The following is a 57,671-nucleotide window of genomic DNA, read 5'->3' as shown; positions in this document are numbered from 1 at the left end:
CGAGCGCGCATACCTCAACGCGCTGCGCAATGCCGGCATCATCCCCGGCTTCTACACCCCCGCCACCGCGCTGGCCAGCGGCCACGAACTGTGCACCACCATGGACGGCGGGGTCAACCAACTCGACGTCGTCGACGTGGTGATCAACGCCGACAAGGTTCCCGAGAACGTGGCGACGTTCATGGTCGGTACCGCGACCATCGCGTTCTGCCCGTGGAACTCGATGAGCGGTTAGGTCATCACAGTCGGGTCGCGGTGACCTCGAGTCCGCGTTTGACCTCGAGCCGCCGCAGCTTGCCCGATGATGTGCGCGGCAGGGTCCCTGGTTTGACGAACACCACCTCGGCGGGCACGACACCGCAGCCCGAGGCCACCTCTCTCATGAGCTCGGCTCGAGCGCCCGCCTCGTCCGGACCGCGGAACTCGGCCGTGACCACCAGCCCGGGACGCACCGAACCTTCGCCGATGCCGACCGCCACCACGGCGCCCTCCCGCACGCCCGGCACCCGGGCCGCGATCCGCTCGATCTCGGCGGGAAAGATGTTGCGCCCGGCCATCGTGATGATCTCCTTGGCCCGACCGCAGACCACCAGTCCGCCGTCGACCAGGTAGCCCAGATCGCCGGTGCGGAACCATTCGTCGGCAGGGTGCGGGTGTTCGCCGAGGTAACCGGACATCATCGAGGTGCCCCGGATGGCGACTTCGCCGACCTGCCTGCCGGAGACCTCGGTGGCGACCCCGTCGGAGGGTTCGATGCGCATCTCCATACCCTCGATCGGCGTGCCGAGCACCGCGTGTCTGCGCACCGCGCTGCCCTCCTCGGTGGTGAAGGTGGTCTCGTCCACGCGCAACCCCTGCCCCGGAACGGGAACCGTTACCGCACAGGTGGATTCGGCCAGACCATAGGACGGCGAAAGGGCTCCTGCGGCGAACCCGAAGCGGGCCATCTCGACGGCGAACCGCTCGGTGAGCTCGCAGCCGACGGGCTCGCCACCATTGAGGGCGAACCGCACCGCGGACAGGTCGACATCGGCGACGCGGCGGGAGTACTTTCCGATCATGCCGTAGGCCATGTTGGGCGCTGCGGTCAGCGAGGCCCGGCTCTCCGACAGCCAGTTCAGCCACCGGAACGGTGAGGCCTGGAACGCCGCCGTCGGCGCCTGCCATACCTCGGCGCCCGCCAAGGCTCCGGCAAGCAGGAAGGTCAGCCCCATATCGTGGTAGAGCGGTAGCCAGGAACATCCCACATCGTCGGGCTGCAGACCGATCCGCGTGCCCAGACCGCTGAGATTGGCCAATACCGCGGCCGGTGGCAGCTGCACGGTCTTCGGGGCGCCCGTCGAGCCCGCGGTTCCCTGCAGGATCGCGGTCGGCGCCTCGGCGTCAGGCTCGGCCATGGCGCCCGGCCGGCCGACGGGTGCCAGGTCGGCTAGTTCGACAATGGGCGGCACCTGCCCTGCGGTGCAGATCTGCTCCAGGTAAGCGCCCTGGCTGGCCACCAGCTGCACACCGATACCGCGGAACCGCTCCAGGGTCGCCTGCGCCCACTGGGTGGCATCGGCACCGCGGATGGGTCCGGGCAGGATGGACACGGCGGCACCGGCGTAGAGGGCGCCGATGATGGTCGAGACGAGTTCGGCGGTCGGCGCACCGACCAGTCCCACCCGGCGGATGTCCTGGTCGAGCAGCCGCTCGGCGGCGGTGCCCGCCCTGGCATGGATCTCCTGCCAGGGATGGCGCGACCATTGCTTGTCGGCGAGCAGGACGAGGTCCCGGGGACTGCGGGACAGGGTGTCGGCCAGCGCTGTGGCAAGCACATTCATCGCAGGCTCCGACAGCCGCTCGACATGGTGGCGACGTGAGCAGTGCGCATCCTGATGCGATCCATGACCGGAAACTATATGACCTTTGCCAAAATCGGGCCCCTACGCTGACGTCGACGACAATTCAGTCTCTACGGCCTGGTGACCGCACCCGATGCGACGTGGACAGACACCGGATTCATGCCGAATCGGTGGCTGAGCGGCCTCTCAGCAATGGCAGAACCGCGCGCTTTGCAAAGGACAGCGCGGTGTCAGTTCCCTGGTTCACCGGGGGTAGGTGCACCCGGCAGCGCGGGAGCGCCGGGCGGTGCCGGGGGCGCCGGCGCCGGCTCGGTCGGCGGATTGCAGATCTGATCGAGCTTGGTGTTCTGCTCGTCGGCGTCCTTGAGTCGCTGCTGCTGCGCGGGATCATTGGTCGGAATCTCGGCGATCGCCGCAGCGCCGACGTCCATCAGTGTGTTGCCGAAGTCGCGAGCAGCATCGGCGAGCTCGTCGGGGGTGGCGGGCTCGACTCGGTTGAGCAGGAACTGTCCGCCGCCGAGCAGCGCGAGTCGCGCATTGGCCGCGACGGCTATCGCCGCACCGAAGTTACCCTGGTTGGCCGCGGGTTGTTGCATTGCGCTGCTGTTGGCGACGCCGACACTGACGAGGGCGAAAGCGTCACAGACCTGCGCCTGCGACTGCGCCCGCTGCTCCTCGGTGAACGTTTCGGCCACGGGCGCGGCGGCAGCGGCCGGGCCGCTGTTGACCGGATTGCGCCACATGTAGGCCGATGCCCCCAGTGTGGCGATGGCGACGAGCATCGCACTGACCGCGATGACGGCGGGCCCGCGGGTGGATCCGGTCTCGTCACCATCTGAATCGTCATCGTCGGAATCGTCAGCGGGGGCCGAGGTGTCGGCCGCCTTGCGGGCGGCCTTCTCGCCGGACGTTTTCTCGCCGTCGGTCTCGTCGACGCCGGCGCTGTCGACCTCGGTGCTGTCGACTTCGGTGTCGTTGACCTCGGGTTCGTTATCGTCTGGCACGTCGGCAATCCTAGCAACGGGGCACACCCCGACCCGCGTCGCTCATGGGCGCTTCACCGGCTACGTAGCGCGCTGTCCAGCGCAGATATCAGCTGCGCCACCCGGTTGGAGGCCGACGTATGCGGCGGGTATCTGCGCAGCACATCGACAAGGCCGGGTTCAGCCCGCCGCCGCGCCGATTCCAGTACCCGCGCCGCAGCAAAGGGACCATCGACGATCTCGGCGATCCGCGCGGCATTCGCGTCCGCCCGCAGGATGTGGCCGACCTGGTGCGCCTTGGCGATGGGGTGCAGGTATGCCGCGCATGCCGCGTCGCCGGCAGCCTGGGCGGCCAGTCGCGCCGATTCGGTACCGGATTCGGCCGCCGCGCGGTGGGCATCCATCGACGCCAGCCGCTGCCACCGACTGCGCGGCGCACCGGTGATGAAGGCCCGAGCCGCCGCCACCGCCGCACCAGGACGCGGATCATCGGGGCGGGCGGTCTCGTAACCGGGGATCAGCGGCTCCGCCGCTTGGGCAATCAGCGGCTCCGACGCGTCGGCGACAAAGCACGCCACCAGACGTAGTTCCTCGACGGAAAGGTCGAAGTCGGCCACGCTCGTGATTGTGCCCGTCAGTTCAGCTCATAGCGACCTGGTGCCAGCTCGGCGTGCTCCAGGAACACCTGCATGGTCGACAGCATCTGCCAGTGCAACCGCTGCAGGCGCCGGGCGAGCTCGGGACCCGGCTCGAAGACAGCGGGCCCCTCGCTCGGCGGGGGCGGCAGCACCCCGAGAATGCGCGCCATGTCCACCTCGATGAAGGTGAAGTCTCCGTAGGGTCGCTTGGGGTCCGCGCCGGCCGCCGGGAACCGGCCGGCGGCCAACCGGTCGGCACACTCATACGGCGACGGCCAGCGGATCTCGATACCGCGCAGCAATTGCAGGTGTTCCGGCTCCACGAGAACGCCGTAGGCGCCGAGACCGAGATCCTCGTCGCGGAGTTCGCCGTACCCGCGCAGAACGGCACGCAGCCGAGGCGCCGTCACATTGCGCATCCGGTACTGCCCAGGCTCCAGCACGGCGTGTCGCAGGAAGCGAGCCAGCACGAAGTACATCTCGACATGTCGCCTGGCGAGCTCGTCGACGGCGTCGGTCTCGAACACCTCGCCGAGTTGGGACAGCAGATCGGCGCGGCCATAGGGGGCTGTGGGATCGAGGCAGGGCGCACCGCGTTCGGCTCCGTCCCACCCGAGGCGAGCGTGGCGGAGCAGGTCGAGGTGGGCGGCGGTGATGTCGAACGCTCCGGCACCGAACCAGCCGCCTCCGTCGACAGTGACGTGTTCGTCGGGGTCGCACCAGAGTGCGTGCACGGAATCGGGTGATTCGATGCCCGGGCCAGCGAACATATCGTCGGCGGCGCGCGCCAGGGCCGATTGGTGTTCGTCGCCATGGCGACGTGCCCGCCGGTAGGCGCCGACGAACGAGACCATGTACTTCGCGCGTTCGAACATCACATCTCCCACCGTCGTCGCGCGATCGAGGATAGCCCCCCAATACCTGTCATTTGACAGAAACATAGGCCACCCGTTGTTAACAGTCCCCGAATCATCGGTTACATCGACGCAACCACGACAGCGCGCTCGCCGCGAAAACTGTCATCTGACAGAAAGTCCGTTCCGACGGACTCCCGACTGCGCGAGAGTGATCAGTGAGCACCTCTGTGTCGAGCACATCCGAAACGGCCACCACCGCCGGCGCCAGGGCCCATGCGCGTGCCCAACACGGCAGGACCGCCGAGTTCATGCGCCATCAGCCGGCATCGGCGTCACCCACGGTGCCTGCCGGCGTGGCCGCCACCGACCTGGTCTGGTCGGAAACCGTTGCCCCCGGCGGATATACCAGCGCGGTGCTGGCTCGCGGCACCCGCATCCGGCTGACCGATACCGACGGCGATGCCTGCGCGCATCTGCTGTTGCACCGCTCCGACGCACCACACGAGCGGCTCAATGTCGCCGATACGGTGAAGGTGCCCTGGCAGGCATACCTGGGATCGGGGCATCCGTTGCTCAGCGGTTTCGGGCGCGTCCTGGCCACACTCATCGACGACACTTCCGGACGGCACGATGCCTTGACCGGAACATCAACCCGTGCAGGTAATCTGGATCGTTACGGTGCATCCGCTCCGGAGTCCGGCTCGCCCGCCGGCCGCGATCTGTTCACCCTCGCCGCGCTCAAGCACGGACTGGACCGCCGCGACCTGCCGCCCTCGGTGTCCTTCTTCCAAGGCGTTCGGGTCGACGGTGACGGCGCGCTGCGGTGGCTCGGGTCCGCCGGCGCCGCCACCACGGTGGACCTGCTGCTGCACGTGGACACGATCATCCTGCTGGCCAACACCGCCCACCCGTTGGACCCGCGAGGGCAGTTCACCTGCTCGCCACTGCAGGTGCACGCCTGGCGCGCCACGGCCGACCTGGATCGTCTGGTCAGTGGAGAACTGTTGGGGCCGTTGGGCCCCGAGCACGCTCAGGCCATCGCCAACACCGACGCCGACCTCACCGCAAGGGGGCAGCTGTGACCACTGTCGAAATTCCCGCTCTGATCCCCGGGACCGTCGTGCTCGACGAGCACGTCGCCGCCCGCGCCTCATGGTCGGCGGTGGTCGGTGCCGGTGACGTCCTGACGATCGTCGACCTGGCCGGCAATCAGGCCGTCGACTGCCTGCTGTACTCGGCCGCCGATACCGGAGTCCGATACTCGGCACCGGAAACCATTCGGCGCCAGGGCCGTATCACGCTGACGACCGGGTCGGTACTGCGGGCCGACACCGGCGACGCGCTGATGACGGTCGTCGCCGACGAGGTCGGGGTGCACGACACGCTGGGCGGCGCCTGCTCGAAGGAGTCCAACACGCTGCGCTACGGACAGCACACCCGCGCCCAGCACGGCTGCCTGGACAACTTCCTGCTCGAGGGGTCACGGCACGGGCTGGATGCCCGCGATATGGCCAGCAATATCAACTGGTTCATGAACGTGCCGGTGGATCCCGACGGTGCGCTCGGGATCGTCGACGGGTTGTCCGGTCCCGGCAAGCGCGTCGCGCTGCGCGCGGAGATCGACACCCTGGTGCTGGTGTCGAATTGTCCACAGATCAACAACCCCTGCAATGCATTCGACCCCACACCGGTGCGGATGATCGTCACCCGCGCCCGGGCGAGCGAAGCGACGGGAAACACCCCCCGGGCGAGCGAAGCGACGGGGATCAAGCCAGGAGCCCGACCATGAACCACACCGTCCTGATCGCCAACCGCGGCGAGATCGCGGTGCGACTGCTCAAGGCCGCAAGGACCCTCGGCATGCGCACCGTCGCGGTGTTCTCCGACGCCGACCGGGGTGCACCGCATGTCACCCTGGCCGATCGGGCCGTGCGGATCGGCCCCGCCGCACCACGCGACAGTTACCTGCGCGTCGATGCCATCCTGGACGCCGCCGCGGCCACCGGCACCACCATCGTGCACCCGGGTTACGGATTCCTCTCCGAGGATGCCGATTTCGCGACCGCCGTGGAGCACGCCGGCATCTGCTTCGCCGGTCCGAGCCCCGCACAGTTGCGTGAATTCGGCACCAAACACACCGCGCGGGCGGCGGCCCGCGCCGCCGGAGTCCCCATCTTCGCCGGTTCGGATCTGCTCGCAGATCTCGACGCCGCGGTGTCTGCCGCCGAGGGCATCGGCTATCCGGTGATGCTCAAGGCCACCGGCGGTGGGGGCGGTATCGGCATGCAGGTGTGCCGCAACGCCGACGATGTGCGCACCGCCTATCAGCGGGTGGTCGCGCAGGCAGAGCGCAGCTTCGGTTCCGCCGGGGTATTCGTCGAACGCTACGTCGAGAACGCCCGGCACGTCGAGGTCCAGATCTTCGGTGACGGCACCGGACGGGTGCTGTCCCTGGGTGACCGGGACTGTTCGCTGCAACGCAGGCATCAGAAGGTCATCGAGGAGGCCCCCGCGCCCGCCCTGCCCGATACCGTGCGGGAACAGCTGCACGCAACCTCGCGTTCACTGGCCGCCTCGGTGCGATACCGCTCCGCGGGCACCGTCGAGTTCGTCTACGACGCCGCCCGGCGGGAGGCGTCGTTCCTGGAGGTGAATGCCCGCCTGCAGGTCGAACATCCCGTGACCGAGGCTGTCACCGGTGTCGACCTGGCCGGCTGGATGCTGCGGTTGGCCACCGGCGACACGACGATGTTCGACGAGCACCCGGCCGGTACCGTCGCCGTCACCGGTCATGCCGTCGAGGCGCGGATCTACGCCGAGGACCCCACCCGCGACTACCGGCCCAGCACCGGCATCATCACGAAAGTCGGATTCCCCGAACCGGTCCGGCACCCCCATGTCCGGGTCGACGGCTGGATCGCCGATGGCAGCGAGGTCACCGCCTCCTACGACCCGCTGCTGGCCAAGGTGATCACCGTCGCCGACGACCGCGACACCGCGCTCGACCGGCTCGACGAGGCGCTGGCCGAGACCGTGTTGCACGGTATCGAGGTCAACACCGGCATGCTCGGCGCCGCCATCGCCCACCCGGATGTGCGGGCAGCGCGGCACAGCACCTCCACGCTGGCCGACGTGCACGATCCGCGGCCCCGGATCACCGTGGAGCGACCCGGCCTGCTGACCACCGTGCAGGACGTGCCGGGCCGAGTCGGCCTGTGGCAGGTGGGTGTACCGCCGAGCGGTCCGATGGACGACCTGTCCTTCCGGCTCGGCAATCGCGCACTGGGAAACCCCGAGCAGGCCGCGGGCCTGGAGTGCACCGCGTCCGGTCCGGCGCTGCGGTTCAGCCACCCCACGACGGTGTGCGTCACCGGGGCCGAATGTCTGGTCACCGTCGACGGTGTGCCCGCGCCGATGTGGGAACCGATCGATATCCCCGCCGATGGCGTGCTGGACATCGGCGCCGCCGAGACCCTCGGGCTGCGCACCTATCTGCTGCTGGCCGGCGGGCTGGACGTGCCCGATTATCTGGGTAGCGCCGCCACCTTCACACTCGGCCGTTTCGGCGGGCACGGCGGGCGTGAGCTGCACGCCGGTGATGTGCTGCGCGCCCACCCCGTTGCGGTCGATTCCGCGGTCCCGGTTCCGCCGGAAGGTCGCCCCACATTCGCCCGCGAGTGGGAGCTGGCCGTCACCGAGGGGCCGCACGGAGCCCCGGAGTTCTTCACCCGCAACGATATCGACACCCTGTTCGACGCGTCGTATCGCGTGCACTTCAACTCGGCGCGCACCGGGGTGCGACTGGAGGGCCCGAAACCGCAGTGGGCTCGCCCCGATGGCGGTGAGGCCGGTCTGCATCCGTCCAACATCCACGACAACGCCTACTCGGTGGGCGCGCTGGACTTCACCGGGGACACCCCGATCCTGCTCGGTCCGGACGGGCCGAGCCTGGGCGGGTTCGTCTGTCCGGTCACGGTGATCGCCGCGCAACGCTGGAAGCTCGGACAACTACGCCCGGGTGACACGGTCCGGTTCGTGCCGGTACGCGCAGCGGATGCACCCTCGCGTGCCGACCTGAGCCCTCGCCGGGTCGCCGCCCCCGTACGGCGCGGTGACGGGGACGACGGTGTGCTGGCCCGCCGCCCGGGTGTCGCCGGTGCACCCGCGGTGACCTACCGGCGCAGTGGTGACGACAACGTGCTCGTCGAATACGGCGATATCGTCCTGGATCTCGCGTTGCGGGCTCGGGTACATGCCCTGCACACCCGGCTGGACGGTAGCTGTGCCGGAATCCTGGATCTGACGCCGGGCATCCGGTCGCTGCAGGTGCATGTCGACCCCGACGTGCTGCCGATATCACGGCTCTTGGGTCTGCTGTCCGAGATCGAGGACGAGCTGCCGGCCTCCTCGGAACTGGTCGTGCCCAGCCGCCGAGTCCGGTTGCCGCTCAGCTGGGACGACCCCGCGACCCGGGAGGCGATCGCCAGGTACACCTCAGGTGTGCGTGAGGATGCGCCATGGTGCCCGTCGAATATCGAATTCATCCGTCGCATCAACGGCTTGGACGCCCAGGCCGATGTATACGACACGGTCTTCGCCGCCGAGTACCTGACACTGGGATTGGGTGATGTCTACCTGGGCGCACCGGTGGCCACCCCGCTGGATCCGCGGCACCGATTGGTCACCACGAAGTACAACCCGGCCCGCACCTGGACCGCGGAAAACTCCGTCGGTATCGGTGGCGCGTACCTGTGCATCTACGGGATGGAGGGCCCGGGTGGCTACCAGTTCGTCGGGCGTACCACCCAGGTCTGGAGCCGCTACCGGCACACCGCGCCGTTCGAACCGGGCAGCCCGTGGCTGCTGCGGTTCTTCGACAGGATCTCCTGGTACCCGGTGTCGGCGGAGGAACTGCTGGAGCTGCGCGCCGACATGGCCGCCGGACGAGGCGATGTCGACATCACCGAGGGCACCTTCTCACTCGCCGAACACGATCGCTTCCTGGCCGACAACGCCACCGATATCGCCGCATTCCGTGACCGGCAGGCCGCGGCGTTCGCCGCGGAACGCACCGCATGGGAGCGGGCCGGTGAGTTCGACCGTGCCGAGCGGGCCGCCGCCGATGCCCCGGTGTGCACCGACGAGATCGTGCTCAACGACGGCGATCACCGCATCGACGCACCGTTCTCCTCGAGTGTGTGGAAGGTCGACGTCGCCGTCGGCGAGCAGGTCGTCAGCGGCCAACCGCTGTTGGCGCTGGAGGCGATGAAGATGGAGACGGTGCTGCGCGCACCGTCGGACGGTGTGGTGACCCAGATCCTGGTCTCCGCCGGGCATCTGGTCGATCCCGGTACCCCACTGGTGGTCGTCGGCACCGGAGCAGGAGCATGAGCGCGGTCGAGCGGGTACGCGCCGCCTACGATGCCATCGACGCGGCACATCGACCGGAGATCTGGATCACGCTGCGGCCGTTGGACGATGCACTGGCCGACGCCCAGGCCGTGGACGACGCCGGACCAGGCCTGCCGTTGGCCGGTCTGGTGGCCGCAGTCAAGAACAACATCGACGTCGCGGGCATCCCGACGACGGCGGGTTGCCCGAGCTATGCCAACCGGCCGGCGGACACCGATGCCACCGTGGTGGCCAGGTTGCGGGCGGCGGGTGCGGTCATCATCGGGGCCACCAATCTGGACCAGTTCGCCACCGGCCTTGTCGGCACCCGCAGCCCCTATGGGCCGGTGCGTGATTCCCGGCGACCCGATCACATCTCGGGCGGCTCCAGTTCCGGTTCCGCGGTGTCCGTCGCCCTCGGCCTGGTCGACATCGCACTGGGTACCGATACCGCAGGATCCGGTCGGGTTCCGGCCGCCCTACAGGGCATCGTCGGCGTCAAACCCACCTTGGGTGTGGTGCCCATCGACGGTGTGGTGCCCGCCTGCCGGTCCTATGACTGTGTGACGGTGTTCGCCAGGGATCTCGACACCGCCGATGCCGCCATGGGAGTGATCGCCGGTGGGGCACGGGCATTCCCGCCGGACGCCCGACTGGCCGCGCCGCCGACGGCCCGCGTCGCTGTGCCACGGGAGCTGCCCGGACTGTCTGGAGAATGGGCACGGTTGTTCCACTCCGCCTGCACCGAGCTCACCTCACGGGGTGTCGAACTCGTCGATATCGACCTCGACCCCTTCCTCGCTGCGGCACGACTGCTCTATGACGGCGGCCTGGTCGCCGAACGGCACGAGGCGGTCGGCGCGTTCGTCGAATCTCACCGCGACTCCCCCGATCTCGACCCGACCGTAGCCGGGATCATCGAGTCCGCGGGCACGGTGCCGGCCACCACGCTGTTGCGGGACCGGGTGCGGTTGGCCGAACTCACCGCCGTCGCAATGGCCCAACTCGACGACTGTGATGCCCTGCTGGTGCCCACCACCACCGGCCACCCGACGATCGCCGAGGTGACCGCCGATCCGGTGGCGGTCAATTCACAGCTGGGTGTCTACACCAACTTCTGCAACCTGATGGACCTGTGCGCCGTCGCGGTGCCCGCCGGAAACGATTCGGCGGGAGCACAATTCGGGGTGAGTGTCGTTGCTCGCGCAGGCGCCGATGCGGTGGCCCTCGACATCGCTCGCCTGATCACCGGCGCACCCACGACCACGGATCCCTGGCCGGCGCGGGCCGGACTGGACACCACCACGCTGCTGGTGGTGGGTGCCCATCTGCGCGGCCAACCGCTGGACTGGCAACTCGACGACCGCGGTGCCCGCTGGATCGGGCCCGCTCGCACCGCACCGCACTACCGGATGGCCCGACTGGACACCGAGCCGCCCAAACCCGGACTGGTGCGGGTCGCCCCCGGTGTGGGCACGACGATCGCCGGCGAGTTGTGGTCGATCGGCACCGCCATGCTCGGTGACTTCCTTGCCGCGCTGCCCGCGCCGATGTCACTCGGGCGGGTCGAGCTCGCCGACGGCAGCGAGGTCGTCGGGTTCGGGTGCAGCCTGCAGTCCTGGGAAGCCGGCACCGACATCACCCACCACGGCGATTGGCCCGGCTATCTACGTCGAGTACGACCCGGGACCGCGGTCAGCCGATCCGACCTGATGCACCGCTGCTGGCGACGCACGGCGATCGCCGTGCCCGACAGCGCGATCGACACCACCACCGAGGTGCACTGGTTACAGGCCGGCGAGCTCTACATCGACCTGCGCACCCCGGCAGGCATGCCGGCGGTCACCGGTACCTCGTTGGACACCCTCACCCGGGACGACCTGGTGACCATGTGCCGCCAACAGGCGTTCGCGGGCCGGCTCACCGAGGACGACGGGGTATGGACCTGGCACCGGAAGATCGATCTGCATCCGGCGGAGGATCTGCCGGACCGAGGGCGATTGCATGTGGTTGATGAGGTCCTGATCGAGACCGGCGTCGGCCGCGACTACCACGAGGACTGGGTCGCCGACGGCCCCGGCACCGACAGCGTCGAATTGCTGCTGCGTGACGCCTCCGGCCGGCTCGGCATGCTGCTGCGGGTCGGAGGCCGGTTCGGGTTCGCCCGCGCTCGTGATGCCGACCTGGACGCCGGTGTACTGGCCGACGCCCTCGCCGCAACCGACCTGACGGAGGCCCGGTCGCTGCTCGATATCGAGGTCTCCCTGGGCACCGTAGACGAATCCGGCTGGCACATCACCCGTTCGACGCTTCCGTTCCGGATCGGTGACGACCTGGCACCCGACATCGGCGCGGCCGAGGTCACCACCGCCGAGCGCGATTCTTCCGGTGCGGCCATCAGGCGCCGATGGACCGTCGTGGCCCTCGACCGCGCCGATGACCTACTTCCCCTCTGACTCCCCTTCGAACCCCTGAGGAACGATATGACCGCCGATTTCACCGAGGTGCCGGTGCTCGACATCGCTGCCCTGCTCGACGAGGACCACCCCGATTACGCCCGGTCGGTCGCCGACCTGGGTGACGCCGCCCGACGGGTGGGGTTCGCCCAGATCATCGGTCACGGAATCAGTTCCGCACTGTTCGATGATCTGCTCACCGCCACCCGGACCTTCTTCGCCCTGCCCGAGCAGGAGAAGCTCAAGGTTCACATCGGCCACTCAAGCAATCATCGGGGGTATGTGCCGCCCGGTGAAGAGGTGTTCGCCGCGGGCACCGTCGATGCCAAGGAGGCCTTCGACCTGTCCGTCGATCTACCCGCCGACGACCCGCGCTATCTGGCAGGCCACCCGCTGTTGGGGCCCAACCAGTGGCCCGAGCTAGCCGGATTCCGAGAGGCCGTAACTGCCTGGTACAAGGCTGTTTTCGCGTTGTCACGTCGGCTACTGCGCGCCTTCGCGGTCGCACTGGGCGAGCCGGCAGATCGGTTCGACAGGCATGTCACCGCACCGCCGTCACAACTGCGGTTGATCCACTACCCGTTCGACCCGGCCGCGGCCGACCGGCCGGGTATCGGTGCGCACACCGATTACGAATGTTTCACGCTGCTCCGGCCGACGGCGCCCGGTCTGGAAGTTCTCAACGCCGCCGGAACGTGGATCGACGTGCCGCTGATCGACGATGCCTTCGTCATCAACATCGGTGACCTGCTGGAGATTTGGAGTAACGGGGAGTTCGTCGCCACGACCCACCGCGTCCGCAAGGTGGTCGAGGAGCGTTTCTCCTTTCCGCTGTTCGTCAACGTCGACGACGACACCGAAGTGGCCCCGCTACCGGCCCTCGCAGTCAACGGCAAACCCGCACGCACCCCGGTGATCGCCGGTGAGCACCTGTTCGCACAGACCGCCCAGAGCTTCCGCTATCTGCAGGAGCGGCTCGCCCGAGGGGAGGTGACACTGCCCGAGGGCGCCCATCCGCTGGCGACATTCGGCCGCAAGGCACTCACCAGCCACTGACCTACCTGCACCGCACCCGAAGCTGTCCCGGCAACGTCGCCGAACCACAAACCCCTACTCCCTCTTGGAGTTCGTCATGATCATTGCCGGCGTTGCCGTCTTCCTGCTCATCCTCACCGTCAGCGGTGTCATCTCCGCCCGACGTGTGCGCGGCGATTGTTCGAACTATCTGGTCGCCGGTCGGGCCCTGCCCGCGGTTCTGGTGACCGCCGTGCTCATCGCACAGCCCGTCGACTCCAACGCCACCATCGGCAATGCCGATCTTTCAGCGGCTTTCGGATTCTGGGCCGGCGCCGCACTACCCATCGGGCTGGCCATCTGTCTGCTGCTCATGGGGCTGTTCTTCGCCAAACGCATGCGCGCCGCCGATGTGGTGACACTGCCCGAGTACTTCCGTAACCGCTTCGGTCGCAGCACCGAGGTCGCGTCGTCATTTCTCACCATCGCCAGCTTCATCATCCTGCTCGCCGGAAATCTGGTCGCGGTCGGCTTCCTGCTGGAGCGCTTCCTCGGTGTCTCGTATGCCTACGCGATTCTCCTCACCATTCCGCTGGCGCTGCTGTACACCATCAGCGGAGGCATGTTCGCCTCGGTCTATACCGGTGTCGCGTGCGTCATCGTCAATGTCATCGGCGTTGCCGCACTGGTGACCTGGGTGGCCACCACGCACGGCTTCAGCGCTCCCGACGGAATGGGCGCCGGTGATCTCGCGCAGCTGACCTCCAGCGATTCCGGTGCGGTGATCAACTGGGCCACCATCATCGCGCTGGGCCTGGGCAATCTGGTGGCGATCGACCTGATGCAGCGCGTGTTCTCCGCCCGCACGCCGGGCGGTGCGCAGAAGGCATGCTTCGCCGCGGCCGCCGGACTGCTGATGCTCTGTATCCCACTGTCCTTCGTGGCGTTGGCCGCCGTGAGCATCGTGGGTGACGACGCCACGGACGGTCCGATCCTGTACACGCTGCTGGGTGGTTACGCACCGGCCTGGCTGGCGATCATCGTCATCTCAGGGTTGTTGGCCGCGACGTTGACCACCATCAGCGGAATTCTGCTGTCCACCGCAGCAGTGCTGATCCGCAACATCCTGCGCATCGATGCGGAGGCGATCACGATGACACCGCGGGTGCTGACCGCCACCCGCTGGGCCACCCTGCCCATGGCAGTACTGGCCGGCGTCGTCGCTCTGCGGGTACCGCAGACCGGCATCCTGCTGACGCTGGCCTTCGACCTGCTGCTGGCCAGCCTGGTGGTCCCGTTCATCCTCGGCCTGTACTGGTCGCGAGGGGGCGCCGCGGCGGCCTGGGCGGCCATCGTGGTCGGCATCGGTGTACGGATGACGTTCTTCGTGCTCACCCCGACCATCTACGGGGTCGACAACACGCTGTTCTACATTCCCAACGATATGGTGACGGCCACGGCCGATGGCTGGAGCACGTTGCTGGCCGGGGCTGCGTCGTTGGCGGCCTACCTGGTCGCGGCGTCGTTCACGACGGTCCGTACGACCGTGAACACCCTGCAGACCGAACCGGCACCCGCACCCGAGGTCTTGACGGCGGCAAGGTCCTGACGCGGGACACATCGGCGGTGGCGCACGTGTCGCGCCTGTCGGACTGGCAGGATCGACACGTGCGCACCACCGCAAGCGGTCGCCCCCGACTGGAGGGGCGCAAACGTCCCGGCCAGACCGCCAGGGACGAGGTGCTGGACGCGGCCGCCGAACTGTTCACCACCTCAGGGGTGGCCGCGACCTCGACGCGTCAGATCGCCGAGGCCGTCGGGATCCGGCAGGCCTCGCTGTATCACCACTTCCGCACCAAGAACGACATCCTGGCCGCACTGCTGAGCGGCACCGTGTTGTCATCGCTGCGGGCGGCCGAGCAGCTGCGTGACCGCAACGAGCAACCGGTGGTGTTGTTGCATGCGCTCAGCCTGCTGGACTGCCGCCTCCTGTGGGACAGCCCGTGGAACCTGGGCATCCTCTATCTGCTGCCCGAGGTGCGTGATCCGCGATTCGGCGAATTCCACCGGCAACGAACCGAATTGCGTCGCGCCTACCGGGAGCTGTCGACGCGGGTGATCGCCGATATCGAGCCGGCCGACGGTGCCCTGGATGTCAGCGCCGATGCCGATACTGTGTTCCGACTGGTCGAGAGCCTGCCGAACCTACGTGCCGACGGGTTGGGCGAGCCCGATCAGCCGAACCGGACCGCGGATCTGGCGGTGCACCTGCTGGGCTGGCGGGGTGACTGGGGCGGACTGCGGACCGCGTCGCAATTGGTGGCCGACGAGGTGGCGGCACCGGCCTCGCCGTAAACGCGTTGGCTTCGGCGGGATCATCGCGTTGAATGCGCGCATGCGCCCGATTGAGGATTGGCCATCACTGGCTCCTGAATACGATCTGGCGGACGCATTGTTCGGTGTACCAGGTCGCCGGCATGTGTCGGCGTGGCTCGCCGAGGAACTGGCCCGCACCCGCGACGAGGCCTTCGCCCGCTCGTTCTCCGACCATATCGATCTACCCGGGGTGTCCTCGTCGGACTACCTGCAGCGCGCGATCCGCACTGAGGGGGGTGACCTGTTGGGCGGGATCAGGTTTCGTGGACGAAACATCGACAGGCCGTTCATCGAGATCATTGCGCATACCTTCGATGACATCGACGACCTGGCGCGCTGCGTGGCGGCGGAATGGTCGGAGTTCGCGCCGAAGGCACTGCGATTGCGAACCCGGCCCGGAGCCCTCGACGGACCCGACATCGTCTTGGACCAGACCGTGCACGCCGCGCGGTGCAGGGATCTGGGTGAGCCGGACCACCGGATTGCGCTCGTTCCCTTCGCGCGCGCCGAGGACGCCGTCGAACTGGTACGCACCCGCTACCGCATGCTCAATCCCGCGCTGGCCCACAATGTGACGGCTGCCGATGCCGAGGATCTGCACGCCTGGCATGCTGCCGGGCACCTACACGCGATCACCGTCGCGGACATGGTGGTCGGAGTGTTCGCCGTACGACCGGGCCGCATCTATTGGATCCCCGGCGCCGAAATCCACGAGGAGGTGGTGGACGCCGATCATGCCGGCCACCATTACGCGAGCCACGCGCAGCGGAGGTGGGCCGCCGATATCAGCACCGATCGCGATGAACATCTGATCGGCACCATCGACGGGCTGAACATCGTCTCCCGCCGCACCGCGGAGGCGGCGGGCCGGCCGCGCATGCTCGACCTTGTCTTCGTCGCACTCACGGAGAACCGCAAAAGCGGTTGATCTATGCTCTTCTGACCGCATAATCGGATCAAGGAGGGCATCGGTGCCCGCAATTCGCATCAAGGACGCCGCCAAGCTGCTCGGCGTCAGCGATGACACCGTGCGCCGGTGGACCGACAGCGGCGCGCTGGCCTCACATAAAGACGACGCCGGACGAAAGGTCATCGCCGGCGACGTCCTGGCCGCGTTCGTCCGCGAACAGGCCTCCCCACCGGCGGACCCGACCGGAGCCAGCAGCTCCGCACGCAATCGCCTCGTCGGGCTCGTCACCAAGGTCACGGCCGACCGCGTGATGTGTGAAGTCGAAATGCAGTGCGGTCCGTTCACCGTGGTCTCACTCATGAGCACCACCTCGGCCGAACAGCTCGGGTTGCAGCCCGGCGCGCTGGCGGTCGCCGTCGTCAAGGCCACCAACGTCATCGTCGAAACTCCAGGAGGAACGTCGTGAAACCGCTAGCGGGACTGTTGGCCCTCACCCTCCTGCTCGCCGGATGCTCGTCATCGCAGAGCGATTCAGCACGGCCGGACGCACAGCTCACGGTGTTCGCCGCCGCATCGTTGAAGAAGACGTTCACCGAGCTGGGGGCCCGATTCGAAAAGGACCATCCCGGAACGACGGTCACCTTCAATTTCGCAGGCTCCTCCGATCTGGTCACCCAGATCACCCAGGGCGCGCCCGCCGATGTGTTCGCCTCCGCCGACACCGCCAATATGACCAAGGCAGTGGACGCCGACGCCGTCGCCGGAGAGCCGGTCAACTTCGCCGGCAACACCTTGACGATCGTCACGCCATTCGGCAATCCCAAGAAAATAGCGACTTTCGCCGATCTGGCGCGGCCGGGCACCCAGGTTGTGGTGTGCGCGCCCCAGGTCCCGTGCGGGGCGGCCACCGAGAAGGTCGAGAAGGCCACCGGCGTCAAGCTGGCACCGGTCAGTGAGGAATCCGCGGTGACCGATGTGTTGGGCAAGGTCACCTCCGGTCAGGCCGATGCCGGACTCGTGTACGTCACCGATGCGGCGAGCGCCGCGGACGACGTGACTGCGGTCCCGTTCCCCGAGTCCACCGACGCGGTGAACACCTATCCGATCACCGTGCTCAAGGAGGCCGCCAACTCACAAGCCGCACAAGACTTCGTCGACCTCGTGACGGGCCCGGCCGGACAGGACGTCCTCACCGCAGCGGGTTTTGCCACACCGTGACCGTCGCGCGCCGACCCAGCGGGCCGGTCCAGGTAGGTCTCCCCGTCTGGATCTACCTGCCCGCCGCGGCGGGCGCATTGTTCGTGATCACCCCGCTGGTCGCGATCCTGTCGAGAATTGACTGGCCGCACTTCATCCCTCTCATCACCTCCGAATCATCGCGCGCCGCACTGCTGTTGAGCCTCAAGACCGCGAGCGCCAGCACACTGGTCTGTGTGCTGCTCGGGGTACCGATGGCCCTGGCGCTGGCGCGCGGACACTTTCCCGGCCAAGCGATCCTGCGCTCGCTGGTATTGCTGCCGTTGGTGCTTCCGCCGGTGGTCGGCGGTATCGCACTGCTCTACACGTTCGGCCGTCAAGGACTGCTCGGCGAATACCTCGAACTGTGGGGTCTGCACATCGCGTTCTCCACCACCGCTGTCGTACTCGCGCAATCCTTTGTCTCGCTGCCGTTCCTGGTCGTCAGCCTGGAGGGCGCGCTGCGTTCGGCGGGCAACGGATATGAGCACATCGCGGCGACCCTGGGCGCCCGCCCTACCACCGTGCTGCGCACCGTGACATTGCCGCTGGTGCTGCCCGGCTTGATATCGGGCGCGGTGTTGGCCTTCGCACGCGCGCTCGGCGAGTTCGGGGCGACGCTGACCTTCGCGGGCTCGTTGCAGGGGGTGACCCGCACCCTGCCGTTGGAGATCTATCTGCAGCGCGAAACGGATCCCGATGCGGCCGTGGCACTGTCGCTGCTCCTGATCGTGGTCGCCGCAGTGATCGTGATCGCCTCGGGCACCCGCCGGCTGCGGGGCGCGCTATGAGCGCAGTGCGGGTCACGGCCGGCCAGAGGCGGCGCGGAATCGAGTTCGACGTGTCCCTCGCCGATGGCAAGGTGCTGGCCGTGCTGGGTCCCAACGGCGCCGGTAAGTCGACGCTGCTGCTGATGATCACCGGGCTGCTGCGCCCGGACAGTGGACGCATCGAGCTCGGTGACACCGTCCTCACCGACACCGCCGCCGGGATATTCGTCCCGCCGCATGCCCGAGGCATCGCCATGTTGTCCCAGCAGGCAATGCTGTTTCCGCATATGACGGCCGAAGCCAACGTCGCCTACGCCCCGCGCTGCCGGGGCTTGTCGCGCTCGGCCGCCCGAGAGCAGGCTCGGCACTGGTTGACGGCCGTCGACGCCATGGAGCTGGCAGCACGCAGGCCGGCGGAGCTGTCCGGCGGACAGGCTCAGCGCATCGCGGTCGCCCGGGCGCTGGCCGCCGAACCGCGGCTGCTGCTGCTCGACGAACCGATGGCCGCACTCGATGTCACCGCGGCGCCCGCAATGCGCCGGCTGCTGCGCGAGGTGCTGCGGGAAACCGGCCGCACGGCGATCATCGTCACGCACGATCTGCTCGACGCACTCGCCCTCGCCGATACCGTGGTCGTCATCGACGACGGCCATGTGGTGGAGAGCGGAAATGTCCGCCAGGTGCTGAGCGAACCGCGAAGTGATTTCGCCGCGCGCATCGCCGGGGTCAATCTGGTGTCGGGCGTCCTTTCCGAGCCTGGCATTCTGCGCACCGCATGGGGCCAGACCATCTCCGGTTTGGGCGATCTGGAGGTCGGGTCGGCCGGCGTCGCACTGTTCCGTCCCGCCGCGGTCGCGGTCCACTTGAGCGCGCCGCACGCCAGTCCGCGCAATATCGTCCAGGTGCAGATCGCCGAACTCGACATCCACGGGTGCACGGTACGGGTTCGCGGTGCCGAGCAACCCGACGGCGGCACGGGCCTGGCCGCCGATATCACCCCAGCCGCGGCCGCTGAGCTGGACCTGGAGGTCGGGCAGCGGGTGTACTTCGTCATGAAAACCCAGGAAGTGCAGCTTCATCCCGCGCTGGTACCGATGATGTAGGCATGCCAGACCAACCCGCACAGCCACAGCAGTCCGCGCCGCCGCTGCGGCTGGCGATCATCATCGGAGCGCTGGGCGTGGTGTTCGGCGATATCGGCACCAGTCCCATCTACACCTTGCAGACGGTCTTCAACCCCGCCGACCCGCACCCGGTGCCACTGACCGAGGCCAACGTGTACGGCGTTGTCTCCCTGATCTTCTGGTCGGTCATGACGATCGTCACGCTCACCTACGTGACCCTGGTGATGCGCGCCGACAACCACGGCGAGGGTGGCATCATGGCGCTGATCACGCTGCTGCGCCGCGGTGCGAGTACGCGCGGTCACCGGACCGCGATCGCGCTGGGCTTCCTCGGCCTGTTCGGGGCCGCACTGTTCTTCGGCGATTCGATGATCACGCCGGCAATATCGGTGCTGTCGGCGGTGGAGGGTCTCAAGACCGTCGAACCCGGTCTCAAGGATTGGGTTGTCCCGATCACCGCGGTGATCATCGTTGCGCTGTTCAGCGCGCAACGCCAGGGTACGGCGGCGGTCGGGCGATTCTTCGGTCCGGTGATGATCGTCTGGTTCGTCGCGATCGGCGCGTGCGGCGTCCTCGGCATCGCCGGCAACCCGGGGATTCTGGCCGCGCTGTCGCCGACGTATGCCATCGCGTTCATGGGCGGACACTTCCACATCGCGTTTTTTGCGCTTGCCGCGATCGTGCTGGCGGTCACCGGCGCCGAGGCGCTCTACGCCGATATGGGGCACTTCGGACGGCGTGCGATCGTCATCGGATGGCTGGGCCTGGTGTTGCCGGCCTGCACGCTGAACTACGTCGGGCAGGGTGCGCTGTTGTTGCGCGATGACAATGTGCACAGCGCACCGTTCTTCCTGCTGGCCCCGGAGTGGGCGCGGCTGCCGCTGGTCCTGTTGGCCACGGCGGCCACCGTGATCGCCTCGCAGGCGGTGATCACCGGCGCGTTCTCCGTGGTGTCCCAGGCCGTCCAGCTCGGCTATCTGCCGCGCCTGCGCATCACACACACTTCGGCCAACGCGATCGGGCAGATCTACGTCCCGTGGATCAACTGGGTACTGATGATGTCGGTACTCACCCTCGTCTTCGCCTTCCGGTCCTCGGCAGCGCTGGCCTACGCGTTCGGTATGGCGGTCAGCGGGACGATCACGATCACCACATTGTTGTTCCTCTACTACGCCCGACAGGAGTGGAGGTGGCCGCTGTGGGCGCTGGTGGCGGGCGGCGGCGCACTGCTGCTCGTGGATCTGATGTTCTTGGCGGCCAACCTCACCAAGCTGGTCCACGGCGCCTGGCTGCCGCTGGTCATCGCGATCTGCGCCTTCATCGTGATGACGACCTGGCAGCGCGGACGACATCTGGTGACCGCAGCCCGGCACGAGATCGAGGGACCGCTACGGCCCTTCATCGACGAACTGGCCGACCGACAACCGCCGCTGGTACGCGTTCCCGGCACCGCGGTGTTTCTGAATCGGTCCGATGACACCACTCCGCTGGCTATGCGCACCAACGTCGAGCACAACCACGTCCTGCACGAACATGCGGTGATCGTGGCCGTCGAGACCGTCCCGGTCCCCCGCTTACCCGACGACAAGCGCATCTCCGTGGACTCCCTGGGCTACCGCGATGACGGGATCGTGCACGTCACGGTCTATGTCGGCTACATGGAACGCCCCGACGTCCCGGCCGCCCTGCGAATGTTGCCCAGCGAGATCACCGAAGGAGGTGTCGATCTGGACAGGGCGTCTTACTTCCTGTCACACCTGGAGCTGGTGCCGGGCGACAGTCCAGACATGACCGGTTGGCGCAAAAGGCTTTTCGTCGCCACGTCGTTCCTCACAGCCGATGCGGCCGGCTACTTCCACCTGCCGCCAGACCGAACGATATTGGTCGGGTCACGATTGGATGTCTGATTGCCACCCCGCGTGTGATCCGTGTCACAAAGAGGTTAGTATCGTCGCACGCCTCGGGTACTGAGGCGGCAACGATCTTTACGGAGCGGGTGCTCCAGGCCCACGGAACGGCCCCGGTGTGTTTCCCGGGGCCGTTCCAATGTTTCGGCGGCCGATCTTGTCGGGGCCCCGAAGTAGACTCGCCCATATGTTCGAAAGATCGGGGTTGTCGGAGCTGAGCGATGGGGAGCTCATCGCCGAGGTCACCGATGCCACCCGTGCCGAAGCGGCTGCGGCGGCCCGGCGGCTGGCCGCGATCGCCGAGGTCACCGCACGGCACTGCGAGGACGAAGACGAGTCATCGGCGTTGAAGCTCATCGACGGATGGGCCCACGCGAAGGCCGAGATCAGCGCGGCCTGCAATCTCGGGCCGCGCGCCGCCAGCACCCAGATGCGCATCGGGATGGCCTTGCGTGACAGGCTGCCCCGTACTGCGGAGGTGTTCGCGCGGGGGTTGGTGTCGGCCAAGGTGATCAATGCGATCACCTGGCGCACCCACCTCGTCACCGACGAGGACGCGTTGGCGTTGATCGATGCCGGGATCGCCGGCACCGCCCACCAATACGGCGCCTTATCGGAGAACGCGCTGATCGCCGCGGTCGACTTCTGGGTCCATAAGTTCGACCCGATCGCGGTCATCCGGGCCAAGGCCGCGGCCAAAGACCGCTACATCGACTTCGGCGATAGCGATGACCCCGACGGTGTCGTCTCGTTCTGGGGACGCATGCGCACCACCGACGCCGCGATCAGCCAAGCGCGGCTCAACGACCTCGCCCACGGTGTCTGCGATGCCGATCCGCGGACCGTGGCCGAACGCCGCGCCGATGCCCTGGCGGCAGTCCTGGCCGGAGCCGACACCTTGACCTGCCTGTGCGGTAACCCTGAGTGCGCTGGGTCGGGGAAGGATCCTCGGGCCGGAGCGGTGACCATCTACGTGCTCACCGGACAAGAACCCGACAGCGGGAACGGGGCGACGCCAGCCTCGGGGCCCGCGCCGTCGACCGGACCCGTGCACGGCACGCCCGAGGCCGGTGAGGACCAGGCACAGCCGGTGGCCGAGCCGGCGGCTGAGGAGCCCGCCGCGCACGATGGCAGCGCCGCCCAGCGCCCCGCCGCACCGGCCGCCAGCACTCGACCTGGGTTGGGCGCCGGGATCACCCTGGACGGGGCGATCATCCCCGCCCACCTGCTGGCCGAGCTCATCGCGACCGGTGCAAAAGTCCGGTCCCTGAACAGTGCCACCGAGCTGGGTTCCGAACCCCGCTACCGACCCTCGACAGCGCTCGCGGCTTTTGTCCGCATGACATCGATGACGTGCTGCTTCCCCGGCTGCGGAAAGCCCGCCCAGCGCTGCGACCTCGACCACCTCACCCCGTGGCCGGCCGGAGCCACCCACCCGGGCAACCTACGACCGCTGTGCCGAGAACACCACCTACTCAAAACCCTGAAAACCGGCTGGACCCCCAAAGCCCACCCCGACGGCACCACCGAATGGACCGCCCCGAACGGGCACACCTACACAACGATGCCGCTCGCACCGATCCTGTTCCCGCACAACACCATCGACACCCCGATACCGAGAACGCGACACATCAGCCTCATCGATCACCCCGGCCGCGAACCCGACATCCCACGACGCCAACGCACCCGAAAACACGACCGCGACTACCGCATCAACGCCGAACGCACCCGCAACGCCACCGAAATGGCGATCGACCTCAAAAGTGACGCACATCACAATTTGTAATGATCCGAAATGCGACGGGTACTAACACCGCAGCGAACATCGCCCTCGCGAATATCGCCCAGTAGAAAGGAATCGCCATGGCTGACAGCGGACCCGAAAATGCCGTGAGTGGTGTCGTCGAAGACGTCAAGGGCAAGGTGAAGGAAGTCGCCGGGATCGTCTCCGGCAATGACGGACTTCGCGAAGAGGGACGGGCCCAACAGGACAAGGCCGAGGCAGAGCGCAACGTCGCCAAGAAGGAAGCGCAGGCCGACGCCGCCCGCGCCGCCGCCAGCGCCGCCGAGGCACGGCAGAAGAGCGCCGAGAGCGCCAAGTAACCCGTTTCCGCAAGAACAAGGCAGCATCAAGCAAAACAATGGGCCCCGCAGCGCCGCGGGGCCCATTGTGCTGTCCGGGAATGGTGGGATCAGTTACCGGTGCTCAGCGCCGCCATCGAGACAGCGGGAGCCGGCACATGCCAATATTCCGCCTCCGCACGGACCGCGGCGTCGACGTCGGCCACGATCTGCCGCGCCCTGTCGCAGTTGACGTCCAACCACAACTCCACCGGCCCACCACTGAGCATGATCCGCCTGACCATGGACCCGCATGCCAGCAGCACCGCCGACCTGGCCACCAGCTTTTGCGCGGAGCCGGCCCAGTCCTGATCGTCCACCCGGGTGTGTAACCCGATGACCTTGACCTTCGGATCTCCGAGCATCAGCGGGGCATCATCGTCGAGGTACACATAGTGATTGCGCCCTGCACACGTCGCGAGCCGTGTGAGCTGCGCACCGGTGGTGACGACGAACCGGGAGACTCCCAGATCATCGGCACGACGCAGCGTCGCGGGCGCGGCAGGGCACCGGAAGATGACCTGTCGCGACCGAATCCCGTTTGACCGCACAAGGTCAAGGTCCCGGTCATCACATGCCGTCACCGATATACCGTGCGAACGAACCCAATTCGCTGTCCGGCGATCGCGCAGCGCAGCGGCCGGAACGCTGTGACCGGCATTGCGCGGAACCGAAGGTGGGAGGGGGTCGTCGATCGCGGCGTCTACAGCTGATGTCATGTCCCATGCCTACGCCTGCCGCGACGCCAGTGACATCGTTCATACGCAGCGCTGACGCCGACACCTGCCGATCTTTACGGATTGCTGACGCGTTCACAGTTTCGCGGCAGGACGTCGGGGTATCTCGTCGGCTCATACCCCGAGCGAAGGACGATATGGCCGCCCATTCCGACCCAGCACCGCATGGCGTCATCCCCTACCCGGGTCGCACGGACGAGATGGACCGCGCACCCCGCGACGAGATGGCCGACTATGTCGGCCGCGATCTGCTCGCCGGCAAGCGCGCTCTGATCACAGGTGGCGACTCGGGGATCGGCCGCGCCGTCGCAGCGGCATTCGCCAAGGAAGGGGCCGATGTCGCGATTTCCTATCTCGACGAGGACGCTGACGCCGCACACACCGTCGGGCTCGTCGAGGCGCAGAGACGCCGCGCCGTGGCACTCCCAGGAGATCTGGCCGACCCGGCACACTGTCGCCGGGTCGTGCAGGAGTCGGTGTCTGCACTGGGAGGCCTGGACATCCTGGTCAACAACGCCGCCTACCAATCACCGGTCGACGACCTCACCGAGCTTTCCGACGAGCAGTGGCGCCGCACCTTCGCCGTGAACATCGACAGCTTCTTCTACGTCACCAAGGCCGCGCTGCCGCATCTGACGCCTGGCGGGTCGATCATCAACACCGGGTCCATCAACGGGTTGCGCGGAAACAAGACGCTGATCGACTATTCGGCGACCAAAGGTGCAGTCATCGCCCTGACCTACTCGCTGTCCCAGGCGCTCAGCGACCGCGGAATTCGGGTGAATTGCGTTGCGCCGGGGCCGGTGTGGACCCCGCTGATCCCCGCCACGATGGATGCCGAGAAGACGGAGTCCTTTGGTGAGCAGACCCCCATGGGCCGGGCAGCGGAGCCCGACGAGATTGCACCGTCGTATGTCTTCTTCGCCGCCGGACGACTGTCGTCGTACTACAGCGGTGAGGTGCTGGCACCCATCGGCGGAGAGACACTGCCGGGCTGAGCCGCCCGCCGATCAGATCGAACTGGCCAGCGGGTCCGGGTTGGCAGCCGCAGCGAGGGCGGTGTCGCGGGTGCTGTGCAGTGTCACCTGGCTGTCGACGCCGATCAGCGTCATGGGCCGCCGGGTCTTGGGGCCATCGGCGACCACCAGGAATTTCACCCGGCCACCCAGCCTGCCGTTGGCACGGATCAGCACATTCATGCCGCGAGCGGCCAGAAAGTCGAGTTCGGTCAGGTCGACGACGATCGCGTCGGGCCCGCACTTGAGGACCTCATCGATCTGTCGTTCGAGCACTGCGGCGGTTGTGATGTCGAGATCGCCGACACAATTCATGATCACCGTCGAGTCCAACCAGGTGGTTTTGACGATGATAGAGCCTGGATCAGTCATGATGCCTCGCAGACCAATACTTGGTAGGGCGCGATGACTCAAAGGCTGACTCTTAACCTCCGAGCAAAAAGCCGGATGTGATCAGCCTACGCGCCCCGCCTGATCATGGACAGCGCGTTCGACATCATGCCTGGTCGCCCGTGCTCGGTACCGTCGTTTCCAAACCCACCAGCGCGATCGAGGTGCCATGACCGATAACCCAGCCGAAATCGTCGAAGAAGCCGGCCATGCCCCTGCGCGGGAGTCGCGGCACTGGCGCCGGTTCGCAGTGGTATCGCTGGTGGTCGGACTCCTTTTCGGCGTCCCCTGGTGGACGCTGGTGGTCGCCGGCGGTTGGCCGATGCCGGTCACGGTGGCGGCAACGCTGGTTTTCGCGGCCGCACTGGTGGCGCTGCCGGTGCTGATATTCACCGGGCACGGAAAACACCGTGACGTTCCGTCCGCGATCGGGGACGTGCTGCTCGGCATGGTCTGGGTGGTGTTCGTCTGGTCGGTTCTCGGCAACATCGCGCGGCTGCCGCTCATCGGCTTGGGAGTCGATGAGCCGCTGCGGTCTCGCCTGATCGCCGTCGCGGTCATCGTGGTGGCGACCGTATTGCTGGGCTGGGGCCACTACGAAGCGATGCGGATCCCGCGGGTTCGCCGGGTCCCGGTCCGGATACCGCGGTTGGGTCCCGGCCTCGACGGCTTGCGGGTGGCGATCATCACCGACACCCACTACGGCCCCATCAACCGGTCGCGCTGGTCTGCCGCGGTGGTGGAAAGGGTCAACGAGCTCGATGCGGACATCGTCTGCCACGTCGGTGACATCGCCGACGGCACGGTCGAGATGCGCCGCGAGCAGGCCGCGCCGTTGGCAAAGATCACCGCTGCGACGCGCACATACGTGACCGGCAACCACGAGTACTTCAGTGAGGCTCAGGAGTGGCTGGATTACCTGGAATCCATCGGGTGGAGTTCCCTGCACAATCGGCACGTGACCGTGCAGCGCGGTGGTGACACGTTGGTGGTGGCCGGGATCGACGATGCCACGGCGGCCGGCTCTGGTGTCAGCGGTCACGGCCAGGATCTCGCCGCGGCGCTGGACGGAGCCGAAGACGGCGCACCCATCCTGCTGCTGGCACATCAGCCCAAGCAGATCCGCCATGCGGTGGCCGCCGGGGTGGATCTGCAGATATCCGGCCACACCCACGGTGGCCAGATCTGGCCCTTCAACTACCTGGTGCGACTCGAGCAACCCGTCGTGCAGGGACTGAGCACACATGGCGAGCGGACCCAGCTCTACACCAGCCGTGGCACGGGTTACTGGGGCCCGCCGTTCCGGATCTTCGCGCCCAGCGAGATCACCCTGCTGACACTGAGCACCGCCTGACCAGTGTGCGTTGTAGTCAAACTCACACGTCGAAACTTGCTTTACACAGAATTAACACCGACGATCGAGGTGTTGTTCATATCGGGTGATCCCCGCTGTGACAACGGATTTGAAACGCAAGCTCTGTGACCCAGGGCACTTTGAGGGAGTGAGAAGAATGTCGTTCGCGAAGTTTCGTGCTGATATGAAGCGGGCCAACAACCGGCGCCGTCTCTACGCGCGAATCAACGCCATGCCCCATTCGACGGTGCGCGAAGAGCTGATCGCTGTCGCGCAGCGTTACGAATTCGACCGCGCCGCCGACTGATCCCAGGGGCTGCCGCCGCGCCGATCTCTGGGTAACCACCCGAATGGGTCGGGCGCGGTCGGTCGGTACTCGAGACTGACATGCCCGCGGTAGCCGCGGGCGAAAAGCTGCGCGAGAAGACCGTCGAAGTCGATCGTCCCGGTGCCGGGCTCAGCCCGGCCCGGGTCGTCGGCAATCTGGACGTGGCCGATCCGATCGCCGAACGTCGCTATGGCAGCCGCGATATCGTCACCGTTGACACCGAGGTGATAGAGGTCGGCGAGCAATCGCATGGCCGGTGTGCCCACCCTGTCGATCACCGCGACCGCGTGCGCTGCCGTGCGCAACGGATACGCCTCGATGCCGCTGAGCGGTTCGATCAGAATGACCGCGCCGATGCGCTCGGCCATTTCTGCCACGTGGGCCAGGTTCTCCGCCGCCATTTCGTCCTGCGCCGCGGCGCTGATATCGGGTCGCCGATTCCCATAGAGGGCGTTCAGAGCGCCGACACCCAGCTGCTCGGCGATACCGAATGCGATATCGGCGTTGTCGCGGAACACGTTTCGACGATCCGGAATCGACGCGAGCCCGCGCTCCCCCGCCGTCATGTCACCGCCGGCGAGGTTCAGCGCGGCCAACTGCACACCGGCATCCTGGATAGCACGGACGAATGCCTGCACCTCGGCGTCCGTCGGCACCGCCAACTCGAACGGCCACCAGAACTCGACAGCGTCGAACCCGGCCTCTCGGGCGGCCTGTGGTCGTCGCAACAACGGCACGTCGGCGAACAACATCGAGCAGTTGACGACATAGCGGGACGGCACGTCAACCACGCCCGACGTACTTCATCCCGCGGGCCATGACGGTGATGGTCGGCACCGACACGTCGACCGGCAGGCCCACGATATGGGTGATCATCTCGGCCACGTGCGCCACGTCGATGGATGCCTCGGCGAATCCGGCGGTCATCTCGGTGGCGGCATTGCCGATGTCGATCTGCGTGACATCGATATCGACATCCCGGAGATCGAGCAGCATGGACGCCGTCAACCCGCTGATCGCATGCTTGGTGACGGCGTAGGCCACGCTGTCGGGCCGCGGCCGGTGCGCCGCGAGGGACCCGTTGTTGATGATGCGCCCGCCGCGCGGCGCCTGCGCGATCATCGTCCGTGCCGCGGCACGTGCACAGAACACCGCACCGTCGACATTGGTGCGCCACACGGTGTGCCACTGCTCGTCATCGATATCGGTGATCGACGCGCGCGGGCCGAAAACACCGGCGTTGTTGAACAGCACATCGACCCGCCCGAATTGATCGACGGCCTGCGCGAACAACGCATCCACGGAATCGGGATCGGCGACATCGGTGGCTACGACGAGCGCATCCGGACTGCCCTGCGCGGCCTCGACCAGCCTCTCGGTATGCCGGCCCGCCAGGACGACCCGATGGCCCGCGCCGAGCAGGGAGCGTGCGCACGCTCGCCCGATGCCGCTGCCGGCCCCCGTGATCACGATGGTCTTCGCGTCCTGCTGCATGGGCTCGATTGTCCTTTACCGCCCGCTCCGGGGATTGACCGACCGGCGCCGCGGGCATCCCCCGACCATGAGCGATCACCCCGACAAGACCGATACCGACCCCGGCAGCGAGACCGACGAAGTTCCGCCGCCTGGCCCGACCGACCAGGGCCGTACCGGTGGCATGGCGACACGCGAGGTCGCCCCGGACGTCGTCGAGAAACACCGGGGCGAGTCACTCGATTGAATGGTCCGCTCGCGGGCAGCTCAGTAGGCGCCGGTGATTGGCTGCGGCACCGAAACCGGTTGTGGCGCAGCACGTCGACGGGCCGCGGTGAGCACCGTCGCCCCGGCGGCGATTCCGCCGAGAATGAGGGTGGGCCACCACAGGGCCTGTGCGATCACGATCCTGCGTTGCACCTTGAGTCCGAACCGAGTCGCGGACTTCGCCTTACCGGTGGCACTCACAAACATGCTCCCATCTGGAGAGGGGTTGGTCGGCAAACGCCCGACCGCTCAATGACTGGCTCCGGCCATACCCTCACCGTCGCGCCGGGAAACCTCCTCATCGACGGGTACCTCGTCGAAGCTGACGTCCACTCGCTGAAAACCCTTGGCCTGCTGCGCCTCCGCCTGCCCGGAATACATGCGCCGGTCCGCCGCGGTCAGCTCGACATTGTCGGTGAACGGGGTCAGCAGTGCTCGGGGATGTAGTCGGTCGACCCGGACCGCATTGATCTGGGCGCATATCAACAGCGATGTGGAGACCAGGTACAGAAAGGCCAACAGGCCGAGGACAATGGCGAACACACTGTTGGTGACACTGGCCGAACCGACGACATGGGTGACGTAGGAGGCTCCGAACCACTGCAGGACCTGCCACAGGCACGCGCCGATCAGCGCACCCGGCAACACCTGCCGCACCGTCAGTTCGCGCACCGTCGTGACGCGGAACGCGATGACGCAGACCGCGGTGTTGAGGGCCAGCGAGGCGACGACCACCGCGCTCGTGCCGAGGAAACCCAGATCTTCCCAGCTGCGGCCCACCGCGGTGAGGACCGTGGTGGCGATGAGCGCCGATCCGAGCACAAGCAGCAGCATCAGGCTGCGCAGCCGGGCCCTGATCGGGTCGGGCCGCACATAGCGCGGCACCGCCCAGATGGTGTCCATCGCGTTCTGCAGCGCGGTACCGGCGCCCAGGCCGCCGTAGAGGGCGCCGATGATGCCGACGACGACGGCCGTGGTGCCGCCGCTGAGTGCATTGGGTTCGCTCATCTGGTCCCCCAGCAGCGGAAACTGGCTGATGGCGGAGTCGACGATCTGATCACGCCACTGCGGCCGATCGCGCAGGACGACCCCGAGTGCCGTGGTGAGCAGCATCAGGACCGGGAAGAGCGAGACGAAGGTGTAATAGGTGATCAGCGCGGCCAGATAATTGGCCTGGTCATCGACATACTTGTAGACCACCGCGATCGCGAATCCGGCAGCGCGGCTGCGCTGTTGCACACGGTCCAGCCAACCCAGCATCGCGATCCTCCCCACCACGCGACCCGCTGCCGCGGCTCAGGAGTACCCGCTCACCGCCCCATCCTCACCTGCGGTTCATCCGACTGCGATCTGAACTCGGTCACCGCCGGCGCGCTTGGCGCTGTACATCGCCCGGTCGGCGGCATCGAGAAGCTGTTCGGTGAGCGCGATGGTGTCGACGGGTGCGCCGTGCTGGAGCGCGGCGCCTGCAATGCCGATGCTGACGGTGAAGCGGGCCGGAGCCCGATGGAACTGGCCGCACAGCCGCTCGGCCACCACCACCGCATCATCGATGGGTCCGATCGCCACGATCGCGAACTCCTCACCGCCGACGCGCGCGATCACCGCATGGTCGGCACAGTTCATGCGCATCAACCGGGACAGCGTCACCAGCACGCCGTCCCCGGTGGCATGTCCATGGGTGTCGTTGATCGCCTTGAAATTGTCGATATCGAGCATCGTCAGGGAAATCTGGAGGCGACCGCCGTCTGCCGCGGTCCCCACGAGCTGGCCGACCGATCGCAACAGACCGCGCCGATTCGCCAGTCCCGTCAACGGATCGATATCGGAGTCGACGGCCGCGTCGCTGAGCAGTTGCAACAACAGGCGCAGGGTGATCGGCACCACCGTCACCGCGGTCAGCCGCAGCAGACCGTCGGCCAATCCTTCATAGAGGTCGCCCGCCAGCGCCTCTGAAACGATACGCAGGACGATCGGCACCGTGGCCAACCCCAACACGATCGTCAGATGCGGCAGCGTGTGTAGGCCGGCCACATACGTGGCGGTGAGCGCGAACGCCAGCGTCCCGGTGACGGGACTGTCGTCGAGTACATACAGCACGCACGTGAGGGCGATGCTGGCGTTCAGGACGATGACTATGAACCTTGACTGCTGGTAGGTGGGCCACCCGGCAAACCACCACCAGCCGAGCAAGATTGCCAGCACACCGCACAATATGGTCACGATGCGGATGACGGGCGATACAACGCCCTGGTCGCTGAATGCCATCAGTACCGGCCACGCCCCGATGGCGACGCAGGACGCCCCGACGCCCAATCGGGCGAGCCGTCCATAGCCACTGTCCTGCACCAGCTCGACGAGCCAGTCATAGCGGCCGGGTTGTCGCCACCATCGTCCGAACGTGGCGACCGCACCGGCATCGCCCACAGCAGACTCTCCCCTCTGCCGGCCCAGGTGGTACGGCAGCCCTGCCGCCATTGGACCACGACGGGGCCGCCAGTTTGGCCGAATGCTGTCCGCGCTCCGCCGAAACACCTTGGCCGCGGAGCGATGAGGGCGGGAACGATCTGAGCGCAACGGTGAGACTCTGGTCCCGCTGACTTCTTAACGCGGCTGCCGACCAAACCCGAGCCCACCTCGTGCCGAGATCACGCAGCCTGTCATCACCGACACTGAGGTCGCGTTACCCGCACACGGGTGGGACCAAACTGTACCTGGACGCCGCACCCTTCTAGGGTGGCGGAATGACGTTTGACTCCCATGGCGACCTGGCCCATCGGATGGCCGAGCTGGCCCGTGCCGTCGCTCTGCAGAGTGTCGAGGACGTGCTGCGCGATGTCACGTCAGCGGCCATCGAGTTGATCCCGGAGGCCGACACCGCGGGAATCCTGCTGATCGGCAAGAACTCGACCTACGAGTCGCTGGCAACCACCAGCGACCTGCCCAACAAGCTCGACGAGCTACAGGTCACCTTCGGCGAGGGACCCTGCATGCAGGCGGCGCTGGATGACATCGTGGTGCGCACCGACGACTTCCGCGACGAGCCACGCTGGCCGAAGTATTCACCGGCGGCCCTGCAGTACGGCGTGCGCAGCGGCCTGTCCTTCAAGCTATACACCGCCAACCGCACGGCGGGAGCACTGAATCTCTTCAGCTTTCACCCCAACGTCTGGACCGCCCGCGCCGAGACCACGGGCATGGTGTTGGCCGCCCATGCCGCCGCGGCAATCCTTTCAAGCCGCCAGAGTGAGGAGCTCGAGTCGGCGGTCGCCAGCCGCGACCGCATCGGGCAGGCCAAGGGGATCATCATGGAACGCTTCAAGGTCGATGACGTGCAGGCTTTTTCCTTGCTGCGCAAGCTGTCCCAGGACAGCAATATCAAACTGGCCGACGTCGCCGAGCAAGTGATCAACACGCGCGGCTGACCGGTGGACACCCCTCGGTGATCAGATCGGAGATCGGAGCGCGGTCTTGCCAACCGCGTGGCCATCTGCTGTCATGATGCCGAACATAATTACAATACCTTCCGTATCGTATTTTAAGGGGCCCGATGGTGACGTCGCCGATCGTGGAGTTCGACGACATCACCGACGACAGCCTCGGCGGCAAGGCGGCCGGACTGGCAGAACTGCGCCGGATCGGTCTGGCCGTACCGGTCGGGTTCGTCCTCGCCGATGCCGCACAGCGCGACACCATCGTCGACGCGGTCGGCCGCTTCACCCAAATGGCTTCCGCGGGAGCGGTTCCCGTCGCGGTGCGCTCCTCGGCCCTCGGTGAGGATGGGGTCGAGCAATCCTTCGCCGGACAGTACGAGACCGTGCTGAACGTCGGCAGCGTCGACGAGTTCGTCGCCGCGGTGCGCCGGTGTACCGAGTCCGTCGGTACACAACGGGCGTCGGCATACAGCGGGCACGATGAGGCCACCATGCATCTGGTGGTGCAGCAGATGGTGGACGCCCGCGCAGCAGGCGTGGTGTTCACGGCCGATCCCACCACCGGACGGCGCGACCTGATGATCATCGACTCCGTCGCCGGTCTCGGCGAGGCGCTGGTCGACGGGTCGGCCTCGTCGGACCACCTCGTGCTCGACGCCGATGGGACGATCGCACTGTCCGAATGCGCAGGAACGCCGATCCTGAGCACCGCGGAGATCACCGCGATCCGTACCGGAGCGCTGCAGGCCGCACGGCATTGGGGCATGCCGATGGATCTCGAATGGGCCATCGACCGAGCGGGAACGCTGTGGTGGTTACAGGCCCGCCCCATCACCACCCTGCCCGGCGATCTGAACGAGATGGACTCCCCGGTGGCCGGTGACGACCACGTCTACACCCGCTGCAACATCGGGGAGATGATGCCGGGTGCCTTCTGTCCACTGACGGCGTCGGTGTCCGGCTACGCCATCGATTTCGCGATGCAGACAACTCAGGTGGTGGCACGGGCCCAGCCGCGCTACGAGATGCCCTGGTTGCAGGTCGGCTACTTCTACGGCCACATGTTCTTGAACCTGACCGAGGGGACGGCCCTGAGTTCGGGCATCCTCGGCAACTCGCGCGAACAATTCTCGATGTCGATATGCGGTCGGGTGATCGACGAACTCGAAGCCAAACCCGCACAACCGTTCATCCGCAAGCTCGGCAACACGATTCGACTGGTCAGCCACGCACTGTCGGTCGGCCCCGCGATCCGCCGACTGGACGACCGGATCGCGCGATTCCGCATCCCCGCCACCACCGATGCGCGAGAGATGTTGCGCGCCCTGGAATCCGGGGTCGAGCTCTACTGTGACGTCACGCTCATCCATGTGCGGTCGTCGTCGCGTGCCGCTGTCGCGGCCAACATGCTGGAGAGCACCCTGATCGGCCGGGCCGTCCGGCAGGGCCGTACCGAAACCGACGGTCGCGCCGAGGCCATGCGCCTGATGGCCGGCGCCGACGATGTCGAGAGCGCGTTGATGCTCCAGCAGCTGCGGTCGGTGGTCGCGACGCTGGCTGACGATCAGCCGGAGGCACAACGGTTCCTCGCCCACGCACCCGATGTGGCCGTTCGCAATCTGTGCGCCGACAGCGCTGGCTCCGGGTTGCGCGAGTTCCTCGGTAGGCACGGCCACCGCGGATACCGCGAGCTGTGTATGCGCGACCCGTCCTGGGCGGACGATCCGGCCGGTCTGGGGTCGATGATGCAGGCCATGCTGCGCGCCTCGCTCGTGTCCTCCGAGCGCGTTCCGGCCCCCGAGACAGTGCACGACAAGCCGAAGAAGCCGATCGAACTGCTGGCCCGGCTGGCCAGGGGTGGGGCCCGCGGGCGCGAACAGACCAAGGCGAAGATGGCGCTCATGGCCCATGCGCTCAAGCGTGGATACCGTGGTCTCGGCGAGCTGCTCCAGCGCACCGGCCGGCTGCCCGATGCCGATCTCGTGTTCTTCTTCGACCGCTCCGAGCTGGCGCAAGTGGTGGGCGACGACGACATCACCGAGCTGGTCCGGCGTGCGGCGAAACGCCGAGATGCCCTCCCCTACCAGGACGCGCTCGAATTCGACGACGTCTCGGTGGGACGACCGAGACCACGGATCGCGACACCGCACGCCGGAGAACTCGGCGACGATGACACGGTCATCGGCCGTCCGGCGAGTCGAGGCGTGGTCGAGGGCACCGTGCGGGTGGCGAAATCGGTCCACGACGCAGGGGCGGTGCGTCCCGGCGAGATTCTCGTGGCACCCGTGACCGACGTCGGCTGGACACCGTACTTCACCGTGATCGCCGCTCTGGTCACCGATATCGGCAGCTCGGTGTCCCACGGCGCCGTGGTGGCGCGCGAGTACGGCCTGCCCTGCGTGGTGAACACCTTGATCGGCACCCAGACCTTCCAGACCGGTGATCGCATCAGGGTCGATGGCGATCGGGGTCTGGTCACCCGGATCCGTTGACGGGAGACGGGTCATCGGCTGTCGTCCGGTGAACGATGGTCTGCCGAGTATGGTCTGTGCTGCACAACGGAACGCCGACATCACGTTGGAGGGGATCGTTCGGTGGGTAGTTACCGAGCATGAGGCCGCATGTCAGGACACCCGAGGCCGCCGATGAGCGCTGACGCCACGCCCGGCCCGCGCCATCCGGCCGGGGATGTCTTCAGTTCCGACCCGCAGATCGGCGTCGATCTCGCGCGGGTTAACTGGGCAGACACCCCACTGGGTGATCCCTCGGTCTGGCCCCAGAGCCTGCAGACCGCGGTGCGCATCCTGCTCAGATCGCGGTTCTCCATGTGGATGGCCTGGGGGCCGGAGCTCACCTTCTTCTGCAATGCGGCCTACCGCGATCAGACGTTGGGCAGCAAGTATCCGTGGGCGCTCGGCAGACCGGCCCGCGAGGTCTGGGCCGAGATCTGGGAGGACATCGGCCCGCGCATCGACCACGTGTTCAGCACCGGCGAGGCGACCTGGGACGAGGGGTTGCAGCTGATCATCCAGCGCTCGGGATTCCCCGAGGAGAGCTACCACACGTTCTCCTACAGCGCGCTCAGTGACGACGACGGACACGTCGTGGGCTTGTTGTGCGTCGTCAGCGAGGACACCACCCGCGTGATCACCGAGCGGCGGATGGCCACCCTGCGGGAGCTGGGCTCCGACCCCAATCTGCTGCCGTCGGAAGATCAAACTCTGCAGTCGGCGGCAGCAAAGCTCGGCCGCAACCGCTTCGATCTCCCCTTCGCCCTGTTGTACCTGTTCGACGGTGCCGGCGACGCCCGCCTGGTGGCGCGCATCGGCATACCCGCCGGGAATCCCGCGGCCCCGGAGTTGCTGCGCATCACCGACGACGGCCCCGCCACGGTGTGGCCGTGTGCCGAAGCGGTCGCCGGGCGCGCGACGGTCGTCGAGCTCGTGGGCGCACCGTTCGCGGATCTCCCGACCGAACCGTGGTCGCAGCCGCCCGTTCAGGCGCTGCTGGCGCCGCTCACCCAGCAGGGCACCGCACCCTACGGGGTACTCGTCGCCGGGCTCAACAGGTTGCGCCCGCTGGACGACTCCTACCGCGGATTCATCGACCTGGTCGCCGGTCACATCGCCGGCGAAATCGGCAGCGCACGTAGCTATCTGGCCGAACAACGCCGCGCGACCGAGCTGGCCGAACTGGACCAGGCCAAGACGGTGTTCTTCTCGAATGTCAGCCACGAGTTCCGGACCCCGCTGACGTTGATGCTCGGCCCGGTCGCCGAACTGCTGGGCGGTGACGAGAAGAAGATCAGCCCAGATGCCCGACGAGATCTGGAAGTCGTGCAACGCAATGGCTTCCGCCTGACGAAGCTGGTCAACACGCTGCTGGATTTCGCACGGATCGAGGCGGGCCGGACACAGGCGCGCTATGAACCGGTGGACGCCGCGGCCCTGACGGCCGAGCTGGCCAGCGGGTTTCGCTCCGCGGTCGAGCGCGCGGGTCTGGAGTTCGTGGTGCAGTGCCCACCGTTGGGCGAACCGGTATACCTCGATCGGGACATGTGGGAGAAGGTCGTCCTCAACGTCCTGTCGAACGCGGTGAAATTCACTGCGTCCGGCTCCATCTCGGTGCGTACGGAGCGCGACGGCGGCGACGCGGTGTTCATCCTCGCCGACACCGGCATCGGCGTCTCCGCCGACGAACTGCCCCGGCTCTTCGATCGTTTCCACCGGATCCCGGCAACATGGGCACGTTCGCATGAAGGCAGCGGTATCGGGCTGGCCTTGGTGCGTGAGCTGGTGGCACTGCACGGTGGCACCATCACCGCGCAGAGCACCGAGGGTGTGGGCACCACCTTCACGGTGCGGATCCCGTTCGGCACCAAACACTTACCGGCCGACGCCATCATCACCGCGGGCGCATCCGGTACCCCGAACGGCGCGCCGTCGCAGACGGGGAATCCCTTCCTGGAAGAGGCCTTGCGCTGGCTACCCGAGGACGAGGACGCCGACGCGGTACCGGTTGCCGAAGCATCGTCAACCGCCTCGGCACGGGTGTTGGTGGCCGACGACAACGCCGATATGCGGCACTACATCACCAGGCTGCTCACCGGCGCGGGTTACGCCGTCGAAGAGGCCTCCGACGGCAGGCACGCCCTCGACATCATCCGAACTCGGCCACCGGAGTTGGTGGTCAGCGATGTGATGATGCCGCACCTGGACGGTCTGCAGCTGGTTGCCACACTGCGCACTGATCCGCGTACCGCCGCCTTGCCGGTGTTGTTGCTGTCCGCTCGCGCCGGCGCGGAGGCCTCGATCGACGGTCTGCGCGCCGGCGCCGACGACTATCTGGTCAAGCCGTTCGCCGCATCGGAACTGTTGGCACGAGTGCAGGCGAACATCACGCTGGCTCGGATGCGGGCTCATCACGCCCGCTGGCATGACGCACTCATCGATTCGTTGCAGGAAGCGTTTTTCGTCTGCGACGCAGACGGAGCGGTTGTCGAGATCAACGCCGCATTCACCGAAATCCTCGGTTACGGTCCGGAGGGACTTCCCTACCCGCCCGTCCATCCTTGGTGGCCCGACGCCGTCACCGACCCCGACGCCCATCAGCAGATCGCGACAGCTTTCGAGGACCTGCTGCACCGGGACCGCGGCGTCCACACCGTGCCGGTGTGCCACCGCGACGGCCATCGGCTATGGGTGACATTCTCGTTCACGCATGCCGAGGACCCGGATACCGCAGAGCGGCTGACGGTGGGCACGCTGCGCGACGCGACCGCCGAGCACTACCGCCGACGCCACGACACCGCACTGGCGGATCTGAACCACGCCCTGGTCCTCGCCGAGACGGTGGACCAAGCCGTCGCATCCACCGTCACGGTGGTCCGCGAGATATGGCAGGCGCGGCGTGTCCTCGCCGTCACCTTCGGGACCGACACCGAGCACCCGGCAGTGATCGCAGCCGGAGTGCCCACCGAATGGGATGACCTCCCGTCGAGCAAGCGCAGGTTCATCGAGTCGCTGTGCGACGCGGACCCGCTCACCTCGCTCACCGGTGGGCCGGGAACTGCGGCGATCGCGGTGTCACACCCGGACGGTGTGCTGGTCGTGTGGATGGAACTCGCCGAGAACCGGCCGTTCACCGCACCGGATCACACCTTGCTCACCGTGCTTGCCGGACATCTCGGACAGGGCCTGCACCGCGTGCACCGCCTCGACCAACAGCATCAGACGGCCGTTGCGCTCCAACACGCCATCCTGGGTCCCTCGGCTCTGCCGTCAGGGTTCACCGCCCGCTACCTGCCGGCAACCACACCATTGCAGGTCGGTGGGGACTGGTATGACGTCATCGACCTCGGCGACCGCCGGGCCGGTCTCATTGTCGGCGACTGTGTCGGCCACGGGTTGGACGCGGCGACCGTGATGGGCCAATTGCGGAGCGCGTGTCGCGCCCTGCTACTCGAAAATCCCTCCCCGGCAACCGCGTTGGCAGGACTGGATCGTTTCGCGATGCAACTCCCCGGCGCCAGGTGCACAACCGTGTTCTGTGCGGTGCTCGATCTGCAGACCGGGGAACTCAGTTACTCCAACGCGGGGCATCCGCCCCCGATCGTGGTCGGGACCGACGGGTCCTCGGTGACGCTCGACGCCGCACGCGGTGTCCCGGTGGGGATCCGGCCTGGCCGGGATCGCGCCGTCGCGCTCCTGACACTGCCGGCGCGAGCGACGCTGCTGATCTACACCGACGGACTCGTGGAACGTCGACGCGAGTCGCTCGATGACGGCATTGCCCGTGCCGGTGCCCTCCTGCGCGAGGCCTGCTCGACCGATCAGGGCGACGCACTGGCCGATCGACTACTTGCCGGCATGACACCACCTCAGGGCTACTCCGATGACGTGGCGATGCTGCTCTATCGCCACCCCGGCCCCCTGCAGATCAGCGTGCCCGCGGACATCAGCCAATTGGCCGTCACCCGCGACGCCCTGCGAACCTGGTTGCTGGGCAACGGCCTGGACTCCGAACAGATGCAGGATCTGCTGGTCGCCGTCGGGGAGGCGGTGGCCAATTCGATCGAACACGGACACCGCGGCGGGAAGGCCGGAACGGTGACCCTCACCGGCAAGGTCAACGGGTCCGATGTTCACCTTCGTATTTCCGATACCGGTGTGTGGAAGCCCGCCGACGCGGTGCCACACCCGACCCGGGGCCGCGGGCTGGCGCTGATGCGCGGACTCACAGATGAGGTCACCATCCAGTCCGATCACCTCGGTACCACCGTCGACATGCAGGCGAGGATCCGCTGATGAACACCGAACTCACACTCCACGAAACCATTACCGACGGTGGTGCGGCCGCGCTCGAAGCGGTCGGCGAGATCGATCTGAGCAATGTCGAGGCATTTTCCGCCGCGCTGGAGGCTGCGACCGGGGACGCCGACAGTCTCCTCACCGTCGACCTCATCCACGTCACCTACCTCGACAGTGCCGCCATCAACGCACTGTTCCGGCACGTTGACCACATCAGCATTCTCGCCAATCGACTACTGAAGTCGATCCTCACCCTCAGCGGACTCGCCGATCTGGTGCCCGTACAGATCGTCGACGCGTGATACCCCTCAGCGGGCCGGGCAGTGCTCGAATTGCAGGCACACCCGGGTGCCGTGGGCGGTCCCATGGACGGTCAGGTCGTCACACAGCGCGCGCATGAGTTTCAGGCCGCGCCCCCGGGCCGGGTTCTCCGGTCCGGAGCGCGGATCCAGCCAGTGACCGCGGTCGACGACGCAGAGCCGGACCGTGCGGGCGTCGGTGTCGTGGCGGGCCTCGATGCTCATCACACCCGTGGCTTCCTCGCCGCGGTACGCGTGATCCGCGCAGTTGGCCAGGGCCTCGTAGGCGGCCAGCACGATATCGGCGATCCGCCCGGTATCGACGCTCACCCGCCGGGTCAGCCAGGCCCTGACCGCTGCGCTCAGTTCGCTCGCCGCCGTCGGTTCGGCGGTCGCCGTGACCACCAGATCGGCGTCCCCGGACTGGGCAGCGGGATGGGACGAAGCAGACATCTGTTGCGGATTACCCCATTCGACGCGGTCTAGTCACGACGCTCGCCAAGTGCGGGGGCCTCGTATAAAACCGCGGCGAAACGGGAACCCTGCCGGCTGCGGACGGACCACACAAACCAGACCGGGCAGGAGCCATGAGCACCGACGACATCGACGCCGACGAGCGGACGCGGCTGGCTGCGGTGGGGCGATATCGCAAGGTCATCGGTCCTTCCGATCCCGTCCTTGCGCGCATCGCCACGATCCTCGCAGAGGTATTCGACGCACCATATGGCGCCGTCACGCTCGTCGAGCGGGACAGCATCTGGATGATCGGCACCCATGGGCTGGGCATCGACCGGATCGATCGGCAGGACGGCCTGTGCGCCACCGCCATTTCCGGCAGCGGCCCACATGTGGTCCCCGACTGCCGGACCGACTCTCGTACCGCGGGTAACCGCTTCGTGCACGAGCACGGCATCGGTTTCTACGCCTGCGTCCCGCTGATCACTTTCGACGGTCACCACCTGGGCGCCGTCTCGGCAATGGACACCGGTCCGCGTTCCGATCCGTCGCCCACGCAGCTGTCGCTGCTGGCCGACCTTGCCGTCGTGGTCATCGAGCAGTTGGAACTGCGGCTGTCATCCTCGGAAGCCCTGACCGTCGAACATGGGCTACGCGCGGTCGCCGAGGCCGAACTGGACTCCACCCGCGCCGACAGGGACGCGGCAAGGCGGGATCGCGACAGCGCACATCTGGCGCTTGACGAGGCCCGCTCGGATCGTGCGGTCGCCCAGCGCGATCGTGACCAGGCGCGCTCGGACCGCGACGAGGCGCAGCTCGATCGGGAGGCCGCCGAACGCGAACGCGACAGCATCGACGACTACGCGACGGCACTGCAGCAGGTGCTGGTGCCACCGGTACTACCCGACATCCCCGGTCTGGACCTGGTCGCCGGGTATCACCCGGCATCACCACGCGATGTCAGTGGTGACTTCTACGACGCGTTCGCCCTCGATGAGCGAACGTGGGGTCTGTTCATCGGCGACGTGCAGGGCCACGGTGTGCATGCCGCCGTGCTGACGACGCTAATCCGATACAGCCTGCGCGCGGCGCTGCTGCACGACCGTGAACCCGCGTCGGCACTGGCGGAACTGAACGCGGTGCTGCTCCGTGAACTGCGTCCTCGCCGCTTCGCCACGGTGTCCGTATTGATCCTGCGGCCGCGCGGTGCCGGTGGTTTCGATCTGGTCATGGCCACCGGCGGGCACCCTCCCGCGCTGTTGCTCGATCCACGGGCAACCACCGCACACGCCGTCCGGCCGGATACCGGCATGCTCGTCGGGGCCACCCCGCACGCGACATTCGGGACGCTGCGGCTGACCCTCGAACCCGGTCAGACGCTGCTGCTCTACACCGACGGGCTGACCGAGGCACGCCGCGGCGCAGAGCCTTTCGACGATGCCGCGTTGGCCACCTACGGCGCGACCCGCACCGCTCTGAGCGCCGCCGCGCTCATCGACGACCTGGCCACGCTGATACCGAAACTCGACCCGACCGACGATATCGCGCTGCTCGCCCTCGGGGCGAACTCTTGAGCCGGTGATTACCGCTGCGCGAGAACCACATTCAACGCGTCGTCGAGCGTCGGGCAGACATCGATCACATCGGCCACCCCGACCAGTTGTAAGGGCCGGGCGGTCGTGGGTCCGTCGGCGACGACGGCCAACCGTACCGTCGGATGCTGGTGGACGGCGACCAGCGCACCGATGCCTATCGATGCCAGGAACTGCACGCCCAGCAGATCGATCACGACGCTCGCGGGCGCGCCGGTCATGGCCATCTCGATAGCCGCCTCCAACTGCGCGACGGTCACCATGTCGATCGTGCCGGTGACGGTGATGACCACCGTCCCGTCCTCGTGTCGGGTACTGATGCCGCATGCCGACGCACTCGAATTCCCCACCATGTTCGTCACCGCGACCTCCCGTTCGCTCGGCCGCTCGCACGGCGACCCGATCCTAACCGGTACCGTTGGTCTCGGTAACTCAGGCCGTTTCGTCGTCCATCGAGGTCACGAGTCGGTGCGCGATATCGGAGAGCTTTACATTGCCATCCTGGGAGAGCTTGACCAGCAGGCTGAACGCCGCCATGGAGTCGATCTTGAACCGTTCCATGATGATCCCCTTGGCCTGCCCGATCTCGTCACGACTGGTCAGGGCCTCCTCGAATTGGCTCTCGGTCTCCGCACCGAACAATGCAACCGACGCGTGGTGGGCGACGATGGCGCCGATGAATTCCGAGTCCTCCGAGAACACACCGGGCTCTCCGCCGTAGAGGTTCAGCGCTCCCAGATTCTGTTGCAACACGTACAACTGGAAGGACAGCAGGCTGAGCGCACCCAGCTCGACCGCTGCCGCCGCGAACCGCGGCCACCGCGTCTCGGTCGTCATCTCGTCGATGAGCACGGTGCGATGCTCACGCAGCGAACTCAAGCACGGGCCCTCGTCGAGTTCCGTCTGCAACATGTCCAGTTTGGCGACCAGCGGATCGCTCAGCGCCCTGGGGGTGACGGTGCGACCCTCTATCATCGAGACACCCGCCCAGCGCACACCCGGCACGATCTCGACCGCGCTCTTGACCACCGCCTCCAGGGTGGATTCGGTACCGGCCTGGTCCTGAATCGTCAGCGCCAGGTCAGCGAGAGCGCGTGCGAGATCGTTCCCCCGATCAGACATGCCCCAACGGTAACGCCGTGTTCGCTTCGTGGACACCCAGTCCGGTGCCGCTGTCGGCGTCGACATATACCCGACCAACTCCTGCAAACCTCGCGACGGGGATCGGCACGGGGTTCATAAGAGATTTCGCTTTTCGTCGTCCACCCTGAGGGCAGACACAGCATCGTCGTCGCCGTCGGTTTCAACGCACCACCGCGCCGGGTACAAGCTCACCAAGGGGCGCGATCGCGGCGCCGCAACACACCTGGAGGTTCGATCGTGATTCCGTTCATCTGCACGACCTGCGGAGAATTCGACCTCGACACCGCGGACTGCGCATCGTGTGCGCAATCTGCCCGCGACCACGGCACGGCGGGTTCCGCCGTCGCGTAACAGCCAGGCGGCCGGCGTACCCGCCTGAACTCGAGGTTCGATTTTCAACGCCTCGGGGTACTCACTAGATGGTTCAGATCCGAGCCACCCTCAGCACCGTTTCGAACAGGGGAAATTCGGATGCCACGAACCGATCAGCAATACGCCGAAATCGCCGATATGGTGCGGTTGTTGCGCAGCCAAGAGCCCGGCTCGGCTGAACACCGCGGCCTTAATGACGACGTCATCACCCGGACCCTGCCGTTGGCCGAGCACATCGCCCAGCGCTACTCCGGGCGCGGGCAGCCCTACGACGATCTCTACCAGGTCGCCTGTATCGGACTGATCAAGGCCGTCAACCGGTTCGATCCCGATCGCGGAGCCGATTTCCTCTCGTTTGCCGTGCCGACGGTGATGGGCGAGGTCCGCAGGCACTTCCGCGACACCGGATGGGCCGTCAACGTGCCCCGGCGGTTGAAGGATCTCAGTCTGCAACTCACCAAGGCCCGCGAGGAGTTGACCCGCACCCTCGGCCACGCGCCGACCGCCACCGAGATCGCCACCCATCTGGGTATCGAACGAGAAGAGGTCATCCAAGCGACCGTGGCCGCCAGCCACTACTCGACCGTCTCCACCGACCGGCCCGCCACCGACGACGGCGAGGACTTCACCATCAAGGACACCCTGGGGTCGGTGGACACCCGACTGGACAAGATCGTCGACGTGGAGACCGTGCGCCCGCTGATCGAGAAGCTGTCTGCGCGCGAACGCGCCGTGCTGAACTACCGGTTCTTCGACGATATGACCCAGACCCAGATCGCCGAGCGGATGGCCTGCTCGCAGATGCAGGTGTCGCGCATCCTGGCCAAGGCGCTGGACTCACTGCGCAAACAGGCAGAAGCCCAGATGGCCGAGCGCCCGTCGGTCCGGCACAGCGCCGCCTGAGGTCATATCGCGTTCGGATCGGCCCGTTCGGCGATCAGCGCCAGTCGCCAGGTGCACTCGCGGTTGCGCGGCGCGACGCCGAGCAGCTGCACGGCGTCGGGGATCCAGCGCACCGGAGCGCTGGTTGCCACCTCTGTCATCTCGATCCGGCACCCGCCGTCGTCGTTGTCGTTGATCCGCATGGTGATCCGTGCCTTCCCGGCCGGGCGCACCTTGGCCAGCAGCACCAGTTCACGGCCGGGAGTGCAACTCTCGACCACCGTTTCATCGTCGATGACGACAGGCCAGGTTCCGATCGAGTGCAGTATCCGCGTGCCCGGCGCCGGCCAGTTCGCACTGACGGCACGAATCCGGCTGTTGCCGACCACCCAACCCGAATACGTCCACCCGTCGGCGAGGACATCCCACACCTGCTGACGAGTGGCGGAGGTATCTCTGCTGACCGTCATACCCGGTACCTCCTGTCTTCCACGACGCGAGTGATCCCGCGCGTCATCAGCACCGGATGTACCCCGTCAGCCAGTTACGAATCGCCACTTCCGTGAATTTTTCGGTTCACCTGCCGCGTCCAACACTCCACGCGTCGGCCAACGGATGCTGGAGCAGCTAGAGCCGCAATGCCTCGGCGATCAACGCTGCCTGGGCGATCACCGCGTCTTGCCACGGCTGCAGCAGATGCGCCGGCGAGTCGTCGAAGCTCTGACCGAACGGGTCGACCACCCCGGTCTCGTGACCGCTCAGGGCTTCCAGCACCGCCAGTCCGCAGAACGGCACGTGCACCGGCGAGTAGCCGCCTTCGTGGGAGAAGACGATCTTGCCGTCGCAGACGTCCCCGGCCAAGGTGACCAGACGTGCGGCCATATCCTTGAAACCGCTTGAGGTGACGGTCATACAGCCAAGTGGGTCGACCGGGCTCGGGTCGAATCCGCTGGAGACGAAAATGATGTCGGGCGCAAATGCCGTCACTGCCGGGACGGCGACCCGTTCGATGGCTGCCAAGTAGGCGCCGTTGCCCGAGCCGGCGGGTAGGGGCACGTTGATGTTGGTACCGCCGATGCCGGTGTCGGTGACCGCACCGGTGTCCTGCGGGAAGAGCCGGTCCTGGTGCAGCGAGATGGTGAGCACATCGGCGTCATCCCAGTAGATGGATTCAGCCCCGTTGCCGTGGTGGACGTCGTAGTCGACGATGGCGACCCGTTGCACACCGAGGTGCGCACGCACGTATTCGATGGCGATGCTCACGTTGGAGAAGATGCAGAATCCCATTCCGATGTCGCGGCGGGCGTGATGTCCGGGCGGGCGCACCAGTGCGTAGGCGTTTTCGGCAACGCCGGTGAGGACGGCCTCGGCCGCGGCGATGGTGCCGCCGGCAGCCAGTCGGGCGATGTCGTAACTGCCGGGTCCGAACGGGGTGAAGCCGTCTCCCCCGTCGCCGCCCCGATCGGCGCTGTCGCGTTCGATACGGTCGATGTGATCGGCGTCGTGCACCCGCAGCAGATCCTCGCGCGTCGCCATCCGGGCGGGGACCCGAACCAGTTCGTCGATCATCCCGGACACCTCGACAAGGCCCGCCATCCGGGATTTGGATTCCGCACTCTCGAAAGTCATGTGCGGCTGGTTGAAGCCGCCGGCCGGGAAGATGCCGACGTGGGTTCCGGTGTCGTGCCAGGCATAGCGTTCGTGCCAGACATAGCCGGTGCGTCGTTGTGCGGTCACGGGGTTCCCACCTTGTCCGTTGCGTACAGGGAATCGAAAAGCTGGTCCACGCGCCGCTTTTCCTCGGCGCTGTGCGGCCTGGCGTAGGACACGATGGTGTAGACGGCGAAGTTGACAGCCAAGGCAGCCACCCCTGAGGTCATACCGCCGAGCGCCGAAATGGCGATCGGGTAGAGCACCTGCAGCACGCAGGCCGTGCCGAAGCCGAGGACCATCGCGGCCACTGCGGCCGTGGCATTGCCTCGGCGCCAGAAGATTCCGAGAAACACCGTCGGCGCCAGCTGCACGATGCCCTGATACGACACCTGCGCCAGCGCGACCATGCCGGAGGACAGCGCGTCCGTCGTCGCCACCGCGACCACACCGGCCAGCAGCGTCAGCACACCGACCGAGACCTTGCCCCAGCGCTGATCTTCCACCCGGGTGCCACGGGCCACGCCCACCACGTCGTTGGCGATCTGCGCGCCAAGGGCCTGGAGGTTGGCGCCTACGTTGCCCATGGTGGCCGCCAGCACGCACACCCCGGCCAGCGTCAGGATGACTGGTCCGCCGATGGCGGCCGTCAGGAACCACACCTCGTCGGGTGCGTCGGCCACGCCAGGATAGGTCGACGCCGCGACTGCCAGCAGGCACAGCGAGGAGCCGAAGATCAGCAACAGCGGGGAGGCCATCACCGCGGCACGCTTGATGGTGTGGGTGCTGTTGGACGCGAACAGCCGCACGAAGATGTCCGGCCAGCACCAACCCCCGAGGGCGCCGGTGGCGATCAGCGAGAACAGATACAGCGGACCGTCGACACTGCCGGGGCCGGGCAGGGTGAAGAACGCCGGATCCACCTCGCCGAAGCCATGGCCGTTGGTCAGCAGCCAGGTCAGCAGTCCGAGGATCAGCACGGTGCCGATCAGGTAGGCGACGATGCCCTGGACGAAGTCACTGACGACCAGGCCACGGGCACCGAGGCGCACCGTCCACCACTGCCGGGCGACCAGCACGCCGATGCCGATGAGGGCCGCACCCGCTGCCGGTACGGCGCCGAACGACAGGTACTCGAACACCAGGGTCAGCGACTGCATGCCCAGCACAATCCACGGGAACGAGGCGATGACGCCGATGACGGCTGCGACCACCCGCACGGCGGTGGAGCCGTACCGCAGGCCCAGCAGGTCGGCTTGGGTGCGCAGGTCGAATTGCCGGCCCCATTCGTGAACGGGCTTGGCCAGCAGGAACATCAGCACGACGGCCAGGATGGAGTAGGCCACGAAGTAGAAGCCGATGGCGCCGGCACTGGCCGCATAACCGGCGAAGGCGATGAAAATGGTGCCGGGCAGCCAGGTGTTGACGAACGCCATGGCTGAGAAGAGGGGTCCGAAAGACCGCCCCGCCGTGGCATATTCGCTGAAGTCCACGCTGCCCTTGGTGCGTTGCAGCACGACCAGCAGCACGATCAGGAAGACGGCGATACCGCCGTATCCGATGAGGATCTCCATGTCAGTCCTCCCCCACCGAGCTGTCGGCGCGGTACATGATCAGCAGCGAGACAACGCCGAAGACGCCGGTGATGAGGAAGAACCAGATCCCGTTCTGGCCGAGGTACCACGTCAACGGAGGGAACAGCAGGAGGACGAAGTTCAGGGCGGCCAAGGCGACCACGCTGGTCGGGTTGCGGCGTTTCGCTGCGTGTGGGGCGTCGCTGGACATTCGCGTCTCCATTCATGCCGGAACGTTCCGGCACATCTGAGACTCGCGCCACACGCGGGGTCTTGTCAAGGGGTGAGGCACAATTTACGCGCTGGTTACGATGGCCGCATGGCAGCGCGACGGGTGACGATCGTGGAGATTGCCCAGCATGTCGGGCTGTCGAAGACGACGGTCTCCGACGCGCTGCACGGCGGAGGCCGGGTGTCACCGGCCACCGCAGCGAAGGTGGCCGCCGCCGCGCGCGAGCTCGGCTATGTGACCAACCGGGCGGCTCGGCAGTTGCGCGGCCGCAGCGTCGGCGCATTCGGGATATACATCCCGCCGATCGCCAGAAACTTCAACTTCTACATGGAGTTCGCCTTCGGCGCGGCCCATGGCTCGGCCGAGCACGACGCCGATCTGACGCTCTTCGCCCGCGACGCCGAAGTGGGTCCGCGGCACTTCCAAGTTGACGGCGTCCTGGCGGTTGATCCCCTGCCCGGCGATCCGATGCTGCAGCGCCTCGTCGAAGTCGGTATTCCGATGGTGACGGCCGGCCGGCCACCCGAGTCGCTGGCCGATGCGGTGGCGGCGGTGATCGAAGCCCCACACAGCGACCTTGCCCGCCTGGTGCTCGACCACCTGCGCCAGTGTGGCTATCGCCGGCCGGCGTTTGTGGGATCCGATCGCCGGTTCTACTCGTCGTGGGCCGACGACGTCCGGCAGAGTTATCTCGACTGGTGCGCAACCCATTCCGCGGAGCCGTCGGCTTTTGATTGCCCGCTGGACGCGACGCTGGACGAACTTCGTGCGGCGGTGCGGTCGGCCACCGCGCCGGCGGATGTCGACGCGCTGGTCTGCGCGCCACAGGGCTTTGCAGGCCGGGCCATCGGCATTCTCGAGACGGCGGACCGGCACGTGGGCTCCGGGTTTGGCCTGGCGTCGTTGAGTAGCGATCCGACAACGGAATTGAGCAATGAGCAGATCACCGCGGTGGATCTGGCGCCGTGGACTTTCGGACGGGACGCGGTCAACCTACTGGCTGCGGTGGTCGCCGGCGAGTCCCTGCCCTACCTCAACCGCTTCGAGAAGGTCAGTATCCGAGAGGCCGGTGAGACCGGCCGAAAGTCGTGGGCGATGTTGTCCGGCAACGTCAGCCGGCCGACGGACCCCGGTGATCCGAGATGTCGTGGCGTGCCAACCTGAAAGGCCGGTTGTGAGATCAGGCCAGCCCTTGGCCGAGGCCGTCGCGGCAGGCCGTGGCTAGGCTGGTCCGATGACTCTGGTCCGAGCACGAGGCTGACCGCCTGCATGTTCATCATCATCCTGTGTACGGTGCTCGGACTGACCCACCTGTACGTGTGGAAGCGGTTGATCAAGGACACCACCGGGCCGGGACATGCCCGCACGGTGCTGACGGCCGCCTTCCTGACCATGGCCGCGGTGTTGGTGATCGCACTGCTGGTGCCACGGCTGACCGGGCTGGACGAATCGGCATGGTTCGCCTGGCCGGGATACCTCTGGTTTGCGTTGGTCGGCTATCTGCTTCTGACGCTGCTGTTGGTGGAACCGATCCGACTGGCGCTGCGGGGGTGGGTGCGTCGCGGCGGGACGACCGGTGAGCCCGCCGAACCGGGGACCACCGCTGAGGTCACGCCGTCACCCGGTGCGCTCAATCGCCGTGTATTTCTGGCCAGGACCGGCGCCGCGGCGGCAGGCGCGGCGGCCACCGGACTGGTGGGCTACGGAGCGGCCACCGCACTCGGACCACCTGACGTCCTGCAGGTGCCGATTCGACTCGGCCGGCTGAATCCGGCGTTCAACGGCTTTCGCATCGCCGTCGTCTCCGACATCCATCTCGGGCCGCTGCTGGGACGCAGCCATACCGAGCGGATCGTGGAGATGATCAACGGGACCGATGCCGATCTGGTCGCGATCGTCGGCGATCTGGTCGACGGCACGGTGGACAAGCTCGGCCACGCGGCGGAGCCCCTGCAAGATCTGGTGTCCAGGGAAGGTTCGTTCTTCGTCACCGGCAACCACGAGTACTTCGTCCCGGACACGATGCCGTGGTTGCGCGAACTGGATCGACTCGGTGTCACCCCGCTGCGTAACGAAAACACCCTGATCCGACGGGGCGCAGCCGCTTTGCACATCGCCGGGGTCAATGACCTCGCCGGCGAAGAGCACGGCGACCCGCCCGACTACGACCGTGCACTGGCAGGTACCGACGGACCAAACCCGACGGTGCTCCTTGCCCATCAGCCCGTCATGGTCGAACAGGCCGCCGCGCGCGGTGTCGATCTACAACTGTCCGGTCACACGCACGGCGGACAGACCTGGCCGTTCCAGTACATCGTCGAGGCGGTGCAGCCGTCCTTGGCAGGATTGTCGACCCTCCAGGACACTCAGCTGTACGTGTCTCGCGGTGCCGGGTTCTGGGGGCCGCCGGTACGGGTCGGCGCCCCGCCGGACATCTCGGTGCTGACACTCAACGCCGACCGGTAACCGACCGGTAGCCGACCGGTAGCCGATCCGCTTCGAGCCTCAGACGCACCCGCTGACGCTGACCCGCCTGCCGAAGTTCGCACACACGCTGACATCCGGCGCCGGCGGCGGCGGAACGTACACCGGTGGCGGAGGGGGTGGCGGCGCGCCGGGTGGTGGGGGCGGCGGCGGTGGCGGTGGCAGGGCGCTGTCGAGGTAGCCCAGCGGATCGGTGCACCCCGACACATTGACGTGGAACCCGCCCACCGAGCCGCACACGGTCGCACCCGAGACCGGCGCGCCGGCGATGCCGAGCCCGCCCACGGTGATCGCGGCCAGCAGGGCCGCCCGCACGATGTTGCCGATCCTGAGGTTGCCGATCATGTCTCAGCCCAGAACGTCATGCTGCGTGGGCAGCGACACGTTGCAGCGTGCCCGCAGCTCGGTCAACGGCGCGCGGATACCCCGCAGCTCCGCGGCCACCTGCGGGTGCGCCTCCAGGTACGCGCGGGCCCGCTCGACGGTCTGCTGCTCGGGCAACCCCTCCAAGCTGGACAGCTCCGCGTTGACCTCGGCGTGGGTGAACAGGTAGGCCGACATGGCGAAGTTGACTCCACCGGCTACGCCCGCGATGTCGGCCACGGTGCAATTCGGTGGCGGCTCGGCGTTGGCCACCCCCAGACCGACCGTGGCCATCACGATGCCGATTCCGCTTACGAGAATGCCTTTGCACAGCCTCGACATCACAGCGCCTTTCCCTGGACCACCATCTGTATCCACATATCGTCACCGAGCTACCGCCGAAATGTCACTCTTTCGGCGGCAACTGCCGAACCAAGCATTTGTTTGCTTGCACCGAATCGGCGAGTTCCGACGTGGTATGGACCAGCGTCGAGTAGTTTGCTGATTGAAAATTCGATCGAGAACGCCGCGACCTACGGGCGGGGGCCGCGCGAGCCTGAGGAGTTACCGTCAAACGACTGATTGCCGCGCTGACCGCGTCGGTCGACCCGGAGTCACTGATGTCGCGGATCGCCGAACAGGTCTGCGTGTTCAACCCCAAAGCCGACGGTGCGGCCGTAGGCATGCTGACCCCCAACGGATCCTTCGTGTTCGCCTCCGCGCACGGTCTGAGCGCACCGGCGCTGGGCACGGTGGTGCCCGCGGTCGCGTCCTTCCAAGAGCTGGCGCTCTCGACCCGACAGCCGCAGGTGAGCCAGAATGTGGCCGAAGATTCTCGGTTGCCGGAACAGACGCGCCGGCTCGCCACGGAAATGGGCATCGGGTCATGGGCGGTGATACCGCTCTTCCATCAGCACCGGGCGGTCGGGGCGCTCTCGGTGGTGGCCACAGGCAACGACGTCTTCGACGCGGTCGATATCGCCGGCCTCACCTCCGTGAGCAGTTTCATCTCGGCCCTGATCGGTTCGCAGACCGAAATGGCCATACTCCTGCGCGACCTCTTCGACGAGGGTGTGGGTCCGCAGCACGATTCGTCGGCACGGTTCGCGGGATCGCTGCTGATGCCCCGGGAGACCCTCGACGAGGGCGCACACGCCGAACTGGACGGCTTGCTGGAGCACCCGCGAATCTCCCCGGTGTTCCAGCCGATCGTGGATCTGAAGTCCGGTACCACCGTCGGCTACGAGGGTCTCTCCCGCTTCCCGGGGGACGTCACGCGCCGCAGCACCGCCGACTGGTTCGCCATTGCCCGGGGACTCGGGCGCAGCCTGTCCATCGAAACAGCTGCCCTGCACGCCATCCTGCGTGCGGCGAAGGCAATCCCGCAGTCCTACATCATCTCGGTCAACCTGAGCCCCGAGACTGCCGTCGACCCCGGCCTGCAGCAGTGCCTGATGTCCTCGGATCGCCGCCTGATGCTCGAGCTCACCGAGCATGCGCCCTATCCACCCAACACCTTCGAGGGGCTGCAGCCCCTGCGCAGGTCCGGCATTCTGCTGGCGATCGATGATGCCGGCGCGGGCTATGCCAGCCTCACCCAACTGCTTCGTATCCGGCCCGACGTCATCAAGATCGACGCCGAACTGGTCACAGGTCTGGAGTCCGATCCGGCCAGGCGCGCACTGGTGTCCGCGGTGGCAGTGCTGGCCAGGGAACTGAACGCGCTGACGGTCGCCGAGGGCATCGAGAATTGTCGCCAGCTGCAGATCCTGAGCGATCTGGATATCAGGCTCGGGCAGGGCTACTACCTGGGGCGTCCCGCGGAGGTCACCGAGTTGCAGTGCTGAACCGGGACAAGGATCTCAGTTTCGTGCGGGATCATCGGGGTGCGTGGTCGAGATGAACTCGTCGATCAGCTCGATCACCTCGAAGGGAGCCTCGACCTGGGCGAAATGCCCTATCCCCGGCAGTATTTCGAGGCGGCAGTCCGGCCGGGCCTGCAGCGCGGAGTAGGCATGGTCGACCGGGATGATGTTGTCGTCTTCTCCCCAGATCGCCAGCACCGGAAGCTCTTCGCGCAGGTTCAACCGGTTCAGTGCGCTCACCGACTGACCTCGATAATCCACCACCGAGCGCAGCGTTCGCAGGAATGCCTCGCGTGTCTCACTGTCGGCGAAGGACGAGTAGGCATTCCAGATCTCGGCTCCGCGGGGCGACCGCAGACCCACCGATGTCAACCAGGAACGCACCGCGTTGCCGGCACGCAGAACCGGCGGCGGCGCGATCACCGGCATCACGAATTCCGCGCCCGGGGCGGCCAGCAATCGCAGGATCCAACCCACATCGGGCCCCAGTCCGCCGCTGCCGATGAGCACGAGCCGTCGACAGTATTCCGGGTGCTGGTAGAGAAACTGCATCGCCACCCCACCGCCCAGCGAGTGGCCCACCACGGTGGCCGAACTCACCCCGAGTTCGTCGAGCAGATCTCGCAGACCGACGGCGAAGGCACCGAGCGAATAGTCGGTTCTCGGCTTCGACGACTGCCCGTGTCCCAGCAGGTCCGGGGCGATGACCCGGTACTTCTTGGACAGCTGCGGCAGTACCGCCCGCCAGGTCTCGGCGCTGCCGGCCATACCGTGGATGAGCAGCAGAACCTCATCACCGTCGCCCTGGTCGACGACTGCCTGCCGCACCCCGTGAATCTCGACGAATCGTGTCTCCGCCATCTGAGCTCCCGTCCCCTCGCACCCGAGCCTACTGGCCGGTAACCGGCCCGACCAGGCGCGGACCGGATTGGGCGGGGATTACCTGCGGCTCACAGTTGCGGATGCTTCTTGTTCCACGGCGTGGCGGCCTGGAAGGCGCCGACGATATCGACGAGGCGGCGCTCGGTGAATGCGCTGCCGACCATCTGCAGGCCCACCGGGAACGGCAGACCGGCCTCGGTGGTGGTGAATCCGCCGGGGAAGGTGATGGTGGGCAGTTGCGAGAGCGTGAACGGCACGGTGAAGCGGTGCACCCCGGCGGTGGTCTCGTCGTCCATCCGGATCATCTTCTCCACCGGTGGCGCGATGAACGACATGGCCGGGATGAGTACCCCGTCCAACGGCGCCAGCGCTGCTTCCATCTGGCCCTTGAAGATCAGCCGTCGCTGCAGCAGCTCGTCGTATTCGATACCGGTCATCGCGATGCCACGCTCGATCAGCTCACGCAATGCGGGGCCATAGCTGTCCCGGTGTGCGGGGAACATGCTCTGGTGCGACCGCGCGGTCTGTGCCGCACAGACCCCGAACCAATCGGTGATGGCCTGGGTGGGATCGGGCAGATCGGTGTGCACCAGCTCCGCACCCAGATCCCGCAACATCTCTTCGGCAGCCCGATGCGCCTGTTCCACATCCGCACTGACGTCTCGATAACTCCACGACGGATCGACGCCGATTCGGACACCCCGCAAGGACGTCGGCATCTCGGTACCGAATTCCGGGACGGGCTGCAGCGAGGCGGTGGGGTCGCGCGGATCGGCCCCGGCGATCGCCCCGAGGATCAAACCGGCATCCCGCGCGGATCGACAGATCGGACCGACATGGTCGAGGGTGGCCGCCAATTCGACGACACCGGCACGGCTGACCCGTCCCCAGGTGGGCTTGAGACCGGTGGCGCCGTTGGAGGCCGACGGCATGCGGATGGATCCGCCGGTGTCCGAACCCAGTGCGCCGTAGCACAACCCGGCAACCGGGGCGACCCCGCTACCGCTTGAGGACACCCCCACCCAGCGGTTGGCGTCCCAGGGGTTCAGCGGGGCCCGAAACGGCGGCGTGTGCTCGGTGTACACGCCCTCGGTGGTGTGCACTTTGCCCACGATCACCGCGCCGGCGTCCTCAAGCCTGGTGACCACCGTCGCCGTGTCATCGGCCACCTGACCGGCACGCAACGCCATACCCGCCTCGGTGCGCCACCCGGCCTTGTCGTAGATGTCTTTGATGGCCAACGGAATTCCGTCCAACGGGCCACGCGGGTCGCCGGCCTTGCGACGTTGGTCGGACTCCTGTGCGCGCAGTCGCGCCTCGTCGGCGGCGACGAAGGCGAACGACCCGAGGCGTTGGTCGACGGCGCCGATGCGCTCCAGCGTCATCTCGGTCAACTGCGCAGAGCTGATCTCCCCGCTCGCCAGCAGCGGTACCAGTTCGCTGATCTCCCGGTAGTACAGCACCCCATCGGCGGTGTCAGCGGTCCCGGCGTTGCCGGTATCGGTGTTCGTATCGGTCATCTCGTCACAATCCTTTTCCGCGCGCTTCTGGGCTCACTCGCCGGCATCGACGGTCGTCGACTTGTGCTCGTCTGCCATGGGATCCTCGGACTCGGCCGCCGGCAACCCGTATTGGGAACCCTCGCTCAGGATAGTCAAGGGGACGTACACGATGGGACCCACCAGCATTGCGGCGAACGACGCGAAGTACAGCGGGTACACGCCTGCGACACCGAGCGCACCGACCGCGATACCGGTTGCGAGAGCAGTCATTCCACAGTAATTCCAATTCTTGACCCTACCCTCGCGATATTCGACCAGCGTGCTGGGGGCGAGTTTGAGCAGCTTGCGACAGATGAAGTAGTCACTGAGCAGGATGAAGATCCAGGTGTTGGTCATGATGCCGGTGACCGCGAGGAACTTGTCGGTGTACTGCAACACGTTGATCGGGTACAACGCGATTCCGAGGACCACCAGCAGCACCATCCACCACTGCCGGCCGACACGCTTCGGCGAGAGCACATCCCAGGCATTCGACAGGGCCAGCGACCCCGAGTAGAGGTTCATGACGTTGATCCGGACCTGGGTCAAGATGGCGAAGATGACGCCGAGCACACCCATCACGACGGCGAAGATCAGCCCGGGATCGGTGGCGGCCAGCTCGCGGGCCGAGCGCTCACCGTCGAAGTACTCGATCATCGTGAAGCCTAAGAAGACACCGAGCACCATGACGACCGAGATCATCAACAGTTCGACCAGCATCACCCCACCGGTGCCGACGTAGGATACCGAGCGCTTGACGAAACGTCCGTAGTCGGTGGCGATGAGCGCCTGGAACACGACCTGGCCGTTGGCCAGGCTCAGAGCCTGCCACATTGCGGTCGCCGTCACACCGTCCTCGACAACCTATTCACCCGGCCCGGCGAGCACATAACCGTTGGCCAGCATCACCATTCCGATCACGAAGAGGATCAGGAATATCGGCATGCCGAAGCGCTGCAGGACATTCATCGAGTGCATACCCCGCCACGAGTAATACAGCGCGATCAATGCGACGATCGCGAAGACCACGCTGGCCGCCGCGGAATCGATGGAAATCCCGAGGATCTCACTGAGCCCGTGCGAGACGATGCTGCCCTCGAAGATGAAGTAGAAGACGTAGTTGACGGCGTAGACGAAGGAGGCGATGGCCGAACCGCGTGCACCGAACCCCAACCCCCGAGACAGCAGTGGCAAGGAGAGGCCCTGCTGGCTGGCGATCCGCATGACCAACGCACCGACCACCGTCGCGCCGATGACCATGTACGCGATGGGGACGAGCACCCCGGGCCAGCCGACCAGGAACCCCATCTGACCGCCAAGGGCAAACCAGAACATGGCGGTCACGTTGCCGGTCAGTACGAGCAGGATGGCGGGGCGACGCCAGCGCTGACTGTCCGGCACCCGGGTGGTCGCATAACTTTCCACCTGGTCGTCCAGGCTGGTGGCCGGACCGTGGAAGTAGCTTCTCAAACTCAAGGCGTGAGTCCTTTCCGACTCTGATCTGCGCGGCGGGGTTCCGGTGCATTCGGTGACATCTCGTGGGCGGACGACATGGCGCACCGATAACCTCGTTCAGCGCCACACCGGAGTCGTTTACCTAAGGATGTGAACTACATCTCATCCGCGGGCCAGGCTGAAGTCAATGGCCATTACTGCACCCCGCCGTGCATAAATGCAGCCCAATAGACAGCACCTTTGTATTCTTCAATTCCCCTGTGGCACAAATGTTTCCATTGGTGCCTCGACTAGGGCGAGCGCCTGCCCAGGTTGAGGTCGGGGTGCGCTTCGACCGTATCGCGCAGGAATGCACACACCGTGCGCACTCGCTCGAGACGCTCGAGCTCCCGCGGTACCACCAGCCAGTACAGCCTGCGGACGCTGAAGGCGTCGGGCAGCACCCGGATCAGGCGTTCGTCACCGTTGGCGATATATGCGGGCAGTGGTGCGACACCGAGCCCGCTTCGCGCCGCCAGCCAGTGCCCGGTGATGTTGGATATCTGCGCATCGACACTCTGGACATGGGGTAGCTCGTCGAGAATCCGCAGCGGTTCGACGTCCATCAACGCATTGACGTACCAGATCAGGGTGTGCGCCCGCAGATCGGCGATCTTCGCGATGGGCGGGTGGGCGTTCAGGTACTCCGGGGTCGCGTAGAGACCGAGGTCATAGTGGCACAGCACCTCCGAGCGAACCGCGCGCGACGTCGGCCGCTCCAGGGTCACGGCCACGTCGAAGTGCCGCTCGGACACCGCATTGTGCACGGTAGCCGTGACGAGCTCGACGGTCAGACGTGGATGCGCCGCCTTCAGCTCCACGAGGTGCGGCGCGATGATGAACGCGCCGAAACCGTCGGTGGCCGTGATACGGATCGAACCGGTCAGGATGTCGGGCGTCGCGCCCTGGACGTCGTAGGCGGCCATCACCGCCGATTCGACCGCCTCGGCGCGGGGCATCATCCGTTTGCCCGCCTCGGTGAGCCGCCATCCGCTGGGCGCCCGGTCGAAGAGCCGCTCACCCACCGACCGCTCGAGCGCGGTGATCCGGCGCCCCACGGTGGTGTGGTCGACCTCCAGTACACGGGAAGCGTCGCTCAGCCGACCGGCGCGCGCCACCTCGAGGAAGTAGCGGAGATTGTCCGCGCTGAGCATGCGACCTCCTATCGTGCATTTTTGCAGTCACCGGAGCGTATTTACTCGTTGACTCGTGCGCAAATCTCACTTCCCATGGTGGGGTGACTCAGACCGCATCACGGCCCACGACCATCAGCCACTGGCTGAACAACGAACTGTTTCAAGGCACCTCGGGGCAGACCGCGCCCGTGACGAATCCGGCGTCCGGTGCGGTGACCGGTCAGGTCGCCCTGGCCTCGGTCGAGGATTCCCGGGCAGTCATCGAGGCCGC

54 protein-coding genes and 1 pseudogene (1 of these 55 running past the window's edge) are annotated in these 57,671 nt (G+C 66.8%); 30 read left to right on the top strand and 25 right to left on the bottom strand.

Going from position 1 to position 57,671, the window contains the following annotated elements:
- Positions 1-235, top strand: partial view of a DUF732 domain-containing protein gene (locus tag G154_RS22195; RefSeq protein WP_019514380.1) — the 3' portion only. The gene continues 95 nt to the left of window position 1, outside the view; only the last 235 of its 330 coding nucleotides appear in the window; the start codon falls outside the window, past its left edge; its stop codon occupies positions 233-235.
- A gap of 4 nt (positions 236-239) precedes the next feature.
- Here G154_RS22195 and mbtM read toward each other — a convergent pair whose 3' ends face one another.
- The 4 genes from mbtM to G154_RS22175 form a co-directional block, all read right to left on the bottom strand.
- Positions 240-1,823: a long-chain-fatty acid--ACP ligase MbtM gene (gene mbtM / locus G154_RS22190; protein ID WP_019514379.1), complete on the bottom strand. Its 1,584-nt coding sequence runs from the start codon at positions 1,821-1,823 to the stop codon at positions 240-242.
- Between the two features lie 251 nt (positions 1,824-2,074).
- On the bottom strand, positions 2,075-2,848 hold the full coding sequence (locus G154_RS25670; RefSeq protein WP_019514378.1) for a hypothetical protein: 774 nt from the start codon (positions 2,846-2,848) through the stop codon (positions 2,075-2,077).
- A 53-nt stretch (positions 2,849-2,901) separates the two neighbouring features.
- Entirely contained in the window at positions 2,902-3,444 is a 543-nt protein-coding gene (locus G154_RS22180; protein WP_019514377.1) for a putative immunity protein, read from the bottom strand.
- A gap of 17 nt (positions 3,445-3,461) precedes the next feature.
- A complete protein-coding gene (locus G154_RS22175; protein ID WP_019514376.1) occupies positions 3,462-4,340 on the bottom strand; it encodes a hypothetical protein in 879 nt (292 codons plus the stop codon).
- Positions 4,341-4,549: 209 nt separating this feature from the next.
- On the opposite strand from G154_RS22175, the gene G154_RS22170 reads away from it, so the two are divergent.
- From G154_RS22170 to G154_RS22100, 15 genes are all read left to right on the top strand, one after another.
- On the top strand, positions 4,550-5,404 hold the full coding sequence (locus tag G154_RS22170) for an urea amidolyase associated protein UAAP1 (protein WP_031601402.1): 855 nt from the start codon (positions 4,550-4,552) through the stop codon (positions 5,402-5,404).
- Positions 5,401-6,111: an urea amidolyase associated protein UAAP2 gene (locus G154_RS22165; RefSeq protein WP_019514374.1), complete on the top strand. Its 711-nt coding sequence runs from the start codon at positions 5,401-5,403 to the stop codon at positions 6,109-6,111. The genes G154_RS22170 and G154_RS22165 overlap by 4 nt, the downstream gene beginning before the upstream one ends.
- On the top strand, positions 6,108-9,713 hold the full coding sequence (gene uca / locus G154_RS22160) for an urea carboxylase (RefSeq protein WP_019514373.1): 3,606 nt from the start codon (positions 6,108-6,110) through the stop codon (positions 9,711-9,713). The genes G154_RS22165 and uca overlap by 4 nt, the downstream gene beginning before the upstream one ends.
- A complete protein-coding gene (gene atzF / locus G154_RS22155; protein WP_019514372.1) occupies positions 9,710-12,169 on the top strand; it encodes an allophanate hydrolase in 2,460 nt (819 codons plus the stop codon). The genes uca and atzF overlap by 4 nt, the downstream gene beginning before the upstream one ends.
- Positions 12,170-12,196: 27 nt before the next feature.
- Entirely contained in the window at positions 12,197-13,225 is a 1,029-nt protein-coding gene (locus G154_RS22150; RefSeq protein WP_019514371.1) for an isopenicillin N synthase family oxygenase, read from the top strand.
- Positions 13,226-13,301: 76 nt separating this feature from the next.
- Positions 13,302-14,792, top strand: a complete 1,491-nt coding sequence (locus G154_RS22145) for a sodium:solute symporter (RefSeq protein ID WP_023985495.1) — start codon at positions 13,302-13,304, stop codon at positions 14,790-14,792.
- A 59-nt stretch (positions 14,793-14,851) separates the two neighbouring features.
- A complete protein-coding gene (locus G154_RS22140; protein ID WP_031601401.1) occupies positions 14,852-15,538 on the top strand; it encodes a TetR/AcrR family transcriptional regulator in 687 nt (228 codons plus the stop codon).
- A 124-nt stretch (positions 15,539-15,662) separates the two neighbouring features.
- On the top strand, positions 15,663-16,487 hold the full coding sequence (locus tag G154_RS22135; protein ID WP_019514368.1) for a hypothetical protein: 825 nt from the start codon (positions 15,663-15,665) through the stop codon (positions 16,485-16,487).
- Between the two features lie 43 nt (positions 16,488-16,530).
- Positions 16,531-16,935 (top strand): molybdopterin-binding protein, encoded by a 405-nt coding sequence (locus G154_RS22130; RefSeq protein ID WP_019514367.1) that lies wholly within the window; start codon positions 16,531-16,533, stop codon positions 16,933-16,935.
- Positions 16,932-17,687: a molybdate ABC transporter substrate-binding protein gene (gene modA, locus G154_RS22125; protein WP_019514366.1), complete on the top strand. Its 756-nt coding sequence runs from the start codon at positions 16,932-16,934 to the stop codon at positions 17,685-17,687. The genes G154_RS22130 and modA overlap by 4 nt, the downstream gene beginning before the upstream one ends.
- Positions 17,684-18,496: an ABC transporter permease gene (locus G154_RS22120; RefSeq protein ID WP_019514365.1), complete on the top strand. Its 813-nt coding sequence runs from the start codon at positions 17,684-17,686 to the stop codon at positions 18,494-18,496. The genes modA and G154_RS22120 overlap by 4 nt, the downstream gene beginning before the upstream one ends.
- The gene (locus G154_RS22115; RefSeq protein WP_019514364.1) at positions 18,493-19,578 is read left to right on the top strand and encodes a sulfate/molybdate ABC transporter ATP-binding protein; all 1,086 of its coding nucleotides are present in this window, start codon (positions 18,493-18,495) and stop codon (positions 19,576-19,578) included. The genes G154_RS22120 and G154_RS22115 overlap by 4 nt, the downstream gene beginning before the upstream one ends.
- Positions 19,579-19,580: 2 nt before the next feature.
- Positions 19,581-21,506 carry a potassium transporter Kup gene (locus G154_RS22110; RefSeq protein WP_019514363.1) on the top strand — a complete coding sequence of 642 codons (1,926 nt, stop codon included), beginning with the start codon at positions 19,581-19,583 and terminating at the stop codon, positions 21,504-21,506.
- A 187-nt stretch (positions 21,507-21,693) separates the two neighbouring features.
- Complete coding sequence (locus G154_RS22105) at positions 21,694-23,292, top strand: HNH endonuclease signature motif containing protein (RefSeq protein WP_019514362.1); 1,599 nt, start codon at positions 21,694-21,696, stop codon at positions 23,290-23,292.
- 77 nt (positions 23,293-23,369) lie between these two features.
- A complete protein-coding gene (locus tag G154_RS22100) occupies positions 23,370-23,609 on the top strand; it encodes a CsbD family protein (RefSeq protein ID WP_023985493.1) in 240 nt (79 codons plus the stop codon).
- Positions 23,610-23,698: 89 nt separating this feature from the next.
- Here G154_RS22100 and G154_RS22095 read toward each other — a convergent pair whose 3' ends face one another.
- Positions 23,699-24,178 carry a hypothetical protein gene (locus tag G154_RS22095; RefSeq protein ID WP_019514360.1) on the bottom strand — a complete coding sequence of 160 codons (480 nt, stop codon included), beginning with the start codon at positions 24,176-24,178 and terminating at the stop codon, positions 23,699-23,701.
- Between the two features lie 323 nt (positions 24,179-24,501).
- On the opposite strand from G154_RS22095, the gene G154_RS22090 reads away from it, so the two are divergent.
- Complete coding sequence (locus tag G154_RS22090) at positions 24,502-25,362, top strand: SDR family oxidoreductase (protein WP_019514359.1); 861 nt, start codon at positions 24,502-24,504, stop codon at positions 25,360-25,362.
- A 12-nt stretch (positions 25,363-25,374) separates the two neighbouring features.
- On the opposite strand, the gene G154_RS22085 is transcribed toward G154_RS22090, so the two are convergent.
- Positions 25,375-25,752 (bottom strand): STAS domain-containing protein, encoded by a 378-nt coding sequence (locus G154_RS22085; protein ID WP_019514358.1) that lies wholly within the window; start codon positions 25,750-25,752, stop codon positions 25,375-25,377.
- Positions 25,753-25,939: 187 nt separating this feature from the next.
- Between G154_RS22085 and G154_RS22080 the strand changes: the two genes are divergently transcribed.
- Both G154_RS22080 and G154_RS26590 read left to right on the top strand, forming a co-directional pair.
- Positions 25,940-27,124 carry a metallophosphoesterase gene (locus G154_RS22080; protein ID WP_023985490.1) on the top strand — a complete coding sequence of 395 codons (1,185 nt, stop codon included), beginning with the start codon at positions 25,940-25,942 and terminating at the stop codon, positions 27,122-27,124.
- Positions 27,125-27,281: 157 nt separating this feature from the next.
- The gene (locus G154_RS26590) at positions 27,282-27,431 is read left to right on the top strand and encodes a hypothetical protein (RefSeq protein WP_023985489.1); all 150 of its coding nucleotides are present in this window, start codon (positions 27,282-27,284) and stop codon (positions 27,429-27,431) included.
- Here G154_RS26590 and G154_RS22075 read toward each other — a convergent pair.
- Both G154_RS22075 and G154_RS22070 read right to left on the bottom strand, forming a co-directional pair.
- Positions 27,404-28,204, bottom strand: a complete 801-nt coding sequence (locus tag G154_RS22075; protein ID WP_045546504.1) for a hydroxypyruvate isomerase family protein — start codon at positions 28,202-28,204, stop codon at positions 27,404-27,406. The two genes, G154_RS26590 and G154_RS22075, sit on opposite strands and share 28 nt — an antisense overlap.
- A gap of 31 nt (positions 28,205-28,235) precedes the next feature.
- The gene (locus G154_RS22070; RefSeq protein ID WP_019514353.1) at positions 28,236-28,946 is read right to left on the bottom strand and encodes an SDR family oxidoreductase; all 711 of its coding nucleotides are present in this window, start codon (positions 28,944-28,946) and stop codon (positions 28,236-28,238) included.
- Between the two features lie 67 nt (positions 28,947-29,013).
- Between G154_RS22070 and G154_RS26865 the strand changes: the two genes are divergently transcribed.
- Positions 29,014-29,172 (top strand): hypothetical protein, encoded by a 159-nt coding sequence (locus G154_RS26865; RefSeq protein WP_019514352.1) that lies wholly within the window; start codon positions 29,014-29,016, stop codon positions 29,170-29,172.
- A 20-nt stretch (positions 29,173-29,192) separates the two neighbouring features.
- On the opposite strand, the gene G154_RS22065 is transcribed toward G154_RS26865, so the two are convergent.
- The 3 genes from G154_RS22065 to G154_RS25665 form a co-directional block, all read right to left on the bottom strand.
- Positions 29,193-29,393 carry a hypothetical protein gene (locus tag G154_RS22065; RefSeq protein WP_131701312.1) on the bottom strand — a complete coding sequence of 67 codons (201 nt, stop codon included), beginning with the start codon at positions 29,391-29,393 and terminating at the stop codon, positions 29,193-29,195.
- A gap of 48 nt (positions 29,394-29,441) precedes the next feature.
- Entirely contained in the window at positions 29,442-30,452 is a 1,011-nt protein-coding gene (locus G154_RS22060; RefSeq protein ID WP_023985487.1) for a YihY/virulence factor BrkB family protein, read from the bottom strand.
- A 75-nt stretch (positions 30,453-30,527) separates the two neighbouring features.
- Positions 30,528-31,619 carry a GGDEF domain-containing protein gene (locus tag G154_RS25665; protein WP_019514349.1) on the bottom strand — a complete coding sequence of 364 codons (1,092 nt, stop codon included), beginning with the start codon at positions 31,617-31,619 and terminating at the stop codon, positions 30,528-30,530.
- A gap of 317 nt (positions 31,620-31,936) precedes the next feature.
- On the opposite strand from G154_RS25665, the gene G154_RS22050 reads away from it, so the two are divergent.
- The 4 genes from G154_RS22050 (at position 31,937) to G154_RS22035 (ending at position 39,737) form a co-directional block, all read left to right on the top strand.
- Positions 31,937-32,617, top strand: a complete 681-nt coding sequence (locus G154_RS22050) for a GAF and ANTAR domain-containing protein (RefSeq protein ID WP_023985485.1) — start codon at positions 31,937-31,939, stop codon at positions 32,615-32,617.
- Positions 32,618-32,742: 125 nt separating this feature from the next.
- Positions 32,743-35,118, top strand: coding sequence for a PEP/pyruvate-binding domain-containing protein (locus G154_RS22045; protein WP_019514347.1), 2,376 nt, complete (start codon positions 32,743-32,745; stop codon positions 35,116-35,118).
- Between the two features lie 153 nt (positions 35,119-35,271).
- Positions 35,272-39,432 carry a SpoIIE family protein phosphatase gene (locus tag G154_RS22040; RefSeq protein ID WP_019514346.1) on the top strand — a complete coding sequence of 1,387 codons (4,161 nt, stop codon included), beginning with the start codon at positions 35,272-35,274 and terminating at the stop codon, positions 39,430-39,432.
- Positions 39,432-39,737 (top strand): STAS domain-containing protein, encoded by a 306-nt coding sequence (locus G154_RS22035; protein ID WP_019514345.1) that lies wholly within the window; start codon positions 39,432-39,434, stop codon positions 39,735-39,737. Before G154_RS22040 ends, G154_RS22035 begins: the two co-directional genes overlap by 1 nt.
- A 6-nt stretch (positions 39,738-39,743) precedes the next feature.
- Here G154_RS22035 and G154_RS22030 read toward each other — a convergent pair whose 3' ends face one another.
- Positions 39,744-40,187 (bottom strand): ATP-binding protein, encoded by a 444-nt coding sequence (locus G154_RS22030; RefSeq protein WP_019514344.1) that lies wholly within the window; start codon positions 40,185-40,187, stop codon positions 39,744-39,746.
- Between the two features lie 134 nt (positions 40,188-40,321).
- Between G154_RS22030 and G154_RS22025 the strand changes: the two genes are divergently transcribed.
- Entirely contained in the window at positions 40,322-41,764 is a 1,443-nt protein-coding gene (locus G154_RS22025; protein WP_019514343.1) for a GAF domain-containing SpoIIE family protein phosphatase, read from the top strand.
- An 8-nt stretch (positions 41,765-41,772) separates the two neighbouring features.
- On the opposite strand, the gene G154_RS22020 is transcribed toward G154_RS22025, so the two are convergent.
- Positions 41,773-42,135, bottom strand: a complete 363-nt coding sequence (locus G154_RS22020; RefSeq protein ID WP_081650084.1) for an STAS domain-containing protein — start codon at positions 42,133-42,135, stop codon at positions 41,773-41,775.
- A 79-nt stretch (positions 42,136-42,214) separates the two neighbouring features.
- Positions 42,215-42,904, bottom strand: a complete 690-nt coding sequence (locus G154_RS22015; RefSeq protein ID WP_019514341.1) for a GAF and ANTAR domain-containing protein — start codon at positions 42,902-42,904, stop codon at positions 42,215-42,217.
- A 492-nt stretch (positions 42,905-43,396) separates the two neighbouring features.
- On the opposite strand from G154_RS22015, the gene G154_RS22010 reads away from it, so the two are divergent.
- Positions 43,397-44,200 carry a SigB/SigF/SigG family RNA polymerase sigma factor gene (locus G154_RS22010; protein WP_019514339.1) on the top strand — a complete coding sequence of 268 codons (804 nt, stop codon included), beginning with the start codon at positions 43,397-43,399 and terminating at the stop codon, positions 44,198-44,200.
- Between the two features lie 2 nt (positions 44,201-44,202).
- Here the strand turns inward: G154_RS22010 and G154_RS22005 are convergent, their stop codons facing one another.
- From G154_RS22005 to G154_RS21990, 4 genes are all read right to left on the bottom strand, one after another.
- Complete coding sequence (locus G154_RS22005) at positions 44,203-44,649, bottom strand: SRPBCC family protein (protein WP_023985483.1); 447 nt, start codon at positions 44,647-44,649, stop codon at positions 44,203-44,205.
- Between the two features lie 157 nt (positions 44,650-44,806).
- The gene (locus tag G154_RS22000; protein ID WP_019514337.1) at positions 44,807-45,916 is read right to left on the bottom strand and encodes a class II histone deacetylase; all 1,110 of its coding nucleotides are present in this window, start codon (positions 45,914-45,916) and stop codon (positions 44,807-44,809) included.
- Positions 45,913-47,403, bottom strand: a complete 1,491-nt coding sequence (locus G154_RS21995) for a sodium:solute symporter (RefSeq protein ID WP_019514336.1) — start codon at positions 47,401-47,403, stop codon at positions 45,913-45,915. The genes G154_RS22000 and G154_RS21995 overlap by 4 nt, the downstream gene beginning before the upstream one ends.
- A gap of 1 nt (position 47,404) precedes the next feature.
- Positions 47,405-47,614 carry a hypothetical protein gene (locus G154_RS21990; protein ID WP_019514335.1) on the bottom strand — a complete coding sequence of 70 codons (210 nt, stop codon included), beginning with the start codon at positions 47,612-47,614 and terminating at the stop codon, positions 47,405-47,407.
- Positions 47,615-47,722: 108 nt separating this feature from the next.
- Between G154_RS21990 and G154_RS21985 the strand changes: the two genes are divergently transcribed.
- Positions 47,723-48,799 carry a LacI family DNA-binding transcriptional regulator gene (locus G154_RS21985; protein ID WP_045546489.1) on the top strand — a complete coding sequence of 359 codons (1,077 nt, stop codon included), beginning with the start codon at positions 47,723-47,725 and terminating at the stop codon, positions 48,797-48,799.
- Positions 48,800-48,904: 105 nt separating this feature from the next.
- Positions 48,905-50,101, top strand: a complete 1,197-nt coding sequence (locus tag G154_RS21980) for a metallophosphoesterase (protein ID WP_019514333.1) — start codon at positions 48,905-48,907, stop codon at positions 50,099-50,101.
- A gap of 39 nt (positions 50,102-50,140) precedes the next feature.
- Here the strand turns inward: G154_RS21980 and G154_RS21975 are convergent, their stop codons facing one another.
- Together G154_RS21975 and G154_RS21970 are read right to left on the bottom strand one after the other, a co-directional pair.
- Positions 50,141-50,464 (bottom strand): hypothetical protein, encoded by a 324-nt coding sequence (locus G154_RS21975; RefSeq protein ID WP_019514332.1) that lies wholly within the window; start codon positions 50,462-50,464, stop codon positions 50,141-50,143.
- A 3-nt stretch (positions 50,465-50,467) separates the two neighbouring features.
- Complete coding sequence (locus G154_RS21970; protein WP_031601395.1) at positions 50,468-50,824, bottom strand: heme-binding protein; 357 nt, start codon at positions 50,822-50,824, stop codon at positions 50,468-50,470.
- A gap of 236 nt (positions 50,825-51,060) precedes the next feature.
- Between G154_RS21970 and G154_RS21965 the strand changes: the two genes are divergently transcribed.
- Positions 51,061-52,329 (top strand): EAL domain-containing protein, encoded by a 1,269-nt coding sequence (locus G154_RS21965; RefSeq protein ID WP_031601394.1) that lies wholly within the window; start codon positions 51,061-51,063, stop codon positions 52,327-52,329.
- A 15-nt stretch (positions 52,330-52,344) separates the two neighbouring features.
- Here G154_RS21965 and G154_RS21960 read toward each other — a convergent pair whose 3' ends face one another.
- The 5 genes from G154_RS21960 to G154_RS21945 form a co-directional block, all read right to left on the bottom strand.
- A complete protein-coding gene (locus tag G154_RS21960) occupies positions 52,345-53,208 on the bottom strand; it encodes an alpha/beta fold hydrolase (RefSeq protein ID WP_019514329.1) in 864 nt (287 codons plus the stop codon).
- An 89-nt stretch (positions 53,209-53,297) separates the two neighbouring features.
- Entirely contained in the window at positions 53,298-54,749 is a 1,452-nt protein-coding gene (locus tag G154_RS21955; RefSeq protein WP_019514328.1) for an amidase, read from the bottom strand.
- A gap of 33 nt (positions 54,750-54,782) precedes the next feature.
- A complete protein-coding gene (locus G154_RS27210) occupies positions 54,783-55,619 on the bottom strand; it encodes a cytosine permease (protein WP_237742528.1) in 837 nt (278 codons plus the stop codon).
- Positions 55,620-55,634: 15 nt separating this feature from the next.
- The gene (locus tag G154_RS27205; protein ID WP_237742527.1) at positions 55,635-56,246 is read right to left on the bottom strand and encodes a hypothetical protein; all 612 of its coding nucleotides are present in this window, start codon (positions 56,244-56,246) and stop codon (positions 55,635-55,637) included.
- Between the two features lie 269 nt (positions 56,247-56,515).
- The gene (locus G154_RS21945) at positions 56,516-57,418 is read right to left on the bottom strand and encodes a LysR family transcriptional regulator (RefSeq protein WP_019514326.1); all 903 of its coding nucleotides are present in this window, start codon (positions 57,416-57,418) and stop codon (positions 56,516-56,518) included.
- 83 nt (positions 57,419-57,501) lie between these two features.
- Between G154_RS21945 and G154_RS26585 the strand changes: the two are divergent.
- Positions 57,502-57,671 (top strand): annotated as a pseudogene (locus tag G154_RS26585) (methylmalonate-semialdehyde dehydrogenase (CoA acylating)); the annotation flags it as partial.

Origin of the sequence: Mycobacterium sp. VKM Ac-1816D (genome assembly GCF_000416385.1) — a bacterium.
Lineage (GTDB): Bacteria > Actinomycetota > Actinomycetes > Mycobacteriales > Mycobacteriaceae > Mycobacterium > Mycobacterium neoaurum_A.
The sequence above is the reverse complement of the archived record's forward strand: the minus strand, read 5'-3'. Positions and strand labels throughout refer to the sequence as shown.

Bases quoted from the DNA above. Each gene is read 5' to 3' on its own strand.
- mbtM (WP_019514379.1), bottom strand. From the start codon at position 1,823: ATGAATGTGCTTGCCACAGCGCTGGCCGACACCCTGTCCCGCAGTCCC.
- G154_RS22175 (WP_019514376.1), bottom strand. From the start codon at position 4,340: ATGTTCGAACGCGCGAAGTACATGGTCTCGTTCGTCGGCGCCTACCGG.
- uca (WP_019514373.1), top strand. From the start codon at position 6,108: ATGAACCACACCGTCCTGATCGCCAACCGCGGCGAGATCGCGGTGCGA.
- atzF (WP_019514372.1), top strand. From the start codon at position 9,710: ATGAGCGCGGTCGAGCGGGTACGCGCCGCCTACGATGCCATCGACGCG.
- G154_RS22150 (WP_019514371.1), top strand. From the start codon at position 12,197: ATGACCGCCGATTTCACCGAGGTGCCGGTGCTCGACATCGCTGCCCTG.
- G154_RS22145 (WP_023985495.1), top strand. From the start codon at position 13,302: ATGATCATTGCCGGCGTTGCCGTCTTCCTGCTCATCCTCACCGTCAGC.
- G154_RS22115 (WP_019514364.1), top strand. From the start codon at position 18,493: ATGAGCGCAGTGCGGGTCACGGCCGGCCAGAGGCGGCGCGGAATCGAG.
- G154_RS22110 (WP_019514363.1), top strand. From the start codon at position 19,581: ATGCCAGACCAACCCGCACAGCCACAGCAGTCCGCGCCGCCGCTGCGG.
- G154_RS22105 (WP_019514362.1), top strand. From the start codon at position 21,694: ATGTTCGAAAGATCGGGGTTGTCGGAGCTGAGCGATGGGGAGCTCATC.
- G154_RS22100 (WP_023985493.1), top strand. From the start codon at position 23,370: ATGGCTGACAGCGGACCCGAAAATGCCGTGAGTGGTGTCGTCGAAGAC.
- G154_RS22090 (WP_019514359.1), top strand. From the start codon at position 24,502: ATGGCCGCCCATTCCGACCCAGCACCGCATGGCGTCATCCCCTACCCG.
- G154_RS22085 (WP_019514358.1), bottom strand. From the start codon at position 25,752: ATGACTGATCCAGGCTCTATCATCGTCAAAACCACCTGGTTGGACTCG.
- G154_RS22080 (WP_023985490.1), top strand. From the start codon at position 25,940: ATGACCGATAACCCAGCCGAAATCGTCGAAGAAGCCGGCCATGCCCCT.
- G154_RS26590 (WP_023985489.1), top strand. From the start codon at position 27,282: ATGTCGTTCGCGAAGTTTCGTGCTGATATGAAGCGGGCCAACAACCGG.
- G154_RS22075 (WP_045546504.1), bottom strand. From the start codon at position 28,204: ATGTTGTTCGCCGACGTGCCGTTGTTGCGACGACCACAGGCCGCCCGA.
- G154_RS22070 (WP_019514353.1), bottom strand. From the start codon at position 28,946: ATGCAGCAGGACGCGAAGACCATCGTGATCACGGGGGCCGGCAGCGGC.
- G154_RS26865 (WP_019514352.1), top strand. From the start codon at position 29,014: ATGAGCGATCACCCCGACAAGACCGATACCGACCCCGGCAGCGAGACC.
- G154_RS22060 (WP_023985487.1), bottom strand. From the start codon at position 30,452: ATGCTGGGTTGGCTGGACCGTGTGCAACAGCGCAGCCGCGCTGCCGGA.
- G154_RS22050 (WP_023985485.1), top strand. From the start codon at position 31,937: ATGACGTTTGACTCCCATGGCGACCTGGCCCATCGGATGGCCGAGCTG.
- G154_RS22045 (WP_019514347.1), top strand. From the start codon at position 32,743: ATGGTGACGTCGCCGATCGTGGAGTTCGACGACATCACCGACGACAGC.
- G154_RS22040 (WP_019514346.1), top strand. From the start codon at position 35,272: ATGAGCGCTGACGCCACGCCCGGCCCGCGCCATCCGGCCGGGGATGTC.
- G154_RS22035 (WP_019514345.1), top strand. From the start codon at position 39,432: ATGAACACCGAACTCACACTCCACGAAACCATTACCGACGGTGGTGCG.
- G154_RS22030 (WP_019514344.1), bottom strand. From the start codon at position 40,187: ATGTCTGCTTCGTCCCATCCCGCTGCCCAGTCCGGGGACGCCGATCTG.
- G154_RS22025 (WP_019514343.1), top strand. From the start codon at position 40,322: ATGAGCACCGACGACATCGACGCCGACGAGCGGACGCGGCTGGCTGCG.
- G154_RS22020 (WP_081650084.1), bottom strand. From the start codon at position 42,135: ATGGTGGGGAATTCGAGTGCGTCGGCATGCGGCATCAGTACCCGACAC.
- G154_RS22015 (WP_019514341.1), bottom strand. From the start codon at position 42,904: ATGTCTGATCGGGGGAACGATCTCGCACGCGCTCTCGCTGACCTGGCG.
- G154_RS22010 (WP_019514339.1), top strand. From the start codon at position 43,397: ATGCCACGAACCGATCAGCAATACGCCGAAATCGCCGATATGGTGCGG.
- G154_RS22005 (WP_023985483.1), bottom strand. From the start codon at position 44,649: ATGACGGTCAGCAGAGATACCTCCGCCACTCGTCAGCAGGTGTGGGAT.
- G154_RS21995 (WP_019514336.1), bottom strand. From the start codon at position 47,403: ATGGAGATCCTCATCGGATACGGCGGTATCGCCGTCTTCCTGATCGTG.
- G154_RS21990 (WP_019514335.1), bottom strand. From the start codon at position 47,614: ATGTCCAGCGACGCCCCACACGCAGCGAAACGCCGCAACCCGACCAGC.
- G154_RS21985 (WP_045546489.1), top strand. From the start codon at position 47,723: ATGGCAGCGCGACGGGTGACGATCGTGGAGATTGCCCAGCATGTCGGG.
- G154_RS21980 (WP_019514333.1), top strand. From the start codon at position 48,905: ATGTTCATCATCATCCTGTGTACGGTGCTCGGACTGACCCACCTGTAC.
- G154_RS21975 (WP_019514332.1), bottom strand. From the start codon at position 50,464: ATGATCGGCAACCTCAGGATCGGCAACATCGTGCGGGCGGCCCTGCTG.
- G154_RS21970 (WP_031601395.1), bottom strand. From the start codon at position 50,824: ATGTCGAGGCTGTGCAAAGGCATTCTCGTAAGCGGAATCGGCATCGTG.
- G154_RS21960 (WP_019514329.1), bottom strand. From the start codon at position 53,208: ATGGCGGAGACACGATTCGTCGAGATTCACGGGGTGCGGCAGGCAGTC.
- G154_RS21955 (WP_019514328.1), bottom strand. From the start codon at position 54,749: ATGACCGATACGAACACCGATACCGGCAACGCCGGGACCGCTGACACC.
- G154_RS21945 (WP_019514326.1), bottom strand. From the start codon at position 57,418: ATGCTCAGCGCGGACAATCTCCGCTACTTCCTCGAGGTGGCGCGCGCC.